Origin of the sequence: Nocardia concava NBRC 100430 (genome assembly GCF_000308815.1) — a bacterium.
Taxonomy (GTDB): Bacteria; Actinomycetota; Actinomycetes; order Mycobacteriales; family Mycobacteriaceae; genus Nocardia; species Nocardia concava.
In genome coordinates this window covers 1-45,266 of sequence record NZ_BAFX01000195.1, presented here as the reverse complement: position 1 = coordinate 45,266, position 45,266 = coordinate 1, and the positions used below count along the sequence as shown (strand labels likewise).

The following is a 45,266-nucleotide window of genomic DNA, read 5'->3' as shown; positions in this document are numbered from 1 at the left end:
GATTCACGATGCGGCGGTTCCAGTTGTCGCGCTGCGCGCCGTCGGGCAGCTCGTAGCGCACGGCGTCCAGGGCCAAAGCCGCCGGAACCGCGAGATCCACTGCCCGCGGCAGCAATCCGGGCACCTGGGTCACCAGCGGCTCCAGGAGTCCGGCGTGCCAATAGTCGAGCTGGGCGCAGTGCAGGCCGAGACCGCGCACCGCGTAGGTGGCTCGGGCTGCGGCCAGCTCGGCCTCCCCCTCCTCGTACTGCCCTGCGGCAAAAGCGGTAGCGGCCAGGCGAAGTCGCACGTCGGCGGCGTCGATGACGGCCCGCGATTCCTCGAACCGATGCAGCGCCTGCCGATACCGCGCATTCGCCACGTCCACCTGCCCGCGATGCTCGGCGATGAACCCCATGACCTTTAACCCGATTCCGGCCCGATGCGCCACCCCGGCCGCGTCGAAATGCTCCTGAGCGGCAGCCAGCAGTGGCTCCGCGTCATCGAAACACCCTGAGCGCGTGTACATCAGCGCCAGATTCTGCCGTGTCTCCGCGACCCCGGCGACATCCTCGACCGCCTCGAACGCCGCCAGCGCCTGCCCCGCGAATTCGTGGGCCAGCTCCCACCGCCCGGTCTCGAAGTGCGCGGCGGCCAGATTCATCAGCGGATGTCCCGCCTGCTCGGGCCCGAACCGCCGTGCCGCATCCAACGATTCATCCGCGAGATCCAGCGCCCGCCACCACTGCTGCCGATGCAACGCCACCGCGGTGGACGAAACCAAACACGCCAGCCGCAAGTCACCGGGCGCATCCACCCCGCCCAGAACCGCCCGCGCCCGCTCCAACGCCTCTTGCGCCCCCTCGAGATCCCCCAAGTTCTGCAACGCCTGCGACAACCCGATCAACGCCCCCGGATACATCCGAGGCGCGTCGGTCCGCATCTCCCCCAACGCCTCCCGAAACCGCTCCACCGCCCCCGCATGATCCCCCAGCCGATCCATCACCACCGCCACATCAACGAGCGCGCACAGCCGCAGATCCCCCTCCTCGACCTCCACGGCCCGCTCGAAAATCCGCAGCCCCTCCCACAGCTCCCCCCGCCCCACGGCCTCCGCCCCGGCCCGCAACAACGCACTCTCGGCACCGCGTTCGCTCTCGCCCGCCCGCACCCCGCCGGCTTCCGCCGCGCCGCCCGAAACCTGTCCCGCGAACGGAGGATTGCCGTTTCGGTCGGCCGCCACGTTGTCCCCGGTGACGCTGTCCCGCATGTCAGAAGTCCGAATCTCCGGCGGCGGCCGCGATTTCGGCGAGCAGCGGGGCAAACGGGTCGTCATCGGCCGTCGGGATGGCCGCGTCGCGCAATCTGGCCGAAGCGAAATCGCGGATGCGCTGGCGCAGCGCCGCGTCCGGGGAGGTCGCGGTGGGCGTGGGTGTCGCGAAGAGCTCGCCCGAGTCCGGCACCGGGCCGAAACCGGGGACGTGGATGGCGATCCGGACGGCGGAAGACGGTGCGGACAGCGGGTATTCACCGATCCAGGTGTCATCGACGGCCCGCAGCTCGGTGTCCAACTCGTCGCGCCCGGTGTCGATGTGCGCCCAGGGACGCAGATGAGCCGGGAGGTCGGCGGACAAGGCCGGGTGGGCCGCGACGGTGATGGCCACCGTGGTGGTGCCCGCGTCGCGGATGAGCTGCCAGGACACGGCGGACTCGGAGGCGTCAACGAGGCCGGGCGGGCAGCGCCGCCAGTCCCAGCCGCCGGTGCCGCGTGCGAGTACGAGCGTTCCGGCGGCCTGAGGCCCATCCCCGGCGGCCAGGGCGTAATCCGAAGCGCGCAAGGAACTTTCGACGACCGCCGAAAGTGAAGGCACGAGAGCGTCCGCACCATCCACGAAGAACTCGCATTCCTCGGTCAGCGTCGCGATATCGCGATCGAGCAGATCCGAGTCGAGCGCGGCGATGCCGTCCAGAGTGGAAGCAGGCCACCAGCGAGATGCCCAGTGCGCGTACGCAAGTCGCCGGGCACTCACGGCCGCGACGGCGGTGACAGGGGGTGTGGGCGCTTCGACCGGATGCCCTGTACCCGCCCCATCGAGAGCTATCGCGACCGGCTCGCCGTAGATCGCCCACACCCATTCCTGAGCCAGGTCGAGATCGTCGATCATGGCGGCCGGGAGTTCCTGTCCGTCAAGCACATTCCAGACGAGATGCCCGCCGAGCACCTCCAAAACCATGGTGTCGGGACCGGGCGCCATCCCCAAAGCCGCAGGTGCCCCCGCGGGAACGATCCCGTACAGCCCATCGGGATACCGCTGAATCGTGACCGTCGAGTTCATCCCGCCCTCGATTCCCGATCATCGGACTCGACCGCCGCACTCGCGGCCAACGCCCGCTTCACTCGCATCCGGTGGTCCAAAATCACCGACCGCGCCACACCATCGAGCAGATCCCAGAGCTCATCCGCGGCATACACCGAGAACTCCCGCACATCCCGCCCATGCAACCGCGCCCACAACCTCCGCAAATACGGCCGCCAAGGCACCCGCAAATCCGCCGCCACCGCCCCGAGCGGCCCATCGACAGCATCCTCCCGAACCATCATCCGCCGCGCCTGCAACACATACGCCTCCCGCGCCCAGCGCGAGTTGATCAACCGCGCGGCCGCCCCTCCGTCAGCCTCGGAGGCCGGCGCACCACCGGTACCCGCCGTCGCACCCGCGACCGCGCCGACACCGCCGACTTCCTGGCTCCGACCGTTCGCGCGCAGCCCGTCGGCGCCTGGCCGGGGCTGCGGCGTCTCCGCCAAACCGGTTGCAGCGCTGGTTGATCCGACAACCGCACCGACCACCGCGGCGGTGGCGGTGGCCGGGCCCGCCAAGCCGGCCACCGTGCCCAGCAGCCCGGCGGCGGTACCGGTGAGGCCGACCGCGGCTCCCAGCAGTCCTGCGGCCGTGCCGGTCAGCGCGAGTGGCCGATCACCTGTAGCCGTGCGATCGCCGAGGTTTGTCGCCGCGGTGACAGCACTGTCGCGGGGCGACGGGCCGCCCAGCGGACGCAAGGTGACCGCGAGGGCGGCTCCGGCGGCCGCGGCCAGGCGCAGGGACTCGTCCAGCAGTGCCCACGGGGCGCAGGAGCGGGCGATTTCGGCGTCGACCAGTTCGGGTATCGGCGGCAGGTCGGCGCGTTCGCTGGAGGCTTGCAGGACGGTGAAGATGCGCTCGTGGATGGTGCGGTCGAAGGGGAGGCCGAGGGTGGCGGTGGAGGCGGATTCGCCCACCCGGGGCGGTTGCGGGAGGTCATGGAGGGTCAGGCCCAGTTCCTGGGCGATGTCGTTGCGCCAAAGTCGAATTCCGGTGTGGGTGCCCAGGGATGCGGCGATCGCCTCGTCCAGGTCGGCGGTGGCATCTGCGTCGTCGAATCTGGTTGCGGCGCAGGCTTCCAGAAGTTCGGAGAGGGCCTCGGAGTGGTCGGGGACGTCCGTCAGGGGTCGGCGGCGCCAGGCGGTGTGGATCAGGTCGGTGAGGTCGGCGATGCGGGCCGGGTCGGACAGGTATTCCTTCAGGGCCTGCGTGGTGCGACCGGCGGTGAGGCCGTGGATTTCGCGGAGGGCGGCTTCGGCGGTGGCGCGGTCGCGGACCGGGTCGGGCAGGCCGTGCATGGTGGCGAGTTCGAAGCAGCGCTGGAAGTAGAGGTCCTGGGCATTGCCCTCGGTGATGCGCAGTCCGCGCCGGGTCTGTTTGAGCAAGGTGAACCAGGCGGCGGTGGCGCGCAGGACGTCGGCTGCGGCGTGTACACGGGCGGCCAGCAACACCGCGCCGTCGGCGGAGAGCATGGCGCCCGCGCAGGCCGGGTGCTGGACCGGTCGGATGACCAGCGGATCCAGGACCAGCTTGACGGTGCGCCGCAGCGGCCCGCCGTGTGGGCCGCTCAAGGGTTCGACACCGTCGAGGCGGCGCCACACCTCATCCAGCACCATGGCCCGCGGTCGTCGCATTCGCCCAGGTTATCCCGGTTTCGGGGGCCAGCGCGACCCGGAAGTTGGGATCGGTAGGGGCGGTATCGATTCCTACGGTTCTGGCATCGGTTCCACCACGGAGCCAGCTTCACGAGAACGAGGAAAGACCATGAACAGCAAGCCGATCCGCCTGACCACCGCCGTCTTCGCCGCCACCGCCGCGGCCGCCCTGCTGGTCACCGGATGCAGCAGCAACTCCAGCGACTCCAACTCCACGACCACCACCAAGGCCACCAACGCCGCCCCGGCCGGTCCCGAGACCTCCGCACCGGGCAATGCCCCCGCCGGCGGCAGCTCCTCGGCCTCGGTCGACGGCAAGGCCCTGACCGGCAAGTTCGATACCACCTGCGCGAAGCAGGGCGGCAACCTGGCGCTGGCCCTGACCGATCAGAACAACTCCACCTACGGCACCCTCACCGCGAGCGCCACCATCACCGGCACCGACACCGTGCAGGCGGTCGGCATCGCGGGCACCAAGGGCGGCGCCAACGGCCAGCCGTACGCGCTGGGCTTCGGCAACGGCATGCCGGGTGGTTCGGCGAAGGTGACCAAGAGCGGCAACACCTACACCGTCACCGGTGAGGGCGTCGGCGGTGTGGACATGTCCAACCCGATGGCCGGGCCCAAGACCGAGAAGTTCGAGATCGTCTTCGCCTGCAGCACCGTCGTCGGCGGCTAGTCCGACCCGGCAAGGCCGCGGCAATCCGCCCCGGACGCCGGGGCTCCGCTACACCCCGCTCGTGCCATCGGGCATGAGCGGGTCTATCCCTCACGTCCATTCACATCTCCGAACCGGAAAGCACATGAAGAACCAGATCCGCCTCGCCGCCATCGTTTTCGGCATCCTGGCCATCGGCTACTACCTCTGGCACGGCCTCACCTCCGACGATGTCTTCGGCTGGGTCGGCCCGCAGATGGCGCTGCCGATCATCGCCCTGACCGTCATCCCCATCGCCTTCGCCTTCACCGGCGACGGCATCATGTCGGCCTTCACCGGCAACAACAGCTCGCAGTTCCGCAACGGCCTGGTGGGCCTGGGCACCGTGGAGGGTGTCCGCCAGACCGGCGTCTACCTCAACGAACAGCCGCAGGTGCGCATCGACTTCCGGGTCGAGGGCTCCGACGGCAAGGTGTTCCCCTCGCACGCCAAGATGATCGTGCCGCTCACCCAGCTGGCACTGCTGCGCCCCGGCGTGGTGCTGCCGGTCCGCTACCTGCCCGACAACCTGGACAAGGTCGAGGTGGATCTGTCCGGCGACACCTCGGCGGCGCAGGATGCCATGAACGCGGCCATGATTCGCAAGGGCTTCACCACTCCCGCCAAGATCGAGATCGCCCGGCGCGGCGTCGCGGCCCAGGCGGTGGTGCGCTCGCTGAGCGTGCCCGGCGAGATCCGCGACGGCTACTCGCGCCTGGATCTGGTCCTGGTGGTTACCCGCCCCGACGGCAGCACCTTCGAGGCGCGGACCGAGAAGTTCCTGCCCCCGGCCGCGGTCTCGCTGGTCCAGGTCGGCCGGGTGGTGGGCGTGCACTACCTGCCCGGGAACGAACAGGAGGTGGTGCTGTCGCTGCCGGTCAATGCCAACTGATGATCGTCTACAGAAAACTCTGAGCCGCAGGCGCTTTCGCCGGCGGCTCTTCGTCATTTCCGAGCTCAGGGACGCTCGTAGAAGCCGTCGATGCGACCCCGGCCGTGCGCCTTGGCGGCGGCCAGCACCTCGCGCGGTTTGGCCGATTCGGGCGGGCGGCCGCCGGGCAAGGTGAGCGGTTCGGTCAGGGCGAAGAGCTGGAAGACGTAGCGATGCGGCCCATGCCCCGGTATCGGGGCCGGTCCCATATACCCGCGACCCCAGCTCGACCGCAGGATCCGCACACCGGCGGGCGCGGATGCGGAAGCGAGTGCGCCACTGGGCAATCCCTCGATCCCGGCCTCCAGCAGCGCGACCGCGTGCACGAAGGGTCCACCGAACGGCGCGTCCTGATCCTCTACCACCAGCAGCAACTGCGCGGTCCCGGCGGGCACTCCCGACCAGGCCAGCGCCGGCGAGACATTCTGCCCACCAACCCGTTTCATGGCATGCCGGATATCCAGCCGCGACTCGTGCTCGAAGTCACCGCTGGTCATCTCGAACACCCCGCCCTCCCCCAGATTCGGCCGATACCAGGCCAGATCCTCCGCGGCGGCGCGGCGATTCCGCAGCAGTCTGCCGATCAGTGCCATTCCATTCTCCTTGGCGGGTAGTTCTTCTCAGAGTTTGCGGGCTTCCGCCGGAATGAGCAGCGGCTCCGCGAACCGCCAGATCTCCTCGGCGGCATCGAATTCCAGCGAGACGGCCGAACCCGGCGTCCCGGCCCAGCGTTCGGGGACGGGTGTACCCGGCCAGGTGTGGCCGCCGCCGAACACCGTCCATTCCATGACCGCGGTGCCGCCCACGCCCTGGGCGGCGGTGGTGCGGCTGGATCCCTCGGTCGTGATCGTCTCGCCCGGCCCGGCGCACCCGTCGATACCGCGCCAATGCCTGGCGGACTCCGTCAAACCCCAGGTGCCACCGCGCAATTCGCCGTCCGGGCCGCGACGGCGCGAGAAGCCGCCGGTGATGGGCACGGCCGGATCCGCGTCACCGTTCATGAGCAGCGCCGACACCGCGTACCCGGGCGTGATCCCGGCCAGCGCGTCCGGGAACCCGCCGGCAACGGCCGCGAAGACCGCCACCCGATCGCCCGCCGCCACCGCCAGCCGGTGGGACATGAACGCGCCGTTGGAGATTCCGGCCACGACGGCCCGATCGCCCGGGGTGTCGAATCGCGCCGCGCACCAATCGATCACGGCGGACAGGAATGCGACATCGTCCACTCCCGCCGCGTCCGCATCGGTCACGCCTCTCCCGTCCGCCCAGCAGCCGCCCCACCCCTGCGGGTATACGACGCCGATCCCCCATTCGTCGGCGTGCCGCGCGAAACTGGTCCATTCGTACATCAGCGGCTCGGCCGGTGGTTCGGCCATGCCGCTCTGATTGCCGTGCAGTACCAGCACGATCGGCGCGTTCGCGCGGTTCGGCGGTCGCACACTGAACCTCCGGCGCAGGCCGTCGATCGTCAATTCCACTTCGACCAGGTCGGCGGGCACGATGGTTCCTCCTCGGGGTCGTGAATCAGTCGAAGGCGTACATGATTTGGTCGAGGACGGGCTCGAAGCCGATCGCCTGGTAGATCTTGTTCGAGGTCGGATTGCCGAGCTCGGTGTAGAGGCAGACATCGGCGCCCAGGTCGCGTATCACCTGCGCGACGTGCGCGACCAGAGCGGACGCGTAGCCGTGAGCCCGGGTCTCGGGCGGCGTGTAGACCGGGCCGATCCTGGCCCATCCTCGCAGTGGGATCTGGTGCGCAGTCAGGCTCACCGGTCGGCCGTCGTCCTCCCACAGCCACCAGCGGCCCGCCCGGATCCGTGCGCGCAGCGCGGATTCGCTCAGGCCCAGGTGGAAAGCCTCCAATTCGCGAGCCATGGCCGCGACCCACCGCCCGCAGAGCTCGAGATCGGCCTCGGTGGCCCGGCGCGGCGCACCCGGAGCGCGCGGTATGCGCAGCTCACCGAGCCGGTAGAGCCTTTCCGCCAGCACCTGACGCGGGGTCGTGCCGTGCAGCCTGGCCCAGCCCTGCGCGAAGGCGAGGGCGGCGGATTCGGATCCGTCCACATCGCGGATTTCGGGCAGCAGCTCGGCGAAGCGCTCGACCAGCTCCGGGATGGCGCGCTCGGGCACCTCGCCCAGCCACACCCCACGCCCGGCCGTGCGCATGGCGACACCGATCACCTCGTCACCCTCGTGCACCGATGCGAAATACGAGAGTTCCTCAGTGACCGTGAGACCGGTGATCTCGTTCTCCACGACCGTGCACATCACGGTGTGCCGCAAGGGATCCCGCTCCAGGAAGCCGGCCACCCGGGCGCGGAACTCGACCGGGTCGCTGGTGATCTCAATCCGCATACGAACACCGTATAGGTGTTCGAACACACCGCGACTCGTCGATCACGGCCGAATAGCCCAGCGGTCACAAATTTCCCGAAACGGCGTAAACCACCGCCGTTGGTGGTACGCATGGATTAGCCAACAGGTTGCACATTCACTCGCGATAGCACTTCTACCAGCCACGGAAGAAGGAGCGATGAGCGTCAAACGATCGACAGCAACTGCATTGTTAGCGGTCGCGGCCAGCACCCTGATCGCGGCGGGCACGGCGAACGCGGATCCACTCGAGGTGGATCCCGCACCCAGTGTCACGGCCCCCGACACCTCCCAGCCCGTCGATGACCCGGACGTGACGATGCACCAGTGCAACGCCATTCTCGGGGCCCTAGTCGGCGGCGTGATCGGCGGCACCCTGAGCGCCTTCCCCGGCGCCGCGATCGGCGCGGGCATCGGCGCGCTGATCGGCTGGTCGTTGCTCTACCCGCCGGGCCCGCCGCTGGCGTGCTGGCAACCCAACCCCTGATAGCCGGTAACCCACGGTGTGCCACCGGTCCGACCAACCGGTGGCACACCGGCCCACGTCTGTATCCGCGGAGAAAGACGAGGACAGCTCGGGAGAGCCTGTGCGGCAACGCGGTTAGGGTTTCGACCCATGGCTCGATATCACCGCATTGCCGCTCAGGACCTGGGTCGCCTGGCGGCATTGAGCGACGGCATTTTCGCCGTCGCCATGACTCTGCTCGTGCTGGAGCTGCATGTCCCGGCCTCCGAGGCCTGGCACGAACGGCTGTTGTGGTCCGACGGCGCGGTGTCGGCCGAGGAGCCGGTGTGGCATGCCCTCACCCATGTCGGGCCCCAATTCCTCATCTGCTTCCTGGGATTCCTCACCCTGGGCATGTTCTGGATCGGGCAGCAGACGCAGTTGAACCTGCTGGCCCGCGCGGATCGGTCACTGGCGTGGATCCACCTGATGTTCCTGTTCGGCGTGGCCATGGTGCCGTTCGCGACCGCACTGCTGGCGGCATTCCCGCAGTCGCGGTTGGCGTTGCTGGTGTACTGGGTGGATCTGCTGTATCTCGGTCTGGCACAGCTCGCGGGGCTGCGTTACGCGGGGCGGGCCGAACTCTGGGCGGATACGACGACGCCGGAAGATATTGCGGCCATTCGCAATCGGATCGTGGTGGTTCAGGTGCTGTACGCGGTGGCCGTGGCGCTGTGCCCGCTCAGCACCTATCTGAGTATCGGGCTGATTATCGCCTTGCAGATCAATTCCGCTGTGTCGCCGCAGATTCGTCCGCTCAACCGGTTCTAGGGCAGGTGGGTGTGGAGGAAGTCGAGGGCGTCGGGCAGTGAGGCCAGGAACGCGCCGCTGTGGTCCTTGCCGGGGTAGGCGTTGACGGTCACCGTCGCCCACGGGTTTCGGGATTGCAGGGCGGGACCGTAGGCGGGAGTGTCGGTCGGAGGGACGTCGATATCGGCCGTGCCGTAGCCGATCATGAGGTCGGCGGGGACCTTCTCCTGGTAGGAGACAAGGGCTTTGATATCCGATTCGAAGGTCGGCGTGGGCCGGTCCGGATCGGCCACCAGGGCGGCCGGACGGCGGCCGTGCGCCTCGGCGACCAGGTCCGAAAGACATTCGGTGGCAGCCTTTTCCACGTACTCCCTGCCGAATTCGGAGAGATAGGGGGCCACGCTCCCCGGATTCAGTTCCTCCATCGCCGCCAGGTAGTAACCCGCGTAGCCGACCTGGTTGTCGGAGCCGGTCGAACTGCTGCGGAACATCTCGCGCAGGCTCTTGGCGGGGTTGGTGCGCAGGCCGGTGGCGATCACGCCATTGAGTCCCGGTGCGTACCTGGGGTTCTGGGCGTAGAGCGCGGCGGCGCTCATGACGGCGTGCGCGCCCTCGGACTGGCCGACCAGCACATAGTGGCCGGTCAGCGGAACCGGGAGCCCGCGGGCGGCGGTGACGGCGTCGAGTAGGGAGCGGCTCTCGACGGCCGTGTTGTAGTAGCTGAAGTTGCCGCCGGTGCCGAGGCCCTGATAGTCGGGAGCCAGGACGGCATAACCATTGTCGAGAATCTGGTTGAAGTAGTTGCGATTCCGCTCCGACTGCGGGCGGTGCGACGGCGCGCAATCATTGCCGATGCCGATGGTGCCGTGCGCCCACACGACCAGCGGCCAGCCACCGGCGGGCGGCAGACCCGCCGGCAGGTACAGGCCGGCGGTGGCGCGGGCCTGATTACCACGCTGATCGGTGGTCGAATAGGTGAGGCCGAGCGATACCGCCGCCTTGTCGAAAGACCATGCGCTGTCCAGCAATTCGATTCCGCCGATCCGACCGAGATCGGCACTGTCCGCCGTGGCAGGAACGGCCGTCGCCGTCAACGCGGCACACGCACCCACGGCACCCGCTGCCAGCGCGGCGCGCCGGGCGACGACTGCGAAGCTGCGACGAACGACCATGTCCACCACTCCCTTTCAACGGCTCACCGCCCGGTCGCGGCGGGGCCGGACCCGAGGGAGCGCACAACCTCCCGACCATACCGTCTGTTCCGCACCGCGAAGCGGCGGTTGATCACGATTGGTGCGCGGTGTATCGAGCGATGGCAATCTGAAGATGGAGGTTGTCGACGGTGGCTAGCTGCGCGGGAAGAGGCGTGGCGAGCTCGAGCTCGCGCAAAACCCAGAGCAGGGCCGTATGGACGCCCCAGTGGACACCCGGTGGCTCGGCGAGCAGATCGGCGAGGCCGTGAACCTCCCTGACGGCACGAAGCTTCCCCAAAGCGTGAATGGCTTCGTAGCGAACGGCTTCGCGCGGATCGGACCGAACCAGCTCGACGAGCCGATCGGTCGCCGAGCCTTCCGCGTGAGCGACGTAGGCTTTGAGGGCCTCTTGTGCCGCCGTCCCGGTCACGGTGGGCAGGTACCGCCACGCCAGTTCGGCGACAGCGGGATTCGCAGGGAGGAGTGAGAGGTTGTAGATCGCCGACTTGCGGACGTTGGAACTGGTGTCCCCCGTCATACGCATGAGGTCGTCCGTGCGATCCCAGTCGACCAGTGCGGCGCAGCCGATTTCGCGAACAAGCGGATTCGGGTGAGTCGTCAGTCGAGCGGCCGCCCGTTCCCGCTCGTCCGAGTCGTAACCCGTCCAGTCGACCCCGCGCAGAGTCCGCTCGAGCTCTTCCCGATCGGTGTCCGGGTTGTCGAGCAGAGCTATCAAGCCGGGTTCGGGGACCACCGCCGGCCATTGCCGGGAAATGGGCTGACCCCGTTCACTTAGAGTGATCTCCTCCGGCCAGGCCACTAGTTCGCGCACCGGCCGCATCCACTGACGCAGCAGGGCAACGGCTTTCGGGTCTCCTTCGGATGCCGCATCCTCGAATGTTTCGCGCAGGTCTTCGAATGCCTTCGTGGCAGCCTCACCGATTCGCGCGTCCGGATGGGCTCGCAGTTCGGCGACACCACGCAGTACCCGCTGAGTGGCGTAGTACGGCAGCGCCTCGAGTGCCGCCTCGGCTACTTCGAATGTCTCGTCATTCGCGGCAGCCAGCAATCCCGTCTCGGCGGCCGCAGGCTCTTCCCAGAACGACGCCTCGATTGCCGCCCTGCGGACCCGGGAATCACCATGCGACAGTGCGCGCACGAGTAACGGCACGAATTCGGCTTCCCCGTACCCGAAACTCATGGTTCGCAGAGCGAGTGCCTGCGATGGATGCGTATCGTCACCCGCCACGGCGGTCACGATGTCGGCCTCGGCGCGAGTCATGAAGCGCAACGCATGCCGCATGACCACGGGATCTCCACCAGCCCACCAGGTTCGGCATTGTTCGCCGGTGACGGAGTCGTCGAAGCCTTCCAGCACCCGTGAGGCGCGGTCGCGTATCGACTCGGGCAGCGAATCGTCGAACACCATGGCTGTCAGCCGCGGAATCGACCGGTAGTCCTCCGCGCGTGCCAGCTCGTCGAACTCGTCGGGAGTCATTCGTCCTCGTGCGCCTGCGCCACAAGGTCGAAGAATACCCAGACGCCGCCCTTCTGGTACGACTCCGGCGCTTCGGACCCGCCGAGGAACGGGTACGGGGTGGCGATGTAGACCTCGTCGTCGCCGAGCGGGCCGAGTCGCTTGCGGATCTCGGCGACGTGCCCGGGTTGCAGGACGTAGGTGATGACGCTCGGGTCGAAGAGCACCTGGCTGACGAAGTCGGTGACCTCGGTGAAGACGCCGTAGTCCTTCACGCCGGGGCTGTACGGGTCGAAGATGCCGTATTCGCCGGTGCGGCTGCTCATCAGGAAGGCGTGACCGAGATCCGAGTAGCCGACGACCGTGTCGTAGGGCGGATAGGACTCGGCCCAGGCGGGCATGACCCGGTCCAGCCGCTGGTCGCCGATCAATCGGAAGGGAACGCTGGTCACTGCGCCCATCCAACCAGACCGACCGGGACTGACCCTCGACAGGCTCCGCGGGACCGGGTAAAGATCGAACCGACCCGTCGGATGGAGGCGTCCCCGTGACCGAAGCCTGGCGCAAAGCCGCTGAGAGAGTGCGCAACTGGGGACGGTGGGGTGCAGACGACCAGCTCGGGACGCTGAATCTGCTCACCCCGGAGCGCATTGCGTATGCGGCCACCCGCGCACGTCAGGGGCGCGGTATCGCGCTCGGGGTGCCGTTCGACGCGGACGGGCCGCAGGGGTCCAGCGGGTTCCGGCGCAATCCCATTCATCTGATGGCCGTCGACGGTGGTGACGCCGATCTCGCGACGCATCTCGCCGAGTGGGGCGGTGCGGGGGATGCACAGATCGCGGCCATGTACGCGAACAGTCCGATGCGGTTCAACGACGACTACATCATGATGCCGCTGCAGGCCGCGACGCAGTGGGACGCGCTCTCGCACGTGTACTACGACGGGCTGCTGTACAACGGCTATCCGGCTGCGGCCGTCACGAGCCGAGGGGCTACCAAACTCGGAATCGAGCACGTCGCGGCGCGCGGCGGTGTGGTGGGGCGCGGCGTACTGCTGGACGTCGCCAGGTACCGCGGCCTCGATCGGCTCGAACCCGCGACGGTGGTCGGCCCACACGATCTGGACGCGGTGATCGCGGCGCAGGGCGTCGAACTCCTGCCCGGCGACATCCTCGTCATCCGCACCGGCTGGTGGACCCGCTTCCTCGAAACCCGCAGGCAGTCCGAATGGTTCGGCGGCAGTCCGGGATTGAGCTGGCGCTGCGCGGAATGGCTGCACGAGCACGACATCGCCGCGGTGGCCGTCGACAATCCCGCCGTCGAGGTGATGCGCCCCGAGGACGGCGTGATGATGCCCCTGCACATGCTGGCGCTGCGCGATATGGGCATGCCGCTCGGCGAGATCTGGGACCTGGAGGCACTGGGCCGCGACTGCGCCGAGGACGGGGTCTACGACTTCCTGCTGTGCGCGCCCGCCCTGAACGTTCCGGGCGCGGTGGGATCCCCGATCAGCCCGGTCGCGATCAAATGACTGGCTGGACCTGAAAATGACTCAATCGGCATGAATTCGGGGCCACGGCTATTCCCCTGGCCCCGAACACTTTTCAGAACGCGGCGAGCACGCATGCCGCGATGAAGACCACCTGAACCAGCCCGCGCAGGGGCAGCGGCATGGTCTTGATTCCGCCGCTCGCACGCGCGGCGCGGATGTTTGCGGGGAACAGGAACAGCAGCATCAGGGCCAGGCAGACCGCGGCGAGCGGTGCGGCCCAGGGGATGAGAAGGCCGATCGCTCCGGCCAATTCGAGTACGCCGGTCAGGGTGACCAGGGCGGCCGGGTTGGGCAGGCGCGGCGGGATCATGGCGATCAGGGCGTCGCGGCGGGGCTGCAGGAAGTGCGCGGAGGCGGTGAGGGCGAACATGGCGGCCAGGCCGAGGCGGACGGCATGCGGCCAGGAGTTCAGCCAGTCGGTGGCGTGCAGCAGGCCGGCCAGTCGGGCCAGCCCGGTGACGATGATGAGAACGATGAGGGGGGCCATCGCGGACTCCTCGTGATCGGAGCAATCTAGACACTGACAAGATAGGCGCGACCTCGGGAACTTGTCAATGTCTAGATTCTGGGCGACCATCGAGGAGTGACGAAGAGCGCGTATCACCACGGAGATCTGCGGACCGCCCTGCTGCGGGCCGCCGCCGAGCAGATCGCGGCCGAGGGGGTCGATTCGGTGTCGCTGCGGGCGCTGGCGCAGCGGGCCGGGGTGTCGCACGCGGCCCCGGCGCATCATTTCGGAAATCGGCAAGGCCTGCTGACCGCGCTCGCGATCGAGGGTTTCGAGCTGCTCGATGCCGAATTACGTTCGGCGTCAGGTGATTTCCGCGAGGTCGCGGTCGCCTACATCCGGTTCGCGCGCAATCATCCCGGGCATTTCGACGTGATGTTCCGGCACGATCTGCTGCGCGCGGACGATGAGCGATTGATCGCCGCTCGGACCCGCTCCGGCGGCGAATTGAGTTCCGGAGTACTGGAACTGGGGATACCGGCGACGGGCGGACCTGCCGCCCGATTGGCGGCCTGGTCGCTCGTGCACGGCTTCGCCACCCTGTGGCGCGAAGGTGCACTGACCGATTCCACGCTCGGCGGCGACGATCCCGAGCAGTTGGCCCGCGCCATGGTCGCCGCCATCGAGTTCAAAGGGGCGAAGGCGAAGTAGCGGCCAGGTGGTCGAGCGCCGCGCGGATCTCGGCAGCGAGCGCCTGTGGGTTCTCCAGCGGTGAAAGGTGTCCCGTGTCCGGGAGGATCCGCATCGTCGCGGTGGGCAGGTAGGGCAGCAGGTGTTCGGTGAGCACCGCCGGTGGGTCGACCCGGTCGTGCTCACCCGCCAGGACCAGAACCGGAGCGTCGATGCGCGGAACGATGGCGGAAATGTCGCGGGCGATGGAGTCCAGTGCCCAGGCCTCGTGCGCGGCCGCCGATCCGGCGAGACTGTCGTGAATCACCTGCTCGCGCAACGTATCCGGAAGCGGCCGGTGAGCGAGGACATGGACGAGCGCCTGGGCGACGGCATCCGCGCTGTCGTAGGCGTGCACCAGTTGCCGCTGTTCGTCGGGAGTGACGACCGGGCGCGCGGGCGCCGGAGCGATGAGCACCACGCCTTCCAGCCCGGCCGGACGACGGGATGCCAGCAACTGCGCGATCTTTCCGCCCATCGAATGCCCGATCAGCACGAAGCGCTCCGGTGCGAGCTCGGTGAGCAGGCATTGGGCGTCGGCGGCCAGCTGGGAGATGTCGTATGGGCCGGGCAGCTCCCGGGACTCGCCCCACCCGCGATGGTCATAAGTGACCATTCGCCCCGGATATTCAAGCTGGTCGATGAGCGGATCCCAGGTGCGGTGCGACCCGCCCCAGTAGTGCAGGAATACCAGTGTCGGCGCGTCGGACACGCCCTCGTGCAGGTGAATCGGAAGTGATCCTCCGGCAACGGCGATTTTCTTCATACCTGGACGGTATGGTCCCCAAACCCGTCCCGGCCAGGTAGATTCGTGACCGCTCATGGTCAAAAATGGACAACCGATTCGAACCCTGCAATACGCGCTCAAGCCCGGCTCGGCCACGGGCCTGGAACTGCTGACCTTCGACCAGCTGCGCCCCATGCCGGTGGCCGGTCGCGCCGTGGTCCGCGGCGACTTCCACGTCCTCGCCCACTGCACCGCCGGAACCGGCAGCATCACAGTCGATTTCGTCACCCACCCCCTCACCGCCGGCACCCTCGCCTGGATCCGCCCCGGCTGGACCCACCGCTGGGACGACCTCACCGACCTCCACGGCTACGCCCTCCTCTGCCGCCCCGAACTCATCCCTGCCGCAGCCCAAGCCCACCTCCCCTCCCCCGCCACCCCACCGATCCTCCCCGCCACCCCTCTCACCGACGCCGCCTTCACCCACCTGATCACCGAATACACCGCCACCCCACCCAACCCCGCCATCCTCCGCCACCTCCTCAGCGCCCTCGCCCTCCGCCTCTCCACCGCCCTCCCACCCCTCCCCGACCCCACCGACCTCTTCGACCGCTTCGCCCGCCTGGCCGAGCGCTACCACTCCCAAACCCGCGAAGTCGCCTGGTACGCAGCCCAACTCGGCTACTCCCCCCGAACCCTCTCCCGCGCGGTCCAAGCCGCCACCTCCACCACCGCCAAGCAATACCTCAACGCCCGAGTAACCCTCGAAGCCAAACGCCTCCTCGCCCACTCCCCCATCACCACCGCCGAATGCGCCCGCCGCCTCGGCTTCGACGACCCCGCCAACTTCACCAAATTCTTCCGAACCCAAACCTCCACCACCCCAACCCAATTCCGCCTCACCCTCACCGCCCCGCCCTCACACCCGCTATGAACTCCGTCGTTCACGCCGCAGACGGGAGGCCGGGAGCATCCGGCGCAGCAAACCGTCGCGGAGGACGACGGCGTGCCAGAGCACCGCGCACATGTGGGCGGTGAACAGTGCCAGCAGGGCGTAGGCCAGCCAGGTATGGACGAGGTGCAGTTCGGCGTACAGGCGCGCGTTTTCGGGGGCGATGGCCGGTAGGCGCACCTCGCCGGCGACCCGCACCGGTATGCCCGATGCCGATACCAGCGCCCAGCCGAGCAGCGGTTGCAGGGTGAACAGCACGTACAAGGTCAGCTCCGAGGCGAACGCGGCCCAGCGCTCACCGCGGGACAGGCGTGCGTGCGAGGCAGGGGCACGGCGCAGTACTCGATTGGCCATGCGCACCAAGGCCAGAGCCAGGATGGCCAGGCCGACCGTGCGGTGAATGCTCAGCAGCACACCGTAATCGCCGATCGTCCCGACCATGGCGGCGCCGAGGAACAACATGGCGACGATCAGCACCGCCATCAGCCAGTGCAGCCCCCGCGTCAGCGGATCGAAGGCGGGGTCGGGCTCGGGTTCGAGTGAATCTTCCTGGGAATCACCGTGTTCCAGCTGTTCACCGTCGGGTTCGGCGAGCAGAGCGCCCACCACCGGGGTGGATTCGTCGGTGGACTCGCTCATGCCAGGTCCTCCGCGCACAGCGGCTGCCGCGCGGCCCGCTCGCCCGCACGACGACGGTAGGACTCGGCGTAGGCGGCCGAACGGGCTTGCAGCACAGGGTCGTCGGAGGCGGCCAGACCCTTCGGAAGGACGAGCGGATCGAAATTCACATCCCGCACATTGACGGCGGTCTCGGTGGCGATATCGGTCACCACCACGGTGCCCAGCTCGATGCGGCGTCGGTCGGCCGACCAGGCGACGGTCGGGTCATCGGTCGGGTCGACACCCCGAATACCCACCACCGCAATCATTTTCCACCGCACCGGACCCCGGCGGATATCGCGAGCCAGACTCGCGAAGAGCTGATCGTCCCCGGACGCGGCGGTAGCGTCGACGGTTTCGGGTTCCAGCCGCCACCGCACCGGCGTCGCGCGCCCGTGGGCATCGACGCATTCGAAGGCATTGAGACCGTGGAAGGTCGATGTCGCGAAGCTCGCGGTGGCCGGCTGCTGTTCGATGACCCGCAGTGCGGCGGCGGTCTTCGGATGCGCGCCCACGTAGTCACACACCCGCGCGGGATCGGGTTTCCCGGTCCCCGGGTCGGGTGCGTAAGCGGCGGTGCGGTCGTGGAAGTCCTGCGCCGAGGCATCGGTGAAGACCGGGATATTGAGCAACGCCAGCCGCCATTCCTCACCCTCGGGCAAGGCCAGCCGCAGCCCGAATCCCCTACGCGCAGCGGCGGTATCGGGCGTGAAGGGCTTCCCTCCGGCCAGCGAGAACCGCCCGTCGAACCGATAGCTGCCCGCCCGGAACACCGACGCGGCCGAAAGCTCCGCGCCGTCACCACTGCTGTCGAATCGCCCCGCGACCGCGATCCCCTTCGCGTGGTTACGCCGATACCCCGGCACGAACCCATTGGCGCTCTGCAAACCATCCACGACCCGACGCGCGGTCAACCGCGCCGGCCCCACCGCGTTCCCGGCGAACAGAAACCCCCCGACACTGACCGCCCCCGCCCCGGCAACCAGACCCGCGCCCAGCACGGCGCGCCGGCTCGGTCGTGGCGGCATATCCTCCCAATCCATACCTGGCTCCTCGCATCGATTCCCGAAACGAGATCCACGATCGTGTGCAACGCACCTCGAAGTCGAACCAAAACAGCCGATCCACCGAACAGTTCACAGTTCGGTAAGAACTCCCCACGTCTACCCCGGTCGGGACGTCTCAACTCCAACAGCTCGCACTCGATACCCCGAGTGCACCACCCATCGGCACGCCCGGCCATCTCGAATGGGCCTATTCCTACATTTCCGCACGGAATTTGGCAGGAAACTGCCATCCCACACCGGTTTGTGTAGGAATAGGCCCATCACCAGCGAGGACGAGGCGAATATTCGGGGCGGGCCGGCCACGCACCGACATCAGAACTCCGCCTGAACCCGCAGGCACTTCCGGACATTCGCGGCCAGCAGCAGCTCATGCACCAGGAGAATGCACTGAGGCAGAGGCCTTCTCGACGTTTGCGTGCCCGAATGCATTCTCGTCGACGGGCCGTTGGGGTGGTTAGTTGTTGGCGCGGTGGATGGAGCGTTGGACGAGGGTGCGGAGGATGGGGAGTTGGATTGCGCGGAGCAGTAGTTCGGTCGCTCGCACGTGGGTGCGGGAGGGTGGGGCGAATCGGGCTATGCCCTTGCGTGCCAGGGCTTGTCGCTTGTGCACCTCCGGGCGTAGTGCGGTTTCCCAGGTGTGGAGGGCGGTGGGGATGTTGTTGCCGTGTGCCGCCAGTGCGGTGCCGAGGCGGTCGGCGCCGTCGAGGGCCAGGGCGGCGCCGTAGCCGGCGAATACCGTTACGCACCAGGCCGCGTCGCCGAGCAGGACGACTCGGCCATGGCTCCAGCGGTCCAGCTCGATTTGGCCGACCGAATCGAAGTAGGCGGCGCCGGGGGCGGTGTCGAGTTGAGCGAGTGCGTCGGCGACGCCGCCGCCGAGGTCGCCGAAGGCGCGGGTGAGGGCGGGTGCGGCGCCGAGAGCGAGTTCGGCGCCGGGGTCGGGGCAGCGGTAGGCGAAGAACGCCGAGGACCTTTCCGGGCCCATGTTCATCACCGCGGCCGTGCGTCCGGGACCGATGAACGTGTGGCCCAGACCGTCGGGCATGTGGGCGGGAGGTGTTTCCAGCGGAAACGCGCCGACCATATGGCCCAGGTCCACGAAATACTCGGACTCGGCACCGAATACGAGCTCTCGAACGCGGGAGTGCACGCCGTCGGCGCCGACGAGGAGTTCGGTGTGGAGGTGGGTGCCGTCGCTGAGGGTGACGTCGACCTCGCCAGGGGACTGGGTGATGGCGCCTACGGTGGTGCCGAAACGGATATCGGCGAACTCGGCGACGGCGTCGTAGAGTGCCGACTCCAGATCGCCGCGGAACAAGCTCAATGCCCGGTCCCCGACAGCGGCCTCGGTGACCGCGGCGGGAATCCGGAGCTTCTCGCGGCCGTCGGCGTGGACCAGTGCCGAGGTGAAGAATCCGAGATCGCGAGGGGTCAACGCCGGTAGCAGCCCGAGCCGCTCGGCGGCGGCATATCCGGGTCCGTGCAGGTTCACCAGGTAACCACCACTGCGACGACTCGGCGCGCGTTCGACCACGACGACGTCCCAGCCCTCCTGACGCAGTCGCAGCGCGGCAGCCAACCCGGCGATGCCCGCGCCGATGACCGTTGCCCGCCTGCCCGATGACTCGACCTGCCGGTGCGCAGCACTTTCGAAGGCTTCCATTGCGACTCCTCGGTTCGATGTGCGGTCGGCGAGAGCCATCCACGACCCATCGCCTTGCGTCAACTAATAGTTGACGCAAGATCCTCCGTCAACCACTAGTTGACGACTGCTTCGGCAGCACACCGCCGTCAGGCGCTCAAAGGCGATTGACCAGCAGATGTCACACATCGGGGACGCGTTCCGTCATTCAGGCGATCGAGTGATCGTTACCGAAAGGACGTGAGTTTCATGAATATCGCCTACCACATCGTCGGGGTCGTGGCTGCTCTGTGGATCGGGTTCTCGGGGTATTCGCTGTTTTCGAAGAAGGAATTCGTGGTGGAGCCGCTGGTGCAATATGGCGTGCCGCAGTCGTGGTGGAATTTGCTGGCGCTGGCGAAATCGGCTGGGGCGCTGGGTCTTGTCGCCGGGTTCTTCGTTCCGGCGGTGGGTGTCGCGGCGGCCGTCTGCTTGATTCTGTATTTCGCCGGGGCGGCGGCCACGACCATTCGCGCTCGCTCGTACAAGACAACACCGTTCCCGCTGCTCTACCTGGCTCCGGCCGCGGCGACGCTGGTGTTGCAGCTCGCACGGTGAGGCCTGGTGCTAGCGTCGGTGACATGGTGAACCGACGCGATGTGCAGCATGCGCTGGTGACGGGATTTCAACGGCGAGTTGGTAATCCGATTCTGGGACGATTGCCCGTCCAGACGTTGCTGGAGACGACCGGACGGGTCAGCGGACAGCCGCGGATCACACCGATCGGCGGGCGGCGGAGCGGCAATTCCTTCTGGCTGGTCTCCGAATTCGGCACCCGGTCCCAATATGTTCGAAATATTCAGGCCGACAATCGGGTTCGGCTGCGGCTGCGCGGCCGGTGGCATACCGGCACCGCCCACCTGCTGCCCGATGATGATCCCATCGCCCGTCTGCGCTCGCTGCCGAGGGCGAACAGTGCGGCGGTGCGGGTGGTGGGCACCGATCTGATGACGGTGCGGATCGATCTGGATTGACGGCGCTACCCCGGGAGCGATCCGAAAACCTCCGCACCCCTGAGCCATACCGACCGGGTGAGGGGTACACCGGGCCGGTAGGCGAGGTGGATGGCGGAGGGGGCGTCGAGGATGTGGAGGTTGGCGGTGGCGGTGGGGCGGAGAACGCCTACCGCACCGGAGGCGGCGAGGTCGTGGGAGAGGGACAGGGCCGCGCCCGCGGTGGCCGCGTAAATGGCCTCCGAGACCGTGAGGCCCATTTGAAGGATGGCCGTGGTGACGCAGTATGGCATCGAGGTGGTGTACGAGGATCCCGGATTGGCGTTGGTGGCCAGCGCTATTCGGGCTCCGGCGTCGAGTAGGCGGCGGGCCGGGGGTAGGGGTTGGCGGGTGGAGAGGTCGCAGGCGGGGAGGAGGGTGGCGACCGTGTCGGAGGCGGCCAGGGCCTCGATGTCGGTGTCGGTGAGGTAGGTGCAGTGGTCGACGCTGGCTGCGCCGTGGTGGACGGCCAGTTGGACGCCTGGGCCGGGGGCCAGTTGGTTGCCGTGGATTCGGAGGCCGAGGCCTCGGGACTTTCCTGCTTCGAGGACTCGGGCGGATTGGGTGGCGTCGAAAGCGCCTGTCTCGCAGAAGACGTCGATCCAGCGGACGTGGTCGGCGACGGCGTCGAGCATGGGGCCGCAGACCAGGTCGAGGTAGGTGTCGGGGGTGAAGTCGGGTGGGACTACGTGGGCGCCGAGGAAGGTGACCTCGTCCGCTACTTCGGCTGCCAGTGAGGCGCAGCGCTTTTCGTCGGGGACGGTGAGGCCGTAGCCGGTTTTGGTTTCGAGGTAGGTGGTGCCCTGGCGGAGGGCTTCGGTGCGCAGGCGGCGGAGGTTCGCGGCGAGGGCGTCGTCGGTTGCGGCTCGGGTGGCGGCGACGGTGGTGTGGATTCCTCCGGCGGAGTATGGGATTCCGCTCAGGCGGGCGCCGAATTCCTCGGTGCGGTCGCCGGCGAAGACCAGGTGGGTGTGGCTGTCGACCCAGCCGGGGAGGACGGCGCGGCCGCCGACATCGACACGGTGATCGGCGTCGGGGGCGGAGGCGGACGGGCCGATCCAGCTGATGCGGTCGCCCTCCAGGACCAGGGCGGCATCGCGCATGACGCCGAATTCGTCTGTGTTGGTGGTGAGTTCACCGATGCCGGTGATGACGGTCGCGGCGGGGTTCACTGCCATAGCGCTCCGATCTCGGTGGCGAGGGCGGCGGGCACATCGGTGACGGTTCGGTGGGTGCGGTCGCGCACCACCCAGCGGCCCGCGATCATCACGTCGGTGACGTCGGATGCCGTTGCCGCGAAGAGGATTCCGGCGTCCTTCGCGCCAGCCGTGCGGGACGACTCGGTGTCCACACACACCAGGTCGGCATCGCGGCCGGGTGCGATCGCTCCCAGGTTCGTCCACCCGGACGCGGCGTGCGCGGTGGCCGCGGCGAGCAGTTCGCCGACCTCGAAGCATCCCCGTCGCCCGCTCGCGAGTCGCTCGTGGAGTTCCAGCGCCCGCGTCTCGAACCAGGGATCGATGATCGACTGACCGTCGCTGCCGAGCGAGACGCGCACACCCGCATCCGCGAGGGCACGGGCCGGGCCGATGCCGTCGCCGAGATCGGCCTCGGTGCTGGGGCACAGGCAAACCCAGCAGCCGGACAGCTCGGCTATGTCGCCGGGCGTGAGGTGCGTGGCATGCACCGCCACCGTGCGCGGAATGAGAGCACCTGCCGCCGAAAGCAATTGGGTCGGCGTGCAGCCGTGGACGGCCAGACACTCCTCGTTCTCGCGGGGTTGTTCCGACAGGTGCACATGCAGCGGCCGCCCGGCCGCACCGCGCACGACCACGGGTATCTGCTCGGCGGGCACGGCACGCACCGAGTGGATGGCAGCGCCGGTAATGACCAATTCACCTGCCGGATCGAAGGATTCGACGCGACGCGCCCAAGCCTCGGCATCCCCATCGTCGAACCGCTGCTGCACCCCCGTGGTCGGCTCACCGAAACCACCTGCCAGATAACACACATCGAGCAGCGTCAGCCGAATCCCCGCATCGGCAGCCGCGGCGACCAGAGCGTGGGAGAACTCGTTCGGGTCGGCATACCGCTGCCCGCGCCCCGGATGGTGCAGGTAATGGAACTCGGCGACACTCGTATACCCGGCCAGCACCATCTCCGCGTACACCGCCCGCGCCAGCCGATAGTACGAATCCGGCTCCAATCGCCGTGCCACCGCGTACATCTGCTCCCGCCAGGTCCAGAAGCTACCGCGATCGCCATGCGTCCGCCCGCGCAGCGCCCGATGAAAGGCGTGCGAGTGCCCGTTGGCGAAGCCGGGCACCACGAGTCCGGAAAGCACCGTCCCGCAGGGCTTCTCACCGGCGACCACCGAGGTGATGACTCCCTCGGCGATATCGATCCGCACGGCCTCCGCCACTCCGCCGGGCAGCCACGCTCGCGGACACCAGTAGGTACTCATTCGCCCGTCACCGATTCACTCCTCCCACATCGGAATCCGAACATCCTTGGCGCGAGCGACGGCCTCCGCCTCCGGATACCCGGCATCGACATGACGTAGGACCCCCATCCCCGGATCATTGGTCAACACCCGCTCGATCTTCTGCCCCGCGAGCGCGGTGCCGTCGGCGACGGTGACCTGCCCGGCATGAATGGAGCGCCCCATCCCCACCCCGCCACCGTGATGAATGGACACCCAACTGGCCCCCGACGCGGTATTCACCAGCGCATTGAGCAGCGGCCAGTCGGCAATGGCGTCCGACCCGTCGGCCATGGACTCGGTTTCCCGGTACGGCGAGGCGACCGACCCGCAGTCGAGGTGGTCGCGGCCGATCACGATGGGTGCGGAAACCTCTCCGCGCGAGACCATTTCGTTGAACCGCACCCCGGCGGCCTGCCGTTCGCCGTAACCCAGCCAGCAGATGCGGGCGGGCAGCCCTTGGAACGCGACGCGGTCACCGGCCAGGCGAATCCAGCGCGCGAGGGATTCATTCTCGGGAAACAACTCGAGCATCGCCCGGTCGGTGGCGGCGATATCGGCGGGATCACCCGACAGCGCGACCCACCGGAACGGCCCCTTCCCTTCGCAGAACAGCGGCCGAATGTAGGCGGGCACGAACCCGGGAAAGTCGAAGGCGCGCTCGTAACCCGCCAGCTTCGCCTCCCCCCGAATCGAATTGCCGTAGTCGAACACCTCGGCCCCGCGATCCATGAACCCGACCATGGCCCCCACGTGCATGGCCATCGAATCCCGTGCGCGACGGGTGAATTCGTCCGGCTTCTTGCTCGCGTAGTCGTCCCAGTCCTCCAGCGCGATCCCGATCGGCAGATACGTCAGCGGATCGTGTGCGGAGGTCTGGTCGGTGACGATATCCACCTCGACCTCGCGCCGCAGCAACTCCGGCAGCACCTCGGCGGCGTTCCCGATCAACCCCACCGACAACGCCCGCCGCTCGGCCTTGGCGGCCAGCACCCGCCGCAGCGCGTCGTCCAGATCGTCGGCGATCTCGTCCAGATACCGCGTCTCGACCCGTCGCCGCGCATGCCGCGGATTGCATTCGATGCACAACGCCACCCCGCCGTTCATGGTCACCGCCAGCGGCTGCGCCCCGCCCATTCCACCGAGACCCGCGGTGAGCGTGAGTGTTCCGGCCAGGCTGCCGCCGAATCGCTTGGCCGCCACCGCCGCGAACGTCTCATAGGTCCCCTGCAGAATCCCCTGCGTCCCGATATAGATCCAGGACCCGGCCGTCATCTGCCCGTACATGGTGAGCCCGGCCGCCTCCAGCCGCCGGAACTCCGGCCAATTCGCCCAGTCCGGAACGAGATTCGAGTTGGCGATCAGCACCCGCGGCGCCCATTCGTGGGTGCGTGCCACCCCCACCGGCTTACCGGATTGCACCAGCAGCGTCTCGTCCTCGCGCAGGTCGACCAGGGTGCGGGCGATGGCGTCGAAACTGGGCCAGTCACGGGCCGCCTTACCGGTGCCGCCGTACACGACCAGATCCTCCGGCCGCTCGGCGACATCGGGATCCAGGTTGTTGTGCAGCATGCGCCAGGCCGCCTCGGTCTGCCACGAGCGTGCGGTGAGCGCCGAGCCCCGCGCGGCGCGAACGGTTCTGGTCATGACGAAACCCCCAATGCGAGAAGGTGATCCAACGCCCCCGACCGCACCAGGTCGACGACGGCGGCGATATCGGGTGCGAGATGCCGATCCGGTCCCGGCCCGGGCACCCGCTCCCGCAGCAGATCCCGCACCGCACCCGTCACCGGCGCGGGCCGCAGCGGCGCGCGGAAGTCCAAGGCCCTTGCCGCGGTGAGCAATTCGATGGAGAGCACGGTCGTCAGCCCGTCCACCGCGCGGCGCAGCTTCCGGGCGGCCGCCCAGCCCATGGACACATGATCCTCCTGCATGGCGCTGGACGGAATCGAATCCACCGAGGCCGGTACGGCGCACCGCTTCAGCTCCGACACCACCCCGGCCTGCGTGTACTGCGCGATCATGTACCCGGAGTCCACGCCCGGGTCGGCGGCCAGGAACGCGGGCAGCCCGTGCGAGCGGTGCACATCCAGCATCCGGTCGGTGCGCCGCTCGGCAATGCTCGCCACATCCGCGACGGCGATGGCCAGGAAGTCCAGCACATAGCCCACCGGCGCACCGTGGAAGTTGCCGTTGGATTCCACTCGCCCGTCCGCCAGCACCACGGGATTGTCGATGGCGGAAGACAATTCGCGCTCGGCGACCGTCGACGCATGGTCCAGGGTGTCCCGCGCCGCACCGTGCACCTGCGGCGCGCACCGCAGCGAGTACGCGTCCTGCACCCGCGGGCAGTCCTCGCCCCGATGGCTGGCCACGATCTCCGACCCGTCCAGCGCCGCCCGCATGCGCGCCGCGGACACCGCCTGCCCGGGATGCGGCCGCAGGGCCTGCAGCTCGGCCGCGAACACCCGATCGGTGCCCAGCTGCGCCTCCACGCTCATGGCGGCGGTCAGGTCGGCCAGATCCAGTAGTCGGCGCAGATCCTCGATGGCCAACACCAGCATGCCCAGCATGCCGTCGGTGCCATTGGTCAGCGCCAGACCTTCCTTCTCCACCAACGTGATCGGCGTCAACCCGTGTTCGGCCAGCAGCGGCGCGATGGGCCGCGGCCCGTCCGGCCCGAGCACCGAGCCCTCGCCCATGAGCGCCAGGGCGACCGCGGCCAGCGGGGCCAGATCACCCGAGCACCCCAGCGATCCGTATTCCGGCACAACGGGAATCAGCCCGCTGTCCAGCATTCCGGCCAGCGCCCGCGCGGTCTCGGGCCGCACCCCGGTGTGCCCGGACAGCAGCGTGCGCAGCCGCAGCAGCATCATGGCCCGCACCACCTCGGCCTCCACCGGTTCCCCCGCCCCGGCGGCATGCGAGCGAATCAGCGAGCGCTGCAGATCGATTCGCCGGTCCGGTGGAATGTGTCGCAGCGCCAGCGCCCCGAACCCGGTGGACACCCCGTACACCGGCCGATCGCTGTGCGCCAGCTCGTCGATGTGCCCCCGCACCCGCGCCAGCTCGGCCAGGGCATCCGAGGCCACCTCCACCCGCGCCCCGTGGCGGGCCACCGCCACCACCGCCGCCGGGCTCAAGGGCCCCGCCCCCACCGGCACCCGCTCGGTTCCGATTCGCGTCATGAGCACCATTCCATCCCTTCCACCCCTCCGGATCGAGCTCCCACGGCGAGGTTTCGGCCGATTTTTCGCGGCGGCCGCAGTGGCATTTTTCCCGCGGGAGGCGGCACAGCCCCCAATAATGCCGCCAAATACGGACTAATAGGACCAGATTCGCCGGTCCGGCTCGGTACGCACCGCAGCCCGGCCCAGCGGAAGCAGTGATCACCCGCGGGAGATCGACCCCATCCCGAGCGGTCGGCCGTATCGAATCACCTCATGCGACCGGCGAGACGACCGGACGGTCGAATTGTGTAGCGCGGCAATCCCTGGGAGGTTGCCGCCAAGCTGCGCGTTTTCCTCTGGGGAGGGCCGCGGATTGGTTACGATCGGCGGGGAAGTCGAGGGAGGTGCGGTGCCTGAGAACAATCGAGTACCGGTTGGCGTGGACCCGTTCCGGCCCAACCCTGCTCGTGTGTACAACTACATGCTCGGTGGCAAGGACAATTACGACGCCGATCGCGATTACGGCGATCGGATGCTCGAGGTCGCACCCGACACCAAGATCACCGCATGGCACAGCCGTCGCTTCCTGTTGCAAGCCGTCCGTGAGGCCGCCGAGGCGGGCATCCGCCAGTTCATCGATATCGGCGCGGGCATCCCGATCTCCCCGAATGTGCACGAGGTGGCCCAGGAGATCGAGCCGACCGCGATCGTGGCGTCCATCGATTTCGATCCCGTGGTCTATGCCCACAGCAATGCCCTGCTGACCGGCGCGCCGGGCGTGACGCCGATCGTCGCCGACATTCGCGAACCCGACAAAGTTCTCGAATTGGCCCACACCGAGGCGGGCATCGACTTCTCCCAGCCGGTCGCGTTCCTGATCGTCGGCGTCCTGCACTTCGTCATGGACGACGAGAAGCCCTACGAGGCCGTGGCCCGCCTGCGCGAGGCCATGGTGCCCGGCAGCCGGCTGATCATCCAGCACGCCTCCGTCAACACCCATCCGTTCTTCAAGAACACCTCCACCACCGGAGCCCAGAACACTCCTTCCCAGCCCGAGTTCCGCGACCCGGAACGGGTACTGGAATTCTTCGAGGGCCTGGAAATGCTGCCGCCCGGGCTGCTTCCGGCCAATGAATGGCTCGATGCCCAGCTGCCCGCCACCCGCCTGGTGGTCCTCTGCGGAGTCGGCCAAAAGAACTGAGAGAGCCGAATCAGCCAGCGCCAGCCAGCGTGTCGGCCCGGGTGATGAGGGCATCCGCGATCGACCGGGGACGCCGGCCCAGGCCACAGGCGCTCGCCACGCCGTCGACCGGGCGGCGCAGCGCGGACTCGATCATGCGCAGCGTCTCGATCTGTTCTGCCTCACTGGGACTTTCGTGCACGAAGCCCGCGTAGAACCGGGTACTCGCGGGCAGTTCGAGCGCGGCGAGCGGCGCGTAGAACTCCGGCCGGGTCGCGGGCGGAATGTCACCCGCGGCCAGCGGACCGTGGACGTATTCCAGCGTCCGCCCCGAAGGCCACTGGTGGGCAATGGAATTCGCCAATCCCACCAGCGGCCGGGTATCACGCAGGGTGGCCCGGGCCTTGTTGCGCATGCTGCCCAGGCACAGGTGCACACCGATGCGCGTGCCCGGCGGAGTCGCCGCGGCCAGCTCGGCGATGCCGCGCCCGAAGCCCAGCACCGCCTCGGCCCGGCGGTGCAAGGATCGCGCCCTGGCCATCAACACCATTTCGGCGGTGGCCTCGAACTGGATCACCACATCGTCGCCGACCAGCTCACGAATGGCCGCGATATCGCGAATGGTGGCGTCGCGGAAGGCCTTCCGATGTTTGCGCACCCCGCGCATGCCCATGGCGATGAACGCCAAGGTGAAATCGGTGGGCATGCCGATCTGCAGCGACAGTTCCGGCAGATCCCGCTCCGCGCGTAGCCCACGGAAGATCGGCAGCGCCTCGCGCGCCTCACCCAGGTAACCCAGCTCCATCATGTCGCCGGTCAGCTCGACCCCGCGTGCCGCCCGGTGGATAGGGCGCTCCTTGCTGGCGAGCCACGAGCCCTCCCGCTTCACCTCCAGCGCCCCTTGCGCAACCAGATCGTCGACGATCGGCTGGATGTACCACTCGTAGCGCCGGGTCTCCCCGGTCGGTAGCGTACGCAGCCGCGAGCCCGCTCCATCGAGCATCGCCCGCATCGCATCGCCGGTGCTCTCCGCCGGAAAGCTGCCGACGAAGTGCACATTTCGCGCGCCCATACCGTGCATATTAGATCTTCAACCACGTTCCCGAATGCGCAGGTCGCGGATCACGGTGTGAGGTATCGTCATTCGCCAGAAGATGGCCGGACTCGGAACCAATCCTGGGAAGGGATTCGGTGATGAAGAAGCTCTATGCCCGTTTACTGAAGGCCTCATGTCCCGTGGATCCGGAGTCGATGGCGGTCAATCTCCCCATTATCCAGGGTGAGGTCGTCCCGTTCGCGATGTCCGAACCGGGCGTCCGGCAAGTCTTCTTCTTTCTCGACCGGCAGGACGAGACCATGTTCTCGATCACGCTGTACGACACCGAAAAAGATCTCGAGCACGCCATGGGCGTCGCCGACAGCGACCACCGCTACGACACTCTGGAACGCCTGGGCTGCACGGCGATCGACGCCCGCACGCTCGAGGTGGTCGCGGGCGCGGTGGCCGGTGACGCCGTGGAATTCGACTTCAGCCAAGGGATTTCATAACGTGCGCACCTTACTCCGGACGCTGGCCGTCGGCGCGGCCACGACCCTGCTCAGCTTCACCCCGGGCCTGGCCCATGCCGATCCGCAGGCGGCCGGCCACTGTCAGGACGTCAGTTTCCAGGTGTCCCAGGGCACCCTGGCGGGCACGCTGTGTCTGCCGGACGGGCCGACCGACGCGGTCATGGTCCTGATGTCGGGGTCCAATTACAACCATGTCTACTGGGATTTCCCGTATCAGCCTGATACGTACAACTTCCGGGAGGACATGAACCGGGCCGGTTACGCGACGCTGGTGGCGGACCGGCTCGGCAACGGCGCAAGTAGCCGACCGCCCAGTCTCTCGCTGACGGCCACCGGAACCTCGGACGCGCTGCACGTCATCGTGCAGTCCCTGCGCGCCGGGCTGGCCGGGAACGCGCCCTTCACCAAGGTCGTCACGGCCGGGCATTCGCTCACCTCCAGCACCTCCATGATGGAGCAGATCGGCTATCACGATGTCGACGGCGTCATCCTGACCGGCTACTCCCACACCCTCAGCGTGCCCGATGTCCTCGGCGTCATCGGCACCTATCATTCGGCCATCGACGAGCCCGGATTCGCCGGGCGCGGTTACGATTCCGGCTATCTGGTGGCCCGCCCCGGCACCCGCGCCGCCAATTTCTACGGCCTGAATCCGGACCCGCAGGTGGTGGCTCTCGACGAGGCGACCAAGGAGACCTTCTCGCTCAGCGAGTATCCCGACGGCCTGCTGACCACCCTGCCCGGCCAGTCCAGCCTGATGAACGTCCCGGTGCTGCTGGTGAACGGCGGCCGGGACCGCCTGGCCTGCGGACCGGGCTTCGGCATCTGCACCGACAGCGCCGCATTGCAGGCCGCGGAGAGCCCGTACTTCGGGCCTGCCGCCAAGCTGCGCACCTATGTGCTGCCGGACAGCGGGCATGCCATCAACCTTGCCCCGAATACGCGTGACTATCACGCCGTCGTCAAGGACTGGATGAAGTCCATCGTCGGCTGAGATCCACTGCGGGCGTATCGAACTCAGGTCGAGAACGGTGCGCCCGCACCCTCCGCCCGGGTCGGCCCCTTGCGGTTGGCGGCCGCCAGGGGCAGTGCGATGTCCTCCAGTGAGCGGCCCTCGGCGTCGACCGCGAGGAACCAGGCGATCAGCCCGCCCGCGATCATGACGGCCGCGCCGAGCAGGTATCCGAGGAACAACCGGCCCGGGTACTCGCCGTCCCCGATCAGCGCACCGTAGATGACCGGCCCGAGTGCGCCGAAACACTGTGCGATGGCGAAGAATACGGCGATCGCCTTGGCGCGCACCTCCAGCGGGAAGATCTCGCTCACGGTCAGATAGGCCGAACTCGCACCCGCCGAGGCGAAGAAGAAGATGACGCACCAGCAGATGGTCTGGGTGATGGCATTGAGGACGCCGGTGTAGAACAGCACCGCCGAAATTGCCAGCAGCACACCGGAAAGCAGATAGGTTCCGGCGATCATGCGACGGCGGCCGATGGTGTCGAAGAGATGCCCGATGGTCAGTGGTCCGACCAGATTACCGACCGCGAAGGCGATCAGATAGATGGGCGTCGATTCCGATGGCACACCGTAGAACTTGCCGAGCACCAGCGTGTAGGTGAAGAAGATGGCGTTGTACAGGAACGACTGGCTGATCATCAGGCTCGCGCCGAGGATGGCGCGGCGCGGATACTCCCGGAACAGCACCCGGGTCAGCGCCACATAGCCGATCCGATCGGTCGGTTTCACCTCCATCGCGCGCGACTCGTCGACCGGCGGCAACTCCACGCCCGTCGCCGCCACGTCCCGCTCGATCTCCTCGATCGATTCCTCGGCCTCCCGTGCGCGCCCGTGCATGATCTGCCAGCGCGGGCTCTCCGGCAGATGCCTGCGCACGACCAGGATCACCAGGCCCAGCACCGGGCCGATCAGGAATCCGAGCCGCCAGCCCAGCGACAGGCTCATGTGGTTGAGCAGGATGAAGGTGCCCAGCGTGCCGATGATCGCTCCGGCCCAATAGGTTCCGTTCACGGCGATATCGACCCGCCCGCGGTACCGCGCCGGAATCAGTTCGTCGATGGCCGAATTGATGGCCGCGTACTCGCCGCCGATACCGGTGCCGGCGATGAACCGGGTGATGTAGAGGAACGCTACCCAGCCCGCGCCGTTGCCCAAAGTGGCGGCGGTGAGCCCGCTTCCGACCAGGTACACGCCCAGGGTGACCAGGAACAGCTTCCGCCGCCCCAGCCGATCCGAGAGGTTCCCGAACACCAGCGCACCGACCACCTCACCGGCCAGGTACACCGTCGCGATGAGCCCGACCGCGGCCGAGGACATGTGCAGCGTCTCGGGTTTGGTCAGGGTGTCGGCGACCGCGCTGGCCACCGTGATCTCCAGCCCGTCCAGGATCCACGCCACCCCGAGCGCCGCCACCAGGCGGGTGTGGAATCTCGACCAGGGCAACCGATCGATCCGGGCGGGCACCAGGGTCCGCACCACTCCGCCTTCGAGCACCTCCGACATCGCCACTCCCGAGTCCGATTTCCGCGTACTCTGCCTACCCATCGATTGCCCGCACAAACCATAGAGCACCCGGGAAGGATCGCCGCTGAACCGCGGGGAGCCATGTCGAGGGCGTCAGCGGTTCAGGTATTTGCCGATGACTTCGGCGGATTCGCTGATCGCACCGAGATAGCCGTCGGGGCGGACCAGGACGTAGGTGCCCGGGCAGATGTCGTAGCCCTCGGAGGAGGACATGGGGAGCACGGGAACGTCGAAGTCCGGCGCGGGGGCGTCGAAGGTCAGCAGGGTGGGGTGGGGGCCGCGGAAGTAGTCGAAAAGTCTTGTGCCGGAGGTGGATAAGCCGTCGGGGGCGCGGTCACCGGCGCGGAGGGTACCCGGGTCGGCGCGGTCGTCGAGGGCGAGGGGGCCGTTGCGGTAGCTGATGTCGAGCTGGTGGATGGCGGGTGCGCCGCCGCCGTGGAAGTCCTGGCGGTGCAGGAGTGTGCTCAGGCCCAGCACGTTCGCGGCGACCGGCATGCGTTCGGCGGCATAGGTTTCCAGGAGTTGCGGGTCCGCGCCGGACTGCACGGCGGCCAGTTTCCAGCCTAGGTTGTAGGCATCCTGGACGCCGGTATTGAGGCCCTGGCCACCCGCCGAGGAATGCACGTGGGCGGCGTCGCCCGCCAGGAGAACCCGGCCTACCTGGTAGCGGTCGACCATGCGGGCGTTCACGCGGTAGAGCGAGATCCAGCGCAGATCGTGCAGGTGGATGTCGGTGCGCCCGGAACGGTCCCGACAAAGTTGGCGCACGGCGTCGAGGCTCAGCTCCGGCGCCTGGTCGGCGGGCATCGAGGCGACGAACTGGTAGTAGTCGCTGTCGGGCAGGTTCCACAGCGAGAACCGTTTGCCCACATTGCCGTTGCCGGTGAGGATGTGGCAGAACCGGCCGTCGAGACCCTCGGCGCGGACGTCGCCGATCAGGGTGCGTTCGGTCTCGAAGGTATCGCCCTCGAAGCCGATGCCGAGCGCCTTGCGGACGGTGCTGTGGCCGCCGTCGGCGGCGACGAGGTAGTTGGCGCGGAGGTCGCCGGATGCGGTGCGCGCGGTGACGCCGGTGGAATCCTGTGTGACATCGAGGATTTCGGTGTTCCATTCGACGCGGCCGCCGAGTTCGACCAGGCGGGCGTGCAGGATCTCCTCGGTCCGCCACTGCGGGATGAGCCAGGTCTCGGGATAGGGCACGGCGGGTGAGGCGACAAGCCCTGGTGCGCCCAGCATTTCGGCGACCGAGCGCTCCCAGACCACGTCGCGGCCCTGGTAGAGACGGAATTTCGGGAAGGGCTCACCGCCGGCCAGCACCGCGTCGATGACGCCCAGGTCGTCGAAGACCTCGAGGGTGCGCGGTTGCAGGCCCTTGGCGCGGGAGCCGGGGAAGACCCCGGCGGCCTTGTCGACTATGCGGCACGGCACATTTCGGCGGGCCAGGTCGCAGGCGAGGGTCAGTCCGGTCGGCCCGGCGCCGACGATGAGAACGGTCATGGTGGAGTTCCTCGATGATCGAGCAGAACCAGCAGCACGTCGTCGACGAGGCGGGTGATGAAGGCGTCGTCGAAGGGGGTGCCGATCTGCATACGGCGCGTGATCATGGCCTCGGCCACGTCATGGATAAGTTCGGTGTCGGTGTCGGCGGGCAGGTCGCCGCGGTCGATGGCGCGATGCAGGGCGTCGTGGAACGGGGACAGTTCCTCGTTGTCCAGGTGCTCGTGCAGCGCGGCCGCCAGTTCGGGATCGTGGCGCATGGCGGCGATCAGGCCGCCGATCAGGGCGGTCATGCGCTCGGAATCCTTGACGCGCAGGGCCTCCAGCACCGCCACCAGGTCGCCGCGCAGGGTGCCGGTGTCGGGGATATCGGCATTGTGCTGGGCGTCGTAAGCGTCCAGGGCGGCCTTCACCAGCTGGGCCTTGTTGCGCCAGCGGCGGTAGATGGTGGCCTTGCTGGCGCTGGCGCGCGCGGCCACGGCGTCCATGGTGAGCGCCGGGTAGCCGCTCTCGGCGAGCAGATCCATGGTGGCGGCCAGGATCGCGTCGACCCGCTGTTGTCCTCGAACCATGGTCGAAGGGTACGAATCGGTTTCGTACACTTCAAACACCGCCGGTGACGAAGGCGACGATATCGGCGAGTGCGCGCTGGGCTTCGGGGATCGGAAACAGCGGCCAGACGTGCGGCATGCCGGGGTATTCGTGCCAGGTCAGCGAGAAGTCCTGCTCGGCGGCCAGTTTTCGCAGGCGCTGGGCGTCGGCGTTGAGGATTTCGCGGGTGCCGATGAACAGGGCGATGGGCGGGAGGCCTTCGAGTGTGCCGAGCAGCGGGCTGACCAGCGGGTCGCGCAGATCGACGTCGCCGGCGAACATGCGGGTCAGCGTGCGCAGGCCGCGGGCGGGGACGACCGGGTCGAGCGGGTCGAGTTCGTCGATGGCCGGATCGGCGACGGTCGCGTCCAGTGCGGGCGAGAGCAGTACCAGGCGAGCCGGTTTCGGGAGGCCGTGGTCGCGGGCCCGCATGGCCAGCGACAGGGCCAGGTTGCCGCCGGAGGAATCGCCCATCAGGGTGAGTTCCGTGCCGGGCGCTCGGTCGGCATACAGCGACAGCAGCCAGGCGTGGGTTTCCCGAGCCGTGTGCTCCGGTGCGAGCGGGTACATCGGCACGATGAACGAACAGTCCAACAGGTCCACGAGTTTCGCGATCAACTCCCAGTGCGGGTCGGTGATCGGGCGGCACCAGCCGCCGCCGTGGAGATAGAGCACTCGCCGGTCGGAGCGGCCGGAGCGCGGATCGACCGTGTAGACGGTGAAGCCGTCGACTGTCTCCTCCCCCACGGACAGGCCCGCTCGATGCAGTGCCGACGGTGTGGCCGGGCCCTTCTTCCGATCCGCGGCGATGGTGCGGCGGATGCGCTCGGGGCCGTCGATCGCATTGCGGACGCGGAGTGCACGCATGGCCGCGATGAGCAGACGGGCTCTGACACTTGGCATTTCGATCACCTCCGGACCTGAAGTGTACGAAACCGTTTCGTTCACTTCAAGCCCCTAGGCGCGATCGCATACGTACCGGCCCGATTATTCGGCGGTGAAGTTCGCCGACGTTGTGGCTAGCATCGGCGTTCGTGCGTTCAGTTTCCGGGGGAGATTTCCGAATTCGACTGATCGCCCTCATAGCGGGGGTGCTCGGTGTTGTCTTGGCGGTGCTCACGCCGCTGCTGCCGGTTCGGCAGGATCGGGCGAGTATCGAATGGCCGCAGGCGCAGGCGGTGCAGCTGACCGCGCCGTTGGTGGATTACGTGCCGCTGTCGCTGGATGTGAGCGTGCCGTGCGCGGTGCTGCGCGACGTCCCGAGCGGGACCATCCTCTCGACCGTGCCCACCCAGGCGCCCGGCGGTGAGGCCAAGGGCCTGATCGCCCGGATCGAGGACAAGCCCGGCACCGGCCGCACCCTCTCGGTGACCCTGCGCAGCATCCCCCTCCTCACTGCATCGGTCTTCGAAATGACCGGCGTCGGAACAGCTTCCGAACCGGCAATCACCACGCCCTCCGGCGTAACGCCATCACCCACCGCCACACCGACCCCGACGCCGGGCGCGAGCCCACCTGCCGGTGCAGTACCGCCGACCGGCGGGAACCAATCCCCCGGAGCCACACCGCCTTCCGGCGCAAAACCGCCCGCCGGGGTAACTCCGCCGAATGGCTCGAACCCTGCATCCGGAGCCACACCACCCGCGGGCGCGACACCACCCCCGGGCGCGACACCACCCCCGGGCGCGACACCACCCCCGGGCGCGACACCACCCCCGGGCGCGACTCCGCCACCCGGAAGCACGCCGCCCGCCGACGCACCGACACCACCCGCGAGCAGCACCGACCCTGGTGCGAATACAGCGATCGGGCCTGGCGCTGGAGCTGGGGTGACTCCGAATATCGCACCACATGCGGGTTGTGGTGCGCTCGTGGTGCATTCGACCGCATCTGCCACCACTGCGGAACTGACCGGGTTGAATCGGCCGGACGGTTCGCCGATGCGGACCGTCATCGAGAAGGATGTGCGGCCCCAGATCGTCGGTGTGTACACCGATCTCGATCGCACGCGGCTCAGTGATGCTCGGCTGCATGCCGATATCGATACGCGGTTCTCGTCGAGTCCGAGTGCATTGAAGCTCGCGGCCATGGCGGGTGCGGTGTTGTGCACGCTGATCGCGCTCGTGTGCCTGTATTTCATCGATGCCGCCGATGGTCGGCGCAGGCGGCGGTTCCTGCCCGCGCGCTGGTGGCGGTTCACGCTGACCGATGCGCTCGTGCTGATCACGCTCGGCGTGTGGCATGTGGTCGGGGCCAATACCTCCGATGACGGCTACATCCTCACCATGGCAAGGGTTTCCAAGTACGCCGGATACACCGCCAACTATTACCGCTGGTACGGGGTCGCCGAGGCGCCGTTCGGGTGGCCGTACGAGTTGCTCGCGCAGATGACGCGGCTCACCGATGCGAGCCTGTGGATGCGCATGCCCGCGCTGCTGGCCGGAATCCTGTGCTGGTGGGTGGTGAGCCGGGAAGTGCTGCCGCGCCTGGGTTCCCGCGTGCGCAGCGGGGCCGGGGCGCGGTGGACGGCGGCGCTGGTGTTCCAGGCGCTGTGGCTGCCCTACAACAACGGCCTGCGACCCGAACCGCTGATCGCACTGGGTGCACTGTTGACCTGGTGCTCCATCGAGCGGGCCATCGCCACCCGGCGACTGCTGCCTGCCGCCGTCGCGGTATTGATCGCGGCGTTCTCACTGGCCGCCGGACCCTCCGGATTGATCTGCCTGGCCGCGCTCTTCGCCGGTTCGCGGCGGGTGCTGGGGATCCTGGTCGCCCAGGTCCGCACCGAATCCAGCCGCCCCCTGGGATATCTCGCGCGGATTGCGCCGGTGCTGACGGCGGGAACACTGGTGCTGACCGTGGTCTTCGCCGACCAGACCATCGCGTCGGTGCTGGAAGCCACCCGGGTGCGAAAACTGGTCGGCCCCAACCTCTCCTGGCCGGACGAGCCCACCCGCTGGATCTCGCTCTTGTCGCTGACCCCGGACGGTTCACTGTCGCGACGCTTCGGCGTCCTCGCCATGCTGCTGTGCCTGGGCGTGTGTTTCGCGGTCGTACTGCGCAAGGGCGGACGAATTCCCGACACCTCACGCGGCCCCGTCGCCCGGGTGCTCGGCATCGCGGCCATGTCGCTGCTGCTCATGGCCTTCACCCCGACCAAGTGGACCCATCACTTCGGCGTCTACGCCGGGCTGGCCGCCGCGCTGGCGGCGGTGACGGCAGTCACGGTGGGCGGCAACGGTATTCGCGTGCGCTACCTGCGTTCGCTGTTCGCGGCGGCGGTGCTGTTCCTGGTGGCGTTCTGCTTCACCGGCTCCAACGGCTGGTGGTACGTGTCCGGCTACGGAGTCCGCTGGCCCGATCGCGCGCCGGTGCTCGGCGGGACGACCGTCGCCTCGTTCGTCTTCGGCCTGGGCGCGCTGTGCCTGGTGGTCGCGGCGTGGCAGTACTACCGCGAGCCGTATCGCGAGAGCGGCTCGCCCGCAAAGCCTTTCGACCGGATCGCCATCCGCCCGCTCACGCTGGCCGCCGCCGTCCTGGTGCTGTTCGAGGTCGGCACGATGGCCTCGGCGGCCTGGTCGCAGTACCCCGCGTACTCGGTCGCACTCTCGAATCTCCGTGCGCTCCAGGGTCATCCGTGCGCCATGGCCGATGACGTGCTGGTGGAGAACAAGCCCGAGGATTCCCTGCTCACGCCGTACACCGGCGCGGCGGCCGACGGACTTGCCGCCGAGAACAGCGGATTCACCGCCAACGGCGTCGGCGACCTCGCCCCCGAGGGCGCTGGACCCGGCGGCGGTACCAGCGGTGGCGGTGGCGGCCAGAAGACTCCGCCTCCCGGCGGCGGCCCCGCCGACAAGCCCAAGCCCGAGCCCGGCATCAATGGCAGCACGGTCGCCCTCCCGTACGGCCTCGACCCCAAACGGACCCCCGTCCTGGGCAGCTACACCACCGCCCAGCCCCAGCCCCAGCCCGCGCACCTGACCACGCAGTGGTACCGCATGGATCTGGCTGCGGCACAACAGGATCCGAGCTACCACGTCCTGATCCTGACCGTCGCCGGACGCATCGCCGCCGAGGACAACGGCCACCAGATCGACGGCGCGCGACTGCGCCTGGAATTCGCTCACCGCGCCGACGACGGCACCGTCCAACCCCTCGGCGACCTCACCCCGCCGAACGTCGGCGGCGCCCCCGGCTGGCGCAACCTCCCCATCGCCCTGGACCGAATCCCCGCCGGGACCAACGCGATTCGCCTGGTAGCCAAGACCGACGACCCCACCGGCAAACAATGGCTGGCCCTCACCCCACCCCGCCTACCCCACCTCGTCACCCTCGACGAAATGGTCGGCCACGACGCCCCCGTCCTCACCGACTTCCATGTGGGCCTGGCCTTCCCATGCCAGCACCCCCTCGATCACCGCGACGGCCTGGCCCAACTCCCGTCCTGGCGCATCCTCCCCGACAAACTGAACTCCCAGGTCTCCGAAACCTGGCAGGGCGACGCGGGCGGCGGCCCCGTCGGCTGGACCACCCTCCTCCTGAAGTCCCAGCCCATCCCCGCCTACCTCGACCACGACTGGACCCGCGACTGGGGCGAATTACAGCGCCTCACACCGTATGTCGACGCCCCCGCCGCCACCCCCGAGGTCCGTATCGAGGACCGGTGGGGCTGGGTGAACGACACCCCCATCATGGCCGCCCCCGACCCCACCCAAACCCGCTGACCCCTGCAGCTTCACCCCACAGCGATCTGCCTCTGAATGTCCTCGACGACGAACAGCGTCCCGTCGGCATCCTCCCCCGAGGCGATGACCTGCTGATAGAAGTCGCGCCCGAAAATGGGGAGGTGAATCACGGAAAGCCGGATGACACCCCGGTTCCCCGCCACCTCCCCATCGGTGTTCACGACATCGCTGAACGCGTTGTTCACCAGCACCGGCACAATGTCGGCCTTCAGATCGTTGATATCCCGAAACGTGTCGGGCAGCGTCATCCGGCGCGTGCGAATCCACAGAACGGCCATGACGACCACCTCCGCTTGCGTAGTAATAAGACACCGCCAGCATCCGCCTGCCACGCCGCCCGTTCACGAGTAGCAACTACCTGGTTTTCCGAGCCGCACTACCTACCCCGCGATCGATCGCGCCGCAGGTAGGGTGACCGCTATGAAACGAGGCGTTCTGATCGCGGCAGCGCCCATCCTGCCGATAGCCGCGCTCCTCATCCCGGCCGCTCCGGCCGCCGCGGACGCGCCGCTCTACTTCGACTCCGCCCCCATCAGCCCCGCCCCCGGCTGCTCGGGCAAGGTGACCGCCGAGGTATCGGCCAGCCAGGGCCAGCAGGCCCGCGAATTCGCCGACTTCATCGACAGCTCGACCCGGGTCACGGTGAACTTCACCCCCGACACCAACCCCGCCGGCTCCCTCTCCGCCTCCCCCGGCGACGCCTGCGAAATCTCCACCACCGTCACCATGCGCAACCTCGACACCGGCGTCTCCAACACCGAAACCAAATCCACCCAGTACGACGGCCACTACGGCTGGCACGCAGCCTTCTTCACCCTTCCCGGCTCCGGCCGAGTCTCGGTCTCGGTCAGCACCAACCCCACCCCCGCCGAACTCACCATCACCGTCCCCGCCCCGATCTGACGACACCCGACAGACGAAATCCGCCGCCGCCCGGAATACCGGGTAGCGGCGGTCTTTTCGAATTCGAGCGTCAGTTCTGCTGAGCCGGTCCACCGGCGGGCGGCGCACCGTTCGGGGGTTGAGCGCCGTCGGGGCCGTCGGCCGGCGGGGCCGGTTGGGCGCCGGGCGGCAAAGGCTTGCCGATGTGCTGGGCGATGTCGGGGAGCATGCGGTTGGCCACCTGCTCCCAGTTGCCCCAGTTGTGGACGCCGATGCTGGGGAAGTCGTAGGTGACGTTGTCGTAGCCGAGGCCGTCCAGCTTCGACTGGAAGGACTTGGTGTTGGCGAGGGCGATGCCCTCGAGCGGCATGCCCTGGATCACCGCGTCGGAGGAGGACAGGTCCTGCTGGGCGGGGACCGCGCTGCCTGCCGAGATGTAGAGGCGGGTGTTGTTGGCGATCAGCTTGTCCACGAAGCCGTACGGGTCCATGCGCTGCCACTTCGGGCTGCCCGCGGCGGCCATGGAATCGATGTTGTAGCCACCTGCCGCCAGCAGGGCCAGGCGCAGTGCGTCACGCATGCCGGGGGCCGACATGTAGAGGTAGCCGGAAAGCGAACCGGCGTAATTGAATTGGTCCGGGTGGTAGGCGGCCATCAGCAACGCGGCGCTGCCGCCGCTCGACAGACCGAAGACGCCGTTACGAGAGTCGCTGAAGCCCAGACGATTTCGCAGCGCGTCGCGCAGGTTCTGGGTGAGGAAGGTCTCCCACTGGTAGGTGTAGGACTTACCCGAGGTCTCGTCCCAGCCCGCGACCGCCGAACCGGAATCCCGGCTGGGGAAGAGGTTCGCGTCGGGGTTGACGCCGCCGAAGCTGCTGGGGGAATCCCAGTCCTGGTAGAAGCTGGATTCGCCGCCGACCGGCATCACCACATTGATATTGAACTTGGCCAGCGCCGCCGGAATGCTGGTGTGGATCTCCCAACCGTTGTAGTCGTTCTGCGAGCGTTCCCCGTCCAGCAGGTACACCACCCGGTCGGTATTTCCGTCCGCGGCCCGCACGATCCGGGTCTTCACCGACCCCATGCTCGAGTCGACGTAGAAGTCGAAGGCATTCGGATTCGTATCCGCCGCGGCCGGTCCGGCCACCACCCCGAACGGCAGCATCGCGGCCACCGCGGCTCCCACCAGGCCCCGCTTGGCCCATCCTCCCCGCATATTCTGTTTGCCCTTCCGTTGTGCGGCCTGAACCGGCCGCTCCCCTCGATCCTCCCCCGCTCCCCTGTTCCACGGCGCGGCGGTTCGCCGTGCAGCATAGCGGGTGCGAATGCGGGGGTCTCCTCGAATGGGATTGGGGCCCAGGCGGCTAACGGCGTCTGGTCAGGCCAATTCCACGCGAATCGGGTCGCCGGGGCGGACGGTGGCGAGCAGGCGCGGGTCGCCGTCGATGACGCCGAGGACATTGCAGGCGCTGGCCAGGCGGCATTCGTCGCCGTGCGAGATCGGGGTGGGGCCGTAGGGCAGGGCCAGCGAATCACCGTCGGTCCAGAAGGCGACCGTGCCGGGATCCACGATCTGCCGCGCGTCCAGATCCCGCGCGACGCTCACACCGGTCTCGAAGTAGACCTCCTCACCCCAGGTGCTCGCGCTCGAGGAGATGGGCAGCGCGGCCAGCAGGGCCTTGGTGGTGGAGGTGTCCTCGAGGGTGGCGGTGAGCTGATTGGCGGGCCAGGTGATGCGGATCCGGGTCATGCCCCACATTCAACAATATGTTGAATTCAGAGGGAAGGGGCTACCTCGCGGTAGCCACGGCCTGCTCGAACATGCCCTGATCGTGGGCGCACACGATCAGCAGATCCGGATCGCCCGCCCGGTAGAGCTCCGCCACCCGGGCATGGTTGTCGTGCACCCGGTCGCGATCGAAGGCGAGCATGTTCTCCAGCAGAGCGTGCCGGACCGGAATACCGCGCCCGTCGATCCGGCCGGGATGCAGGAAGGCGTCCCCGCAATGCAGCACCCAGCGATGACCCGCGTCGACGGCGACGGCGGTATGACCGCGCGTGTGCCCGGGCATGGGCACCAGCACGATTCCGGGACCGATATCGGTCAGCTCCTGCGCGGTGAGACCGCGCCAGCTCTCGCCCTCGGGCGCGTATTCGACGATCTTCGGATCGTGCGACCACAGCTCCGGGCGGTACCGCAGGCGCTCCCGCCAGCTCGGGGAATGCATCGCGCCCTGCGCCTCCGCAGCGGTGAGATGCAGTGTGGCATCGGGGAAATCGGCGAGACCGCCCACATGGTCGGAGTCGAGATGGGTGGTGATCACGTGCCGCACGTCCCCCGGATTCAATCCGAGTTCACGAATCTGCCGCACCGCGGTCTGCGCGGGATCGAGGGTCGGCCGGTTGACCCGGCGCTGCGGCCCGACCCGTCTCGGATCGGCGATATCGAGCAGTCCGAATCCGGTGTCGACGAGCACCAGGCCGTCGCCGTTTTCGATGAGCAGGACGTGACAGCACAGCGTGATGGAAGGCATGCGCATGGTGCCGCAGTTCAGATGGTGAACCTTCATGGAGGAAGTCACTTTCGAATCGGCGGGGCATCCCCATCATGCCCACATCCAGCACACGAGAAGCGGCTTTGCCCGGTTCGCAAAGATCTCTTAAGCGGACCGGAAGGTCGGTCGCGGAAGCTGTCGGCGACAAGGAAGGGGGAACACATGGCGTTCGCGGCAATCTTCTTCGTCGCGCTGCTGGCAGTTCCGGTACTCCTGCTGATCGTGTTCATACCCATAGCGATCCACGCCGAACGGGAACGCAAGGAGCGGATCAGGGGTTGGGCCGCGGCGCACGGATGGATGTTTCGGGAACGGTCGACCGCGGCCTTCACCGCGCGGCTGCCGGGCCGCAATCGGCACGGACTCGGGGTGACGGTGACCGGGCAGCTGGGCGGACGCTGGGTGACCGTGGCGGAGTATTCGTACCAAACCACTTCCGGCAGTGGGGATTCCCAGTCCACCACGACACACCACTACATCGTGGCGCTGGTTCTGCTGGACCGGCCGCATCCGCCGCTGGCGGTGCGGCAGCGGGGGCTCGTATCGCAATTCGGGCGGGCGCTGTTCGGCGACAAGCCCACCGCGACCGGCAATGTCCTCTTCGACGCCAAGTTCCGGATCGACGCCGCGGATCCCGGCCACGCCAAGGCGATGGTCGGCCCGAATCTGGTAGCCGCGCACATCGCTGGGGCGGTGCCGCAGTGGAGCCTCGTGGGCAACGAATTGCTCACCTACACATCGGTTTCGGGGAAACTGAAGGATCCGGAGCAGATCCCCTGGTACGCGGGGCAGCTGTTGCACGTGGCGGATCTGCTCGGACCGCTCGACCTGGTCATACCGGATCGACGGTGAAGGTGGCGCTGCGTCCCCGCGCGTCGAGGCGGCCGTCACCCCAGCTGGCGCTGCCGTAGGCATCGATGTCGATGGCGTAGCGGCCCGCGGGTAGGGCTTCGGGCAGTTCGATCGAGGCGCGGTCCTGCCAGTCGACCAGGCCCAGATAGGTGCGCGAGGGCTCATCACGCAGTGAGACGAGGAAGATGCGCACGGACTCGAATCGCTTGTGCGCGTCCGCGTTCAGGGACCAGCCGATGCCGAGCGACCGGTGCGCGGCGTCGGTGAAGTCGACGGTGACGCGCAGCGCCGACTCGTCGAGTCCTACCCGGGACCTCACGACTGCCTCCTCGTACACATTCCTCTGCGTCCAGGCTGGCACGGACCTCGCGACGTGGCAATCAGCCGTTCCGGACCGCCTGCTCGAGGTAGGCCAGGGCGTGCGCGCCGTCATCGGCGAAATACACCAGCTCCGACAGCGGCAGCGGCAGGAACCCCTCCGCCTCCATCCGCTCGAACTGGACCAGCAGTCCGTCGTAGAACCCGGCGGTGTTCAGCAGCACCACGGGCTTCCGGTGCAGCCCATGCTTTTTCATCTCAAGGATCTCGGTGGCCTCGTCCAGGGTGCCGGTACCGCCGACCATGATCACGATGGCGTCGGCCAGCCCGAGCAGCTTCGCCTTCCGTTCGGCCAGGTCGGCGGCAATGATCATCTCGTCGGCATTCGCCCGCGCCTTGCCGCGCAGGAATTCCACCGAGACGCCGACCAGTCGCCCGCCGCTCTCCTGGACACCGTCGGCGACCACCTTCATGAGCCCGACATCGGACCCGCCCCACACCAGGGTGTGGCCGCCCTTGCCGATCAGCTCGGCGAATTCGCGCGCGGGCCCGGTGTAGCGCTCGTCGAGGTCGGCGGCCGACAGAAACACGCAGATGTCCATGCGGTCACTGTATTGAGGCGGCGGGCATGCCCGTCAGACGGCGTCGAGCTTGACCCGCACCGTGGTGCGGCCGTTATCGCGATTGGCGACTGCGTGGCCGGTGCGGTCGGCTCCGTTCAGGTGCAGGGAGATCGGGCCGCCGTCGCCCTGGAAGTTGCGCCACCAGTTCTTCTTGTCCGCCATGCCGACACCGATGATGATCTCGTCGCCCTTGCGCCAGTAGTTGACCGGCGTGCTGAACGTCTTGCCCGAACGGCGGCCGGTGTAGGTGATGACGACGAAGCCGCGACCCATGAGCGAACCGATCACCGGAGCCTTGGTCAACGCCACGATGCCCGCGTTGAGCGAGTTCGCCACCTGTGCCGCAACATTTTTCAGTGCCATGTGCCAGCACGGTATCAGTCGGGGACCATACCGGCGATCCGAGTCCCGGAGCGGCTCCAGCCGCCCCGGGACATCGGTACTACGGGATGAGCAGCCTCTCGAGGAGGCCGTGCACCGCAGCGATGACATCGCCGATGAAATGCGGAATCATTCGTCTGTCCTCCTTCGTGAAATCGAATACCCGTGACTAACTAGTCGGTTCGTATTCGTTGCCGAAGACTGGACGGATGTCTCGGCGATGCCGTCCCCTCCACGGCACCGCCGGAGGAAATCAAAGCGGACACCGGACATCCGGGACAAGCTGTCCCGGTAACCCTAAATAGGGTCTGTTCGGCCGAAGTCGCCCACATAGGGACGAACCACTGCTACGCAGAGATGCAGGTGTTCGCGCCCGGGAGGGAAGGACTGCAACTGCATGGTCACGCTGACCGGACCCGCATCGGTGTAGACGTGCTGCGGCTCGTCGAGTCCGCGATCGAAACCGACACTGCGCGTGAGCCAGATGCGGGCGAAGTCGGGATCATCCTGGAGCGCACGCAGTACGGACACCCCGATCGCCGGATTGCCGAAATGGGTGAGGATGCCGCGCATTCGGGCGACGACATTCCTGGCCTCGGTCTCCCACTCCACCAGGATTTCGCGGCCGATCGGACCGAACAGCCAGAGCATGAGATTGCCGTACGACAGCCGTCCGGGGAACAACCGCTCATAGGCCTCGTTGGCGGCAATGGCCTCCCAGGCCCAGTTGCAGTACGCGGCCGGGCGCGGCATCAGGTCGTCGAGCATGGCTTGTTCGGCGGCGGTGGCCTCACTCCGCATGCCTTCGCCCAGCCACGGCCGGGATATGTGAACCCGGGTCAGATCGTCCAGATGCCGGAACTCGTCCTCGGTCGTGAGCCCGAGCGCGCGGCCCAGCGCCTCCTGGGTCGGCAGGCTCAGGCCGGTCTGCTCCCCGCGCTCGAGCTTCTGAATGGTCCGCGCCGACAGGAAGGCCCGCTGCCCCAATTGCTCCCGGGTCAGCCGCAGCCGCTTGCGGTGATACGCGACGTAGTCGCCGAGCGAGGGTATGGGAAGCTTCAGCTCGTCCGAAGACATGCGCACCTACCCAACCCTCGGACCTACTTGCAGCTACTGTCCAGCATCCTAGAGTCGGGCGCGGTGTGATCC

At 68.0% G+C, this 45,266-nt stretch carries 46 protein-coding genes; 15 read left to right on the top strand and 31 right to left on the bottom strand.

What is annotated here, in order from left to right:
- The 3 genes from ON43_RS38225 to ON43_RS46570 form a co-directional block, all read right to left on the bottom strand.
- Nucleotides 1-1,249: tetratricopeptide repeat protein (locus ON43_RS38225; protein WP_051179880.1), on the bottom strand; the 1,249-nt coding region annotated here is incomplete at its 3' end.
- A gap of 1 nt (nt 1,250) precedes the next feature.
- Nucleotides 1,251-2,315 carry a hypothetical protein gene (locus ON43_RS38220; RefSeq protein WP_040815575.1) on the bottom strand — a complete coding sequence of 355 codons (1,065 nt, stop codon included), beginning with the start codon at nt 2,313-2,315 and terminating at the stop codon, nt 1,251-1,253.
- Nucleotides 2,312-3,973: a hypothetical protein gene (locus tag ON43_RS46570; protein WP_245568960.1), complete on the bottom strand. Its 1,662-nt coding sequence runs from the start codon at nt 3,971-3,973 to the stop codon at nt 2,312-2,314. The genes ON43_RS38220 and ON43_RS46570 overlap by 4 nt, the downstream gene beginning before the upstream one ends.
- A 130-nt stretch (nt 3,974-4,103) precedes the next feature.
- Between ON43_RS46570 and ON43_RS38205 the strand changes: the two genes are divergently transcribed.
- Both ON43_RS38205 and ON43_RS38200 read left to right on the top strand, forming a co-directional pair.
- A complete protein-coding gene (locus ON43_RS38205; protein ID WP_040815574.1) occupies nt 4,104-4,673 on the top strand; it encodes a lipoprotein LpqH in 570 nt (189 codons plus the stop codon).
- 124 nt (nt 4,674-4,797) lie between these two features.
- Entirely contained in the window at nt 4,798-5,583 is a 786-nt protein-coding gene (locus ON43_RS38200) for a hypothetical protein (RefSeq protein WP_040815573.1), read from the top strand.
- Between the two features lie 65 nt (nt 5,584-5,648).
- Here ON43_RS38200 and ON43_RS38195 read toward each other — a convergent pair whose 3' ends face one another.
- Genes ON43_RS38195 through ON43_RS38185 form a run of 3 tightly spaced genes read right to left on the bottom strand, consistent with a single transcriptional unit; the run spans nt 5,649 to nt 7,977 of the window.
- Nucleotides 5,649-6,215: a YbhB/YbcL family Raf kinase inhibitor-like protein gene (locus tag ON43_RS38195; protein WP_040815572.1), complete on the bottom strand. Its 567-nt coding sequence runs from the start codon at nt 6,213-6,215 to the stop codon at nt 5,649-5,651.
- A gap of 27 nt (nt 6,216-6,242) precedes the next feature.
- A complete protein-coding gene (locus tag ON43_RS38190) occupies nt 6,243-7,121 on the bottom strand; it encodes a CE1 family esterase (RefSeq protein WP_051179878.1) in 879 nt (292 codons plus the stop codon).
- Between the two features lie 25 nt (nt 7,122-7,146).
- Nucleotides 7,147-7,977, bottom strand: coding sequence for a GNAT family N-acetyltransferase (locus tag ON43_RS38185; RefSeq protein WP_040815571.1), 831 nt, complete (start codon nt 7,975-7,977; stop codon nt 7,147-7,149).
- A gap of 178 nt (nt 7,978-8,155) precedes the next feature.
- Here ON43_RS38185 and ON43_RS38180 point away from each other — a divergent pair, with 178 nt between their 5' ends.
- Complete coding sequence (locus ON43_RS38180; protein WP_157514358.1) at nt 8,156-8,482, top strand: hypothetical protein; 327 nt, start codon at nt 8,156-8,158, stop codon at nt 8,480-8,482.
- 129 nt (nt 8,483-8,611) lie between these two features.
- Entirely contained in the window at nt 8,612-9,271 is a 660-nt protein-coding gene (locus ON43_RS38175) for a TMEM175 family protein (protein WP_040815569.1), read from the top strand.
- On the opposite strand, the gene ON43_RS38170 is transcribed toward ON43_RS38175, so the two are convergent.
- The 3 genes from ON43_RS38170 to ON43_RS38160 all read right to left on the bottom strand — a co-directional run bounded on the left by ON43_RS38170 (nt 9,268) and on the right by ON43_RS38160 (nt 12,372).
- A complete protein-coding gene (locus tag ON43_RS38170) occupies nt 9,268-10,422 on the bottom strand; it encodes an alpha/beta hydrolase (RefSeq protein WP_157514357.1) in 1,155 nt (384 codons plus the stop codon). The genes ON43_RS38175 and ON43_RS38170 overlap by 4 nt on opposite strands.
- A 112-nt stretch (nt 10,423-10,534) precedes the next feature.
- Entirely contained in the window at nt 10,535-11,872 is a 1,338-nt protein-coding gene (locus ON43_RS38165; RefSeq protein WP_157514356.1) for a HEAT repeat domain-containing protein, read from the bottom strand.
- A 65-nt stretch (nt 11,873-11,937) separates the two neighbouring features.
- The gene (locus ON43_RS38160; RefSeq protein ID WP_051179876.1) at nt 11,938-12,372 is read right to left on the bottom strand and encodes a T6SS immunity protein Tdi1 domain-containing protein; all 435 of its coding nucleotides are present in this window, start codon (nt 12,370-12,372) and stop codon (nt 11,938-11,940) included.
- A 95-nt stretch (nt 12,373-12,467) separates the two neighbouring features.
- Between ON43_RS38160 and ON43_RS38155 the strand changes: the two genes are divergently transcribed.
- Nucleotides 12,468-13,451: a cyclase family protein gene (locus ON43_RS38155; RefSeq protein WP_040815566.1), complete on the top strand. Its 984-nt coding sequence runs from the start codon at nt 12,468-12,470 to the stop codon at nt 13,449-13,451.
- 73 nt (nt 13,452-13,524) lie between these two features.
- Here ON43_RS38155 and ON43_RS38150 read toward each other — a convergent pair whose 3' ends face one another.
- On the bottom strand, nt 13,525-13,959 hold the full coding sequence (locus ON43_RS38150; protein ID WP_040815565.1) for a DoxX family protein: 435 nt from the start codon (nt 13,957-13,959) through the stop codon (nt 13,525-13,527).
- Nucleotides 13,960-14,055: 96 nt separating this feature from the next.
- Here ON43_RS38150 and ON43_RS38145 point away from each other — a divergent pair, with 96 nt between their 5' ends.
- The gene (locus ON43_RS38145) at nt 14,056-14,631 is read left to right on the top strand and encodes a TetR/AcrR family transcriptional regulator (RefSeq protein WP_040815564.1); all 576 of its coding nucleotides are present in this window, start codon (nt 14,056-14,058) and stop codon (nt 14,629-14,631) included.
- Here the strand turns inward: ON43_RS38145 and ON43_RS38140 are convergent.
- Nucleotides 14,609-15,415, bottom strand: coding sequence for an alpha/beta fold hydrolase (locus ON43_RS38140; protein ID WP_051179875.1), 807 nt, complete (start codon nt 15,413-15,415; stop codon nt 14,609-14,611). The two genes, ON43_RS38145 and ON43_RS38140, sit on opposite strands and share 23 nt — an antisense overlap.
- Before the next feature lie 55 nt (nt 15,416-15,470).
- Here ON43_RS38140 and ON43_RS38135 point away from each other — a divergent pair, with 55 nt between their 5' ends.
- Nucleotides 15,471-16,310: a helix-turn-helix domain-containing protein gene (locus tag ON43_RS38135; protein ID WP_040815563.1), complete on the top strand. Its 840-nt coding sequence runs from the start codon at nt 15,471-15,473 to the stop codon at nt 16,308-16,310.
- Here the strand turns inward: ON43_RS38135 and ON43_RS38130 are convergent.
- The 3 genes from ON43_RS38130 to ON43_RS38120 all read right to left on the bottom strand — a co-directional run bounded on the left by ON43_RS38130 (nt 16,305) and on the right by ON43_RS38120 (nt 19,718).
- Nucleotides 16,305-16,967 (bottom strand): cytochrome b, encoded by a 663-nt coding sequence (locus tag ON43_RS38130; protein WP_083914154.1) that lies wholly within the window; start codon nt 16,965-16,967, stop codon nt 16,305-16,307. The two genes, ON43_RS38135 and ON43_RS38130, sit on opposite strands and share 6 nt — an antisense overlap.
- Nucleotides 16,964-18,031 carry a catalase family peroxidase gene (locus tag ON43_RS38125; RefSeq protein WP_040815562.1) on the bottom strand — a complete coding sequence of 356 codons (1,068 nt, stop codon included), beginning with the start codon at nt 18,029-18,031 and terminating at the stop codon, nt 16,964-16,966. Before ON43_RS38125 ends, ON43_RS38130 begins: the two co-directional genes overlap by 4 nt.
- 478 nt (nt 18,032-18,509) lie before the next feature.
- On the bottom strand, nt 18,510-19,718 hold the full coding sequence (locus tag ON43_RS38120; protein WP_051179872.1) for an FAD-dependent oxidoreductase: 1,209 nt from the start codon (nt 19,716-19,718) through the stop codon (nt 18,510-18,512).
- 228 nt (nt 19,719-19,946) lie between these two features.
- Here ON43_RS38120 and ON43_RS38115 point away from each other — a divergent pair, with 228 nt between their 5' ends.
- Both ON43_RS38115 and ON43_RS38110 read left to right on the top strand, forming a co-directional pair.
- Nucleotides 19,947-20,294, top strand: coding sequence for a DoxX family protein (locus tag ON43_RS38115; RefSeq protein WP_040815561.1), 348 nt, complete (start codon nt 19,947-19,949; stop codon nt 20,292-20,294).
- A gap of 23 nt (nt 20,295-20,317) precedes the next feature.
- On the top strand, nt 20,318-20,710 hold the full coding sequence (locus ON43_RS38110; protein WP_040815560.1) for a nitroreductase/quinone reductase family protein: 393 nt from the start codon (nt 20,318-20,320) through the stop codon (nt 20,708-20,710).
- A gap of 5 nt (nt 20,711-20,715) precedes the next feature.
- Here ON43_RS38110 and hutI read toward each other — a convergent pair whose 3' ends face one another.
- The 4 genes from hutI to hutH are packed head-to-tail and all read right to left on the bottom strand — an operon-like array spanning nt 20,716 to nt 26,398.
- Entirely contained in the window at nt 20,716-21,906 is a 1,191-nt protein-coding gene (gene hutI / locus ON43_RS38105; RefSeq protein WP_040815559.1) for an imidazolonepropionase, read from the bottom strand.
- Nucleotides 21,897-23,192, bottom strand: coding sequence for a formimidoylglutamate deiminase (locus tag ON43_RS38100; RefSeq protein WP_040815558.1), 1,296 nt, complete (start codon nt 23,190-23,192; stop codon nt 21,897-21,899). The genes hutI and ON43_RS38100 overlap by 10 nt, the downstream gene beginning before the upstream one ends.
- A 15-nt stretch (nt 23,193-23,207) precedes the next feature.
- On the bottom strand, nt 23,208-24,857 hold the full coding sequence (gene hutU / locus ON43_RS38095) for a urocanate hydratase (RefSeq protein ID WP_040815557.1): 1,650 nt from the start codon (nt 24,855-24,857) through the stop codon (nt 23,208-23,210).
- A complete protein-coding gene (gene hutH / locus ON43_RS38090) occupies nt 24,854-26,398 on the bottom strand; it encodes a histidine ammonia-lyase (RefSeq protein WP_040815580.1) in 1,545 nt (514 codons plus the stop codon). Before hutH ends, hutU begins: the two co-directional genes overlap by 4 nt.
- Before the next feature lie 391 nt (nt 26,399-26,789).
- Here hutH and ON43_RS38085 point away from each other — a divergent pair, with 391 nt between their 5' ends.
- Nucleotides 26,790-27,581: an SAM-dependent methyltransferase gene (locus ON43_RS38085; protein WP_040815556.1), complete on the top strand. Its 792-nt coding sequence runs from the start codon at nt 26,790-26,792 to the stop codon at nt 27,579-27,581.
- A gap of 10 nt (nt 27,582-27,591) precedes the next feature.
- Here the strand turns inward: ON43_RS38085 and ON43_RS38080 are convergent, their stop codons facing one another.
- Nucleotides 27,592-28,632 carry a hypothetical protein gene (locus tag ON43_RS38080; RefSeq protein WP_040815555.1) on the bottom strand — a complete coding sequence of 347 codons (1,041 nt, stop codon included), beginning with the start codon at nt 28,630-28,632 and terminating at the stop codon, nt 27,592-27,594.
- Between the two features lie 122 nt (nt 28,633-28,754).
- Between ON43_RS38080 and ON43_RS38075 the strand changes: the two genes are divergently transcribed.
- Together ON43_RS38075 and ON43_RS38070 are read left to right on the top strand one after the other, a co-directional pair.
- The gene (locus ON43_RS38075; RefSeq protein ID WP_040815554.1) at nt 28,755-29,108 is read left to right on the top strand and encodes a hypothetical protein; all 354 of its coding nucleotides are present in this window, start codon (nt 28,755-28,757) and stop codon (nt 29,106-29,108) included.
- A gap of 1 nt (nt 29,109) precedes the next feature.
- The gene (locus ON43_RS38070; RefSeq protein ID WP_040815553.1) at nt 29,110-30,123 is read left to right on the top strand and encodes an alpha/beta hydrolase; all 1,014 of its coding nucleotides are present in this window, start codon (nt 29,110-29,112) and stop codon (nt 30,121-30,123) included.
- Nucleotides 30,124-30,146: 23 nt separating this feature from the next.
- Here ON43_RS38070 and ON43_RS38065 read toward each other — a convergent pair whose 3' ends face one another.
- The 4 genes from ON43_RS38065 to ON43_RS38050 all read right to left on the bottom strand — a co-directional run bounded on the left by ON43_RS38065 (nt 30,147) and on the right by ON43_RS38050 (nt 34,661).
- A complete protein-coding gene (locus ON43_RS38065) occupies nt 30,147-31,649 on the bottom strand; it encodes an MFS transporter (RefSeq protein WP_040815579.1) in 1,503 nt (500 codons plus the stop codon).
- A gap of 114 nt (nt 31,650-31,763) precedes the next feature.
- Nucleotides 31,764-33,167: an FAD-dependent monooxygenase gene (locus ON43_RS38060; protein WP_040815552.1), complete on the bottom strand. Its 1,404-nt coding sequence runs from the start codon at nt 33,165-33,167 to the stop codon at nt 31,764-31,766.
- The gene (locus tag ON43_RS38055) at nt 33,164-33,739 is read right to left on the bottom strand and encodes a TetR/AcrR family transcriptional regulator (protein WP_040815578.1); all 576 of its coding nucleotides are present in this window, start codon (nt 33,737-33,739) and stop codon (nt 33,164-33,166) included. Before ON43_RS38055 ends, ON43_RS38060 begins: the two co-directional genes overlap by 4 nt.
- 31 nt (nt 33,740-33,770) lie before the next feature.
- Complete coding sequence (locus tag ON43_RS38050; protein WP_040815551.1) at nt 33,771-34,661, bottom strand: alpha/beta hydrolase fold domain-containing protein; 891 nt, start codon at nt 34,659-34,661, stop codon at nt 33,771-33,773.
- Between the two features lie 131 nt (nt 34,662-34,792).
- Here ON43_RS38050 and ON43_RS38040 point away from each other — a divergent pair, with 131 nt between their 5' ends.
- A complete protein-coding gene (locus ON43_RS38040; protein ID WP_281033411.1) occupies nt 34,793-38,485 on the top strand; it encodes an arabinosyltransferase domain-containing protein in 3,693 nt (1,230 codons plus the stop codon).
- 11 nt (nt 38,486-38,496) lie between these two features.
- Here the strand turns inward: ON43_RS38040 and ON43_RS38035 are convergent, their stop codons facing one another.
- Entirely contained in the window at nt 38,497-38,784 is a 288-nt protein-coding gene (locus ON43_RS38035) for a hypothetical protein (protein WP_157514355.1), read from the bottom strand.
- A 142-nt stretch (nt 38,785-38,926) separates the two neighbouring features.
- Here ON43_RS38035 and ON43_RS38030 point away from each other — a divergent pair, with 142 nt between their 5' ends.
- The gene (locus tag ON43_RS38030; protein WP_040815548.1) at nt 38,927-39,409 is read left to right on the top strand and encodes a hypothetical protein; all 483 of its coding nucleotides are present in this window, start codon (nt 38,927-38,929) and stop codon (nt 39,407-39,409) included.
- A 70-nt stretch (nt 39,410-39,479) separates the two neighbouring features.
- Here the strand turns inward: ON43_RS38030 and ON43_RS38025 are convergent, their stop codons facing one another.
- From ON43_RS38025 to ON43_RS38015, 3 genes are all read right to left on the bottom strand, one after another.
- A complete protein-coding gene (locus ON43_RS38025; RefSeq protein ID WP_040815547.1) occupies nt 39,480-40,604 on the bottom strand; it encodes an alpha/beta hydrolase in 1,125 nt (374 codons plus the stop codon).
- Nucleotides 40,605-40,766: 162 nt separating this feature from the next.
- Entirely contained in the window at nt 40,767-41,138 is a 372-nt protein-coding gene (locus tag ON43_RS38020; protein ID WP_086008109.1) for a cyclophilin-like fold protein, read from the bottom strand.
- 40 nt (nt 41,139-41,178) lie between these two features.
- Nucleotides 41,179-41,958 (bottom strand): MBL fold metallo-hydrolase, encoded by a 780-nt coding sequence (locus ON43_RS38015; RefSeq protein ID WP_040815545.1) that lies wholly within the window; start codon nt 41,956-41,958, stop codon nt 41,179-41,181.
- A gap of 147 nt (nt 41,959-42,105) precedes the next feature.
- Between ON43_RS38015 and ON43_RS38010 the strand changes: the two genes are divergently transcribed.
- Nucleotides 42,106-42,795: a hypothetical protein gene (locus ON43_RS38010; protein WP_040815544.1), complete on the top strand. Its 690-nt coding sequence runs from the start codon at nt 42,106-42,108 to the stop codon at nt 42,793-42,795.
- Here the strand turns inward: ON43_RS38010 and ON43_RS38005 are convergent.
- From ON43_RS38005 to ON43_RS37990, 4 genes are all read right to left on the bottom strand, one after another.
- Nucleotides 42,776-43,114, bottom strand: coding sequence for a hypothetical protein (locus ON43_RS38005; RefSeq protein WP_157514354.1), 339 nt, complete (start codon nt 43,112-43,114; stop codon nt 42,776-42,778). The two genes, ON43_RS38010 and ON43_RS38005, sit on opposite strands and share 20 nt — an antisense overlap.
- Before the next feature lie 61 nt (nt 43,115-43,175).
- A complete protein-coding gene (locus ON43_RS38000; RefSeq protein WP_040815542.1) occupies nt 43,176-43,715 on the bottom strand; it encodes an LOG family protein in 540 nt (179 codons plus the stop codon).
- Nucleotides 43,716-43,748: 33 nt separating this feature from the next.
- Complete coding sequence (locus ON43_RS37995) at nt 43,749-44,099, bottom strand: nitroreductase/quinone reductase family protein (RefSeq protein WP_051179870.1); 351 nt, start codon at nt 44,097-44,099, stop codon at nt 43,749-43,751.
- 315 nt (nt 44,100-44,414) lie between these two features.
- Entirely contained in the window at nt 44,415-45,194 is a 780-nt protein-coding gene (locus ON43_RS37990; protein WP_040815541.1) for a helix-turn-helix domain-containing protein, read from the bottom strand.
- Nucleotides 45,195-45,266 lie beyond the last annotated feature (72 nt).

Bases quoted from the DNA above. Each gene is read 5' to 3' on its own strand.
- ON43_RS38030 (WP_040815548.1), top strand. From the start codon at position 38,927: ATGAAACGAGGCGTTCTGATCGCGGCAGCGCCCATCCTGCCGATAGCC.
- ON43_RS38110 (WP_040815560.1), top strand. From the start codon at position 20,318: ATGGTGAACCGACGCGATGTGCAGCATGCGCTGGTGACGGGATTTCAA.
- ON43_RS38150 (WP_040815565.1), bottom strand. From the start codon at position 13,959: ATGGCCCCCCTCATCGTTCTCATCATCGTCACCGGGCTGGCCCGACTG.
- ON43_RS37990 (WP_040815541.1), bottom strand. From the start codon at position 45,194: ATGTCTTCGGACGAGCTGAAGCTTCCCATACCCTCGCTCGGCGACTAC.
- ON43_RS38175 (WP_040815569.1), top strand. From the start codon at position 8,612: ATGGCTCGATATCACCGCATTGCCGCTCAGGACCTGGGTCGCCTGGCG.
- ON43_RS38165 (WP_157514356.1), bottom strand. From the start codon at position 11,872: ATGGTGTTCGACGATTCGCTGCCCGAGTCGATACGCGACCGCGCCTCA.
- ON43_RS38135 (WP_040815563.1), top strand. From the start codon at position 15,471: ATGGTCAAAAATGGACAACCGATTCGAACCCTGCAATACGCGCTCAAG.
- ON43_RS38195 (WP_040815572.1), bottom strand. From the start codon at position 6,215: ATGGCACTGATCGGCAGACTGCTGCGGAATCGCCGCGCCGCCGCGGAG.
- ON43_RS38140 (WP_051179875.1), bottom strand. From the start codon at position 15,415: ATGAAGAAAATCGCCGTTGCCGGAGGATCACTTCCGATTCACCTGCAC.
- ON43_RS38055 (WP_040815578.1), bottom strand. From the start codon at position 33,739: ATGGTTCGAGGACAACAGCGGGTCGACGCGATCCTGGCCGCCACCATG.
- ON43_RS38080 (WP_040815555.1), bottom strand. From the start codon at position 28,632: ATGGGCGCGCGAAATGTGCACTTCGTCGGCAGCTTTCCGGCGGAGAGC.
- ON43_RS37995 (WP_051179870.1), bottom strand. From the start codon at position 44,099: ATGGCACTGAAAAATGTTGCGGCACAGGTGGCGAACTCGCTCAACGCG.
- ON43_RS38050 (WP_040815551.1), bottom strand. From the start codon at position 34,661: ATGCCAAGTGTCAGAGCCCGTCTGCTCATCGCGGCCATGCGTGCACTC.
- ON43_RS38065 (WP_040815579.1), bottom strand. From the start codon at position 31,649: ATGTCGGAGGTGCTCGAAGGCGGAGTGGTGCGGACCCTGGTGCCCGCC.
- ON43_RS46570 (WP_245568960.1), bottom strand. From the start codon at position 3,973: ATGCGACGACCGCGGGCCATGGTGCTGGATGAGGTGTGGCGCCGCCTC.
- ON43_RS38220 (WP_040815575.1), bottom strand. From the start codon at position 2,315: ATGAACTCGACGGTCACGATTCAGCGGTATCCCGATGGGCTGTACGGG.
- hutI (WP_040815559.1), bottom strand. From the start codon at position 21,906: ATGGCAGTGAACCCCGCCGCGACCGTCATCACCGGCATCGGTGAACTC.
- ON43_RS38010 (WP_040815544.1), top strand. From the start codon at position 42,106: ATGGCGTTCGCGGCAATCTTCTTCGTCGCGCTGCTGGCAGTTCCGGTA.
- ON43_RS38185 (WP_040815571.1), bottom strand. From the start codon at position 7,977: ATGCGGATTGAGATCACCAGCGACCCGGTCGAGTTCCGCGCCCGGGTG.
- ON43_RS38200 (WP_040815573.1), top strand. From the start codon at position 4,798: ATGAAGAACCAGATCCGCCTCGCCGCCATCGTTTTCGGCATCCTGGCC.
- hutU (WP_040815557.1), bottom strand. From the start codon at position 24,857: ATGACCAGAACCGTTCGCGCCGCGCGGGGCTCGGCGCTCACCGCACGC.
- hutH (WP_040815580.1), bottom strand. From the start codon at position 26,398: ATGACGCGAATCGGAACCGAGCGGGTGCCGGTGGGGGCGGGGCCCTTG.
- ON43_RS38170 (WP_157514357.1), bottom strand. From the start codon at position 10,422: ATGGTCGTTCGTCGCAGCTTCGCAGTCGTCGCCCGGCGCGCCGCGCTG.
- ON43_RS38060 (WP_040815552.1), bottom strand. From the start codon at position 33,167: ATGACCGTTCTCATCGTCGGCGCCGGGCCGACCGGACTGACCCTCGCC.
- ON43_RS38020 (WP_086008109.1), bottom strand. From the start codon at position 41,138: ATGACCCGGATCCGCATCACCTGGCCCGCCAATCAGCTCACCGCCACC.
- ON43_RS38120 (WP_051179872.1), bottom strand. From the start codon at position 19,718: ATGGAAGCCTTCGAAAGTGCTGCGCACCGGCAGGTCGAGTCATCGGGC.
- ON43_RS38205 (WP_040815574.1), top strand. From the start codon at position 4,104: ATGAACAGCAAGCCGATCCGCCTGACCACCGCCGTCTTCGCCGCCACC.
- ON43_RS38125 (WP_040815562.1), bottom strand. From the start codon at position 18,031: ATGGATTGGGAGGATATGCCGCCACGACCGAGCCGGCGCGCCGTGCTG.
- ON43_RS38180 (WP_157514358.1), top strand. From the start codon at position 8,156: ATGAGCGTCAAACGATCGACAGCAACTGCATTGTTAGCGGTCGCGGCC.
- ON43_RS38015 (WP_040815545.1), bottom strand. From the start codon at position 41,958: ATGAAGGTTCACCATCTGAACTGCGGCACCATGCGCATGCCTTCCATC.
- ON43_RS38025 (WP_040815547.1), bottom strand. From the start codon at position 40,604: ATGCGGGGAGGATGGGCCAAGCGGGGCCTGGTGGGAGCCGCGGTGGCC.
- ON43_RS38130 (WP_083914154.1), bottom strand. From the start codon at position 16,967: ATGAGCGAGTCCACCGACGAATCCACCCCGGTGGTGGGCGCTCTGCTC.
- ON43_RS38075 (WP_040815554.1), top strand. From the start codon at position 28,755: ATGAAGAAGCTCTATGCCCGTTTACTGAAGGCCTCATGTCCCGTGGAT.
- ON43_RS38100 (WP_040815558.1), bottom strand. From the start codon at position 23,192: ATGAGTACCTACTGGTGTCCGCGAGCGTGGCTGCCCGGCGGAGTGGCG.
- ON43_RS38035 (WP_157514355.1), bottom strand. From the start codon at position 38,784: ATGGCCGTTCTGTGGATTCGCACGCGCCGGATGACGCTGCCCGACACG.
- ON43_RS38115 (WP_040815561.1), top strand. From the start codon at position 19,947: ATGAATATCGCCTACCACATCGTCGGGGTCGTGGCTGCTCTGTGGATC.
- ON43_RS38000 (WP_040815542.1), bottom strand. From the start codon at position 43,715: ATGGACATCTGCGTGTTTCTGTCGGCCGCCGACCTCGACGAGCGCTAC.